We start from the raw sequence: 53,672 nt of genomic DNA on the forward strand, positions 1-53,672 counted from the left end.
ACGAAGTAAGAAGCAAAATGAAGGGCCGGCCGCGCCGAAAGCCCGGCAGCCCGATGCGCCTCTAACGGAAACCGACCGCAAAGGATTGTCTAGGGTGCAGCTGCAAGCTTTGAGCGGCAAGCCGCAAGCCACAAGCTGCAAGCTGACGTTCAACATCAGCTTGCAGCTTGCCGCTCAAAGCTTGCAGCTCAGTATAGCTTACTTAAACTTGCCCTGCGGGTCGGGCAGGTGGGTGAGCAGGTCGGCAATCAGGCTGAAATCGACCGAGGAAATGCTGGTAATCTGGCCTTTGTGCACGGCGTCCCAGGCCTGGGCATACTGCTCCTGGTAGTAGTAGGCGCGGGCCAGCTGCTGCCAGGCGCCGGCGTTGGTGGCATCCTGGGTGGTGGCTTTCTGCAGCAGCTCGGTGCCGGTTTTCAGGTCCTTTTTCTTCTTGCCCTGCTCGTAGCGGATGAGGTAGCTCGTGCCCAGATCGGCCAGCAGCGACGAGTTGGTGGGGGCCAGCGCCAGACCTTTTTCCAGCAGCTCAATGGATTGCTCGGGCGTGGGATTGGCGCTGGCTACTACGCCCAGGCCGTGGTAGGCCTCGGCATTGTTGGGGTCGAGCACCCAGGCCAGGTTGAAGCGGTAAGCGGCCGTATCGCGCTGGCTTTCGGCCAGATACTCGTAGCCTTTGCGGCTGAAAAACTGGCTGGCCTCGGCCCGCGAAGGAAAGCTGCCCGCCAGGCCGTCCACCGTGGCCGCGCCCAGCGCCTGCTCGGCCTGCACCGCCGAAAGGCCCCCGAACAGCGGCTGACTGCGGCTGGTTAGCACGGCCTCGCGGGTGGCACCGGCGGCATTTTTGGCGGCCTTGCTGCCCCGCTGGGCCAGCGCCGGCTGCAGCCCGGCCCCCAGTAAAAGAGCCGTCAGCAGAAGCGAAGAAATCGAAAGTTTCATCAGAAAAAAGTAGCGGTAAACGGGTCCGGATGGCCATAACGGCCGGCGGCCCACTGCCAAAGATACGCCCGCCGCCTCAACCTTGCCCGCCGTTCTGCTGCCCGGCTCCGCCCCGCAGCTGAACGTGGCCGGGGCCGGCCGTATTGCATCTGGCTGCGACAAACCAGCCCGGTGGCGGCCTCGTATCTGTCCCGCTGCGTTGCCTGGCGCGGTGGCTTCTGTTTCCCTGTTTTTATCCTGCCGAATGCGTTTTGTTTTCCTGCGGCTGCTGCCCACTTTGCTGATTACCGGGCTGCTGCTGGCCGCCGCTACCGAGTTCAGCGTGGCCCGCCCCAGCCGCCGCACCGCCGATGTGCCCTACGTGCCGGCCACCGACTCTGCCTTTGCGGCCGGCCGGCAGCTGCTCGATGTGTACGCGCCCAAAGCCCGGGCCGCGCGGCCCTATCCGGTGGTGGTGTTCATGCATGGCGGCAACTGGAACAGCGGCAGCAAGAACCTGTATTCGTTTGTGGGCCGGCGGCTGGCCAAGCAGGGCGTGGTGGCCGTGGTGATAAGCTACCGCTTGGCGCCGGCCGTGCGCGTGCCCCAGATGGCCGACGACTGCGCCCGCGCCGTCGTCTGGACCCGCCGCCACATTGCCGAGTACGGCGGCGACCCGGCCCGGCTGTTTCTGATGGGCCACTCGGCCGGGGGCGGCCTGGCGGCCCTGCTGGCCACCGACGGCGCCCGCTTCCGGCGTTGGGGCGAACCCACCAACCCGGTGCGCGGCGTCATCCTCGACGATGCCGCCGGCCTCGATATGTACGATTACCTGCAAAAGCTGGCCTACCCCGGCGACAGAGAGTTTCTGGTGCCCTTCGGGCCCGACCCGGCCAGCTGGCGGCAGATGTCGGCCGTGTACCACCTCACACCCCAAACGCCGCCCTTCCTCATCTTCGTGGGCGGCAAAACCTACCCGTCCATCAGCAGCAGCAGCGCCGAGTTTCGCACCCGGCTGGTCAGCCTGGGGCATCAGCCTTACTACCAGGTGCTGCCCGGCAAAAAGCACATTCCGATGGTGTTGCAGCTCTATTGGCAGCACAACATCATCTACCAAAAGCTGCTGCCGTTTGTGAATCGGTGAACTGTTTTGTCATTGCGAGCGAAGCGAAGCAATCCGGGAGGGCTGTGATACTCTCCGTGAGGCGCCAAGCCCCTGACGCTGGTACGGCTTTCAGGGGCTATCTGCTTCTTAAAGCTTAGCGTTCTGCACCTACGGATTGCTTCGCTCCGCTCGCAATGACAGTCTGGCAGTTCGCTCACCCACCAAACAGCCCCAACTGCTGCGGCGGGTTTTCCAGGGCCAGCAGCCACTTTTTGCGCTCCAGGCCGCCGGCGTAACCCGTGAGCTGGCCGCTGGCACCGATGATGCGGTGGCAGGGCCAGATGATGGCCAGCGGGTTCTGGCCGTTGGCCGCGCCCACGGCCCGCACCGCGCCGGGGTTGCCCAGTTGCCGGGCCAGGTCGAGGTAGGAGGCGGTGCGGCCGTAGGCCACGGCCGGCAGTGCCGCCCACACCCGCCGCTGAAACGCGGTGCCGGTTTCCACGTCCGTCGTCAGCGAAAACGTGCGCAGCTCGCCGCCGAAATAGGCCCGCAGTTGCTCGCGGGCCGCCCGCAGGCAGGCCGGCACCGCACCGGCCGCAGTGGCTGCGCCGGGGCTGCCGGGCGGCAGGAAGTTCACCTCGCGCAGCCCCGCCTCTGTGCCCCGCAGCTCCAGCAGGCCCACGGCGGTAGTCAGCAGTGCACGGGCCGTGGGCGGGTTGATGGGCGAGGCAGCGGGCAACAAAGGCATAGTTGGCAGGAATTAGATAAAAGCGCGGTTTTGGGGCAATTAGGAGCTGGTTTCTTGCAGTATGCCGGGGCCGGCAAGGGCTGCGCGCCCGCAACTGCCTGAGAAAAACCTGTATATTAGTCTAAGCGAAGCAGGAAAATATAAATCTACGCGTAGATTTTTGACTGTTGCTCATTTGTGCTCCTTCCAGACCATATCACCTTCCAAAGCCACCTGTATCGTGCGACATTTATTTCTTTGCTCTGCGCTCGGTTTGGGCCTGCTCGGCCAGCTGCCGGCCGCTGCGGCGCTGCCCAGACCGACGGCCGTTTCGGGACCAACCGAAAAGCAGCCCGCCCAGGGATGGGGCACGGGCCTCACGGCCGCCTACTTCAGCAACGGTTCGCTGGCGGGCCAGCCGGTACTCAAGCGGCAGGATGCGGTGGTTGATTTCCGCTGGGGCATGGGCGCGCCCGCGCCCGGCCTGCCCGCCGATAACTTCTCGGTGCGTTGGGAAGGACTGATTGCGGCGTCCAGCACCGGCCGCTACCGCTTCGTGGCCGTTACTACCGACGAGGTGCGCCTGTGGGTGAACGGCCGCATGCTGCTCGATACCTGGGACGGCAAAAAGGCCGGTAGCAAGGACGAGGGCAGTATTTCGCTGGCGGCCGGCGAGAAAGCCACCATCAAATTCGAATACAACAACGCCTCCGGTACGGCCGGCATCGAGCTGCACTGGGTGGCGCCCGGCCAGGGCCAGCAGCTGATTCCGACCGGCAACCTCTACCCGCTGGGCTCGCCCACCACGCCCGACCCGGCCGGCGCGCCGCCGGTGGCTAAGGCTGCCGTAGCGCCCGCCCCGCGCCCCGAACCGGCGCCGGTAGTAGCCGCTGCCCCGAAACCGGCCCCCAAAGCCGCTAAGCCCGCTGCCCCGGCGCCGGCCCCCAAGGCCGCCCCGGCTCCCAAGCCCGCCCCGGCGGTAGCGGCGGCCCCAGCCAAAAAGCCGGCGGCCGACGACGAAGTGCCCACCGGCGACCTGTCGGGCACGTACGTAATTACGGTTCGTTCGACGGGCAAGCCGCTGGAAGTAACCCAGGGCCGCCCGGCCACCCTGTCGGAGCAGCTGGCCACGGCCGGCGCGGCGCCCGCCGCCGACCCGCAGTGGCGGCTCGAACCGGCCGGCAGCGGCTTCTACCGCCTGGTAGTGCCCGGCAGCAACAAGGTGCTGGAGGTGCTGGGCAGCTCCACTTCCAACGGCGCCGCCATCAGCCTCTGGACCTATTACAGCGGCTACAACCAGCAGTGGAAAGTGGAGCCCGCCGATGATGGCTACTTCAAGCTGATTTCGAAAAACGGCCGCAACAAGGCCCTCACCGACAAAGACTCCACCGACGGCGGCATTCAGCAGTGGCGCTACACGGGCAAGCTCACGCAGCAATGGAAACTGACGCCGGCCAAAGCCGCCGAGGAGCCCGTACTGGCCGGTGCCGGCAACGCCCGCAAAATCGGCGACAACGGCATGAGCGTGTACCCCAACCCTTCGAGTGGCGTGATGCAGATGGCCTACAACCTCAGCGAAGCCAAACCGCTGGGCTGGGTGCTCTACAACCAGAACGGCGTGGCCGTGCGCGTTTCCGACTACCGCAAGCAGCCCGCCGGCTCGCACCACCAGACGCTCAATTTCAGCGGTTTGCCATCTGGTGACTACTACCTGAGCCTGACCGTGGGCGCCAACAACACCCGTCAGGTCGTGTCCATCCGCCGCCCCAGCACCGATGCGCCCGAAGTAGGCGGCGACACCTCGGAGCGCCCCTAAGCCAGCTTCCGGCTGCCGCTGAGCCAGCAAGCAAAAGCCCCGTTCCGGTTGCCGGAGCGGGGCTTTTGCTTGCTGATTTTAGCCGGGGTGGCTTATTCGCCGGTGAAGGCCGGCAGTGCGGCCCAGAGGCGGGCAAACTCGGTGGCGTAGGCGGTAATCAGGGCCGGATCGGGGCTGATAAGCAGGTTTTCCTGGTTGAGCTCGGCCGCCGAGCGGGTCCAGTTGTAGGAGCCGGTGAGTACGTGGCGGTTGTCGGCCAGCGCGAACTTGTGGTGCATGTGGTTGCGGCTCTCATCAATGTGCACCGAAATGCCGCCCTGTTGCAGCATGCGCACGTCGGAGCCCCGGTCGAAGAGCTTTTCGTTGTCGGTGAGCAGGCGCACGCGCACGCCCCGGCGGTGGGCGGCCAGCAGCTCGTCGCTCAACCGGTTATCGGCCACCGTAAACACGCACACGTCCAGCGTCTGTCGGGCCTGCTGAATGAAGCCATGAATAGCGGCCACGCAGTCGTCGTGGGGGCTGAAGTACACCCGCGCCGGCCCCGAATCGGCCTGGCCGGGTGCGGGCATAGCTGCCGGGGCCGGGGCGGCCGCCGGGCTTTCAGGGGCCGGCAGCAGGGCGCTGGCCGTTTCCAGCCACTCCACCACGGCCTTGTCCTTGAAGGTGCTGAAGTGGTTGCGGGCCAGCCCGAACAGCTGGCGGCGCAACGACTCGATACTGCCGTGGCGCTGCTGAAACTGGGCCAGCTGCTCGCGCAGCGAAGCCGCCTCGGCCGCCGAAAGCTGAACATCGGCAAACGCCTGACGGAACTGACTGAGCAGCTCGGAAACGGGTGGGGTAGTGGGTTGGGCCATGCCGGAAGGTACGGTAAACTGCCGGGCTCGTTGGCGCCGGCTCAGGCAAGCAGGCTTTCGAGGGGTGCCAGCTGGCGGGCCACCAGGGCCTGGGCCTCGGCCAGCGCTACGGCCGAGGGCTCGTGCAGGTGGCGCGTGAGGCCGGGTTCGGGCGCGGCGGGGTCGGCATCCCAGAGGCCGGCGTGGTGCCAGGGCGAGAGGTGGTCCCAGTCGGGCCGGTCGATGATGGGGTAGAGGCAGACGCCGAGCAGCGGTACGCCGGCGCGCAGGGTTTTCACGGCTTCGCGGGCCACCATGCGCAACCAGGCGGGGCGGTCTTCGCCCGGGTGGCTGGTTTCGGTGAGCACCACGGGGCGGCGGTAGCGGCGGTAGGCCTCGGTCAGCAGCGCGCTCAGGGGCCGGAAACGCGGGTCGCGGGTTTCGTTGGCCCAGGGCAGCGTGTGGTAGGGCGCCAGCTGCCACTGGTTGTCGTAGTAAAAGTTGAAACCCAGCAGATCGAGGTACTCGGGCCGCCCGCCCAGCTCGGGGCAGAGCCGGCCGGCCAGCATATCCACGCTCTGGTACTGGTTGCGGTGGGCGTCGCGGGCCCGGCGCACCTCGGCCGGACCGGCACCCGGCCGCGGCACAATGTTTAGCAGCGGCTCGGTGGTGAGGATGCGCACCGTGGGGTCGGCCTCGCGCAGGGCGGCCACGCCTTCAATGTAGGCCCGCATCAACCCCAGCTTCACTTCCCAGCCCTGCCCCACGCAGTAGGGCGCGGTGCCGCGCACGTCGCCGCCCAGCCAGCTCATAAAGCTCACCTCATTAATAGGCGTGATGATGAGCACGTCGTCGGGCCGTTGCTGGCGGTAGAAATCCACGAACGCCCGGCACAGCGCGGCAAAGCGGCGGGCAAACATGGGGTGCAGCGGCGTCAGGTCGTCGGGGTAGCCGAAGTGGCACAGGTCCCAGATTTGCTGGATGCCGTGGGCGCGGCCCGCATCGAGCAGCACCTGCACGGTGCTCCAGTCGTACTGGTAGGGCCGGTGCTCCACCTGGCTCCAGCGGATGCCCTCGCGCACGGTGCTTAGCTGGTGCTGTTGGATGAGCTCGTAGTCGGCGTCGAGCAGCTGCAGATGGCCGGTCAGGTTCAGGAAATCAACCCGGTTGCCGAAGGCATTGAGCTGGTCGGTGCATTCGAAACCGGCCATCCAGAACGAGGCAAACGGCGAATCGGCGGTAGCAGGAAGGGGCATTAAGGCGGGGTTGGTGAACGAAAAGCGGGCGCCGCCGGCCGGGCTGGCGGGGCGTCATCCTCTGCTATACCCGCAACGGCCGCCGCAGGTTCGGCCCCGGCCAAACGGCGCCGGGCTTAGAAGGGCGGCTTGAAGGCGGCCGGCCCAACCGTGGGGCTTTGCTTTTTGGTGATGGATTTGGCCTCGATGAAAATGCGCTGGAACTCCGGATACTTAACCCGGATGGCGTCCTGGAGCTGGCCAATCACCATCTCAATATCAGTGGCCGAAAGCTGGTCTTCAAAGTCCACATCGAGGGCCAGCACCACATCGGTAGGGCCCAGGTACATGGTGAGGGGCGGGCGCAGGTTGTGCACGCCCGGCTGTCGGCGCCCGATGGCCTGCAGGTCGGCCAGCACGGCGTCGCTCACGCCCTCGCCCACCAGCAGCGCCCGCGTGCGGCTCACCAGAAACACGGCTACCAGCATCAGCAGCAGGCCAATGGCGATGGAGGCGGCCCCGTCGAGGTAGGGGTTGTTGAGCACGTGGCCGAAAAACACGCCCGCCAGCGCCAGCACCAGGCCCGCCAGCGCGGCCAGGTTTTCGAGCACCGAGGCGTACACGGCCGGGTCGCGGCTGGTGCTCAGAATGCGCCAGAAGCTGGCCTTTTCGTCGGATTTGGCCGCGTACAGGGCCCGGATGGCCAGCCAGCTGGCCCAGCTTTCGAAGCCCGCCGCCACGCCCAGCACCACGTAGTTCCAGAGCGGGTCGGTGAGCGGCTCGGGGTGCTCGATGTGTTTGATGCCCTCGTAGAACGACATGCCCCCGCCGATGGCGAAAATCAGCACGGCCACAATCAACCCCCAGAAATACAGCTCTTTGGAGCGCCCGAACGGATGGCGCGCATTGGCCGGCAGCTGGCTCTGCTTCATGCCGTAGAGCAGCAGAATGGAGTTGCCGCTATCCACGAGCGAGTGAATGCCTTCGGAAAGCATGGCCGACGAGCCGGTGAAAAAGGCCGCCACAAACTTGCTGACGGCAATGCCCACATTGGCTGCCAGGCCGCCGTACAAAGCTGATTTGGAAGAGCCTGCGGACATAGGTGATTTGGTGAGGTGGTGATTTGGTGAGTTTGCCGTTCACCTGTCATCCTGAGCGGAGCGAAGGACCTATACAGAAGCTAATCAATGGATATACTTTCTGTATAGGTCCTTCGCTCCGCTCAGGATGACAGGCGGGCGAGCGGTGCGCGGCAGTGCGGCGCCCGCCTGCCGGTTGGTACGGGGTGGGTTGGGCGGAAGTTAGCCGGGAGGCCAAACAATCCGTGCAAATCCGGCTTTACCTCGCCTATCTTGCCGCTATGCCCGCACCCGCTACTCCTGTCCCCGCTTCCACCCCGCTTAGCCGCCGCCTCGGGCTGGTGCAGGCCACGGCCCTCAACATGATTGACATGGTGGGCATCGGGCCCTTCGTGACGCTGCCGCTGGTGATGGGTTTTATGGGCCCCAACTTCCTGCTGGCCTGGGTGGTGGGCGCGGCCCTGAGCCTGGCCGACGGCTTTATCTGGAGCGAGCTGGGGGCGGCCCACCCCGAGGCCGGCGGCTCGTACCGCTTCCTCAAGCTGGCTTACGGCGAGCAGAAATGGGGCCGGCTGATGTCGTTTCTGTACGTGTGGCAGACACTGGTGCAGGCCCCGCTGGTGGTGGCTTCGGGCGCTATCGGCTTCGCGCAGTATTTCGCCTACCTCGTGCCGCTGCCCGCGTGGTGGCAGCCCAAACTGGTGGCCGGCGCGGTGGTGCTGCTGCTCATCGGGCTGCTCTACCGCCGCATTGAGGACGTGGGCCGGCTGGGCGTGGCGCTGTGGCTGGGCGTGCTGGCGCTGCTGGGCTGGCTGATTTTCGGCGGCCTCACCAACGCCTCCATTCCCGTCGGCTGGCTGCCCGAGGGCGGCATCGGGGCGCTGCCGGGCGTGCTGCTGTCGGTGGCGATGGGGCAGGCCACGGTCAAAACCATCTACTCCTACCTGGGCTACTACAACGTGTGCCATCTGGGCGGCGAGGTGAAGGAGCCCCAAAAGCTGATTCCGCGCAGCATCTTCCTCAGCATCCTGGGCATTATGGCTTTGTATCTGCTCATGAACTGGAGCGTGGCCTCGGTGATTCCGTGGCAGGAGGCGCGGCACTCCGAGTTTATCGTGAGCTTGTTCGTCGAGAAGCTCTACGGGGCCACGGCCGCCAAAATGGCCACGGCGCTGGTGCTGTGGGTGGCGTTTGCCTCGCTGTTTGCGGTGCTGCTGGGCTACTCGCGCATTCCCTACGCCGCCGCTGCCGACGGCGAGTTTCTGCCCATCTTCGCCCGTACGCACCCCACCAAGCACTTCCCGCACGTGTCGTTGCTGCTGCTGGGGGGCGTGGGCTTCGTGTTCAGTTTGCTATTCCGGCTCGGCGAGGTCATCAGCGCCATCCTGGCCATGCGGATTCTGGTGCAGTTCGTGGGGCAGGCGGTGGGACTGGTGCTGCTGCGGCGCCGCAACGGTACGGCTAATCTGCCCTTCAAAATGCCGCTTTACCCGCTGCCGGTGGTGGTGGCCGTGGTGGTGTGGCTGTGGGTGCTGGTGAGTACGGGCTGGCTTTTCGTGGTGTCGGGCCTGGCCGTTACGGCCGCCGGCGTGGGCGCTTTTTGCTCTGGAGCCGCAAGCTCCGGCGCTGGCCGTTTGCCGAGGTGCCGGCGCGAGCTGCCGACTGACTTTGCTTCCAGTCAGGTTGCGTGCCACCGCTCAACCCAGCCACTTCTCGTAGCAGAAAAACCGCAGGCCCGGCCGGAACGCCAGCCCGATTTCGCCCGCGAACCGGTAGCTCAGCTTCGGGAACAGGCTTTGGGTGGCGGCGTTTTCGGAATTGGTGTCCACCCGCAGCACCCGCAGGCCCTGCTGCCGGGCCAGGGTTTCGGCCTGGGCCAGCAGGGCGGCCGCCACGCCGCGGCCCTGGGCGGTTGGGGCCACGGCCAGCCGGTGCGTTACCAGGGCCGGCTCGGCGAAGTCCCAGTCGGCCTGGACATACTCGGCGTCCTGATGGTTGTGGGTGAGGGCCGCGAAGCCCGCCAGCTGCCCGTCCAGCTCGGCCACCCACAAATGGCCCGCTTCCAGGTCGGCCCGAAACACCGCCTCGTTGGGGTAGTCGGCCGACCATTGCAGGTTGCCGGCGGCGCGCATCAGCGGTACCACCTGGGCCAGCAAGGTCAGAATAGCCGGCAGGTCGGCGGGATTGGCGAGGCGGAGCGTCATACGTAATGGTCGTTTTGGCGTGGCGCCTCACCCCCTAGCCCCCTCTCCGAAAAAGGAGAGGGGGACTAGAAGCTAGTTTTTAGTTTAGTTGTGGCTGCTCTAATTCTAGAAAGCTAAAAACTAGTTCCCCCTCTCCTTTTTTCGGAGAGGGGGCTAGGGGGTGAGGCGCCACGCCAAAACGATTTCCTTTCCCCTTACCCGCGGCGCAGCACTTCGGCGGCTTCCTTGGCGAAGTAGGTCAGGATGGCGTCGGCGCCGGCGCGCCGGATGCTGAGCAGCACTTCGAGCATGGTCTTCTCGCCGTCGAGCCAGCCCTGCTGGGCGGCGGCTTTCACCATGGCGTACTCGCCCGATACGTTGTAGGCCGTCACGGGCAGGTTGGTGTGCTGCTTGACGTCCATAATCACGTCGAGGTAGCTCAGGGCGGGCTTCACCATCACCATGTCGGCGCCTTCGGTTTCGTCGAGGGCCAGCTCGCGCAGGGCCTCACGGCGGTTAGCGGGGTTCATTTGGTAGCTTTTCTTGTCGCCTTTTTTGGGGGCCGAATCGAGGGCGTCGCGGAAGGGGCCGTAGAAGGCCGAGGCGTACTTGGCCGTGTAGCTCATGATGCTCACGTGCTGGAAGGCGTTCTGGTCGAGCACCTCCCGAATCCAGGCCACGCGGCCGTCCATCATGTCGCTCGGGCCGATGATGTCGGCGCCGGCGCGGGCCTGGGCCAGGGCCATCTGGCCGAGCACTTCCAAGGAGGCATCGTTGAGAATCTCGCCCGATTCGGCGTCTACCACGCCGTCGTGGCCATCGGAGGAGTAGGGGTCCATGGCCACGTCGGTCATCAGCACCACGTCGGGGAACTGCCGCCGGATGTCGGCCACCGTCTTCAGGTACAGCCCCTCAGGGTTGGCCGACTCGCGGGCCAGCCGGTCCTTCAGGTTGTCGTTGATGCTCGGAAACGGCGCGAACGAGTGGATGCCCAGCTCCACGCAGCGCCCGACTTCGTCGATAATGCGGTCGGCGGAATAGCGGAAAATGCCGGGCATCGACTTCACCTCGGCCTGCTGGTTCTGGCCTTCGATGAGAAAGAGCGGGAAGATAAGGTTGTGGGCCGTGAGGCGGGTTTCCTGCACCATATCGCGGATTACCTGCGACTTGCGGTTGCGGCGCGGACGGTTAGTGGGCACTTGGGGCATGGGTAGTTTCAATTGATAAGACCAGATAGAACAACGGCCGCAAAGGTAAGGTTGCGGGCGGCAGGGAGAAGCCATTTACTTGCCTCGCCAGCTGCCGGCCCATGCGCGTACCAAAAGAAAATAGCCCGGAACGAAGAGCAACAAGCCCACGGTCAGACCAGTTGAGCCCCGATAGCCAAGCCGATTACAAGTCCGGCTACTACCAGAATATCTCCTGCAATGAGATAAGCGGTGCCGGATATGCCTTTCTCTTGAGGTGTCGATAGCACAGCTTTCGATGGCGAAGGTGGCGTATTGGGTGCTGCGGCCGCTTGGCGGTTCTTCTGCCACGCCAGTTCGTGGAAAGGCCAATGTGCCGGCTTATTCTGGCTGGGTGGAGTGGTGCTGACGGGTGGCGGGGCCGCTGGGGAAGGTGTTGGCAGCAGCAGATAGGGTTTAGTAGCCGAAGCTGTTCCAGAATCGGTGGCCAGGGACGCGAGGCGACGGGGCGGGGCCGCCACGACTGGTTCTGGCGGTAGTGGCACGGGTACCCGTGCTCCGCGACACCCGCCAACAAGTAGTCCGGCTAGCAGCCACCACTCTGGAACCCGCTTCATCCCCTCACATATTGAAGAACTCCTGAAACACCTCCAGCCAGGCTTGCCGGCCGCCAATGCCCATCACCACAAAATAGTAGCCCAGCAGCACCCCGGCCGCCCCCACACCCAGCCCCAGCCAGCCGCCGAGCAGAATGCCACCTACCACGGCCGCCACTACCAGGGCCCCGCCCAGCAGCAGGTGCAGCGTATCGGCGCGGTCGGTGCGGGCGGCCGTTGCGGGGCGGGGCGCCCGCATCGTCAGTGGCTGCCGTAGCCCGGCAACGGCCCGCATCAGCCGCCGCGAGCTGGGCCGGGCTTCGGCCAGCGCTACGGGAGAAGTGGGGGCCGCGGGCGTTTGGGCGACGGATGAGCTGGAAACCAGCAGTGGAACGGGAGCCAAGGTGGCTGCTGATGGCGCCGAATCCGCTGGTGAAACGGCCGGAATAACTACCACCGACGAAGCGGCCCGCGGCGCCGGCCGAAACGAAAAGGCGGCCTGTTCGCTGCGGCAGCCCAGTACCAGCAACAGTCCGGCTGCCCACGAGCCGCCGCGAAGGAGTTTTTGCATGGCCGCAAGATAAAAACAAACCGCGGCGGCCCCCGTTTCCGGAAGCCGCCGCGGCGGTTACTACCTGCCGGGGCCGTAATGCGAACTTTGTAGTTCGCGTGGCTGAATGGCGGAATAGTTGTCGTCCAGCCACGCGAACTACAAAGCTCGCGCTACGACTCGAAAAGCTTTATGCGTAAAAGTAGGAACGAGGCCGGCTTAGAAAGCCAGAATCACTTCCTCGATGATGTCGCAGGCTTCGTGCAGCTGCTCCTCGTTGATAACCAGCGGCGGGGCGAAGCGGATGATGTCGCCGTGGGTGGGCTTGGCCAGCACGCCGCGCTCCATCAAACTCACGCACACGTCCCAAGCCGTGCGACCGTCGGCGGCGGGCGTAATCACCACGGCGTTCAGCAGGCCCTTTCCGCGCACCAGCTGCACCACTTCGGGGCGCTTGGCCTGCACCTGGCGCATCCGCTCGCGGAATACCTCGCCCAGGGCGCGGGCGTTTTCGGTCAGCTTTTCGTCGAGCAGCACATCGAGGGCGGCGCGCAGTACCACGCTGGCCAGCGGGTTGCCGCCGAACGTGGAGCCGTGCTGGCCGGGCTGGATGGTGAGCATAATTTCGTTGCGGGCCAGCACCGCCGACACCGGCAGCACGCCCCCGCTCAAAGCTTTGCCCAAAATCAGAATATCGGGCTGCACGTCGTCGTAGTACACGGCCAGCAGCTCGCCGGTGCGGCCCAGGCCGGTCTGGATTTCGTCGGCAATGAACAGCACGTTGTGCTCACGGCACAGCGCGGCGGCCTTGCTCAGGTAGCCTTCCGAAGGCACCATCACGCCCGCCTCGCCCTGAATGGGCTCGACCATAAAGGCGCACACGTGCGGGTCCTGCAACGCCTCGGCCAGCGAATCGAGGTCGTCGTAGGGCACTACCTCATAGCCGGGCACGTAGGGGCCGAAGCCGGTGGTCGAGTCGGGGTCGGTGCTGAAGGAGATGATGCCGGTGGTGCGGCCGTGGAAGTTGTGCTCGGCCACCAGAATGCGGGCCTGGTTGGGGGCAATGCCCTTCTCCTGGTAGCCCCACTTGCGGGCCAGCTTGAGGGCCGTTTCCACGGCCTCGGCGCCCGAGTTCATCAGCAGAGCCTTATCATACTTGAACAGCTCGCAGAGCTGCTTTTCGGCCGGGCCGAGCTGGTCGTTGAAGAAGGCGCGGCTCGTGAGCGTGAGGCGCTGGGCCTGCTCGGTGAGAGCCCCAATGATGCGCGGGTGGCAGTGGCCCTGGTTCACGGCCGAGTAAGCCGACAGGAAGTCGAAGTAGTGCTTGCCCTCCACGTCCCACAGATGTACGCCTTCGCCCCGGCTCAGCACCACGGGCAGCGGGTGGTAGTTGTGGGCCCCGTACTGGTCTTCCAGCGCCATAATTTCCTGGCTGCGGGACTGGTCGGTGGCAGAGTGCGTGGGGGCGGGAGCGTGGGAGGTGGTGGACATAAGCGGGGCGGGGGTTAAAGGGTGATATGCCCAAAGTTACGCAAAACCCGCCGGGCCCGCCCCGCCGGCGAGAGTCCGGAAGCCGGCCCAGGCCCTATCTTTACGCTATGCAAGTTCTTCATCATCCGGATGCCCCCGCCGCGGTGGGCCCCTACGCCCAGGCCATCGAGGCCAACGGGTTCGTGTTCTGCTCGGGCCAGACGCCCATCGTGCCCACTTCGGGCAAAGTGGAGGCGCTGACCATCGAAGACCAGACCCGGCAGGTGCTGGCCAACCTGGCCACCGTGCTGTCGGCCCGCGGCCTGGGCCTGGCCGACATCGTGAAAACGACCGTTTTCCTGAAGAACTTCGCCGATTTTCCGCGCATGAACGCCGTGTACGCCGAGTGTTTCGGCGCGCACCGCCCGGCCCGCAGCACCGTCGAGGTGTCGCGGCTGCCGCTCGATGCGCTGGTGGAGATTGAGTGCGTGGCCCTGCTGCCACCGGCCGGCCGATGAGCAGCGCCCGCCTGGCCGCGTTCCTGACCAAACCCCTGCTGCCCGGCGACTTTTACCTCACGCCCGAGGGCTACATGGTGTTCACCGAGCAGTACCACCGCCGCCGGGGCTTTTGCTGCGGCAACGGCTGCCGGCACTGCCCGTGGCAGGGGGCAAAAGGCGAAAAGCCGGGCGCTAACGAGAAATCCGACGGCTAATTGGCTATTTTTCAGGGCGCGGGTTTTGTTCCTGCCGGAATATTCCGATCTTTGCGGCCCTGTTTTTCCGAATTGAAACCACTAAGTTCCTGATATCATGGCCCGAGTTTGTGATCTGACCGGCAAGCGTACCCGCGTAGGCAACAACGTTTCGCACGCCAACAACAAAACCAAGCGCAAGTTCTACCCGAACCTGCAGAAGAAGCGTTTCTACATCCCCGAGCAGGACGCCTGGGTTACGTTGAAAGTAGCTACCAGCACCATCCGCACCATCAACAAGAACGGCATCATGGCCGTCCTCAAGAAGGCTAAGGAGCAGGGCTTCATCACTTACTAGCCTGCCCGTTTCTCTGTAGAGAGAAAGAAGCCGACTGGTTAGCACAAAGCTTCCGCGGCAGAACCCGATTGTACGTCAATCCGGTTCTGCCGCGGAAGCTTTGTGTGGTTGCGGGTAGGCGGCTGGGGCCAGCTGCTGGCCCGGGTGGGGGCGGCTTTGGGCTGAACAGGCCCGGCCTGGTAGAATGGTCAGGCTTGCCTGACCGGGCCGAATCCGTAACTTCCGGCCCCGCTGCCGCACTCCGCGCCGGTGGCTTGTCTGCACGGCCATATGCCCGCTATCTGCTTTTCTTCGCGTTTGAAGCCGCTGTGCCTGGCGGCCGGTTTGCTGCTGGCCACGGGCCCGGCTTTCGCCCAGCCAACCCCGGCGGCCAGTTCCGCGCCAGCCGCCGAGAGCCTCAGCCCGGCTTTCCATAAGCAGCGGCGCGAGCTGCTGCGGCAGGCGCTGCCGCCGGGGGCCGTGGCTGTGCTGTTTGCCGCGCCCGTGCGCAACCGCGCCAACGATGTAAACTACATCTACCACCAGAACCCCGATTTCTACTACCTCACCGGCTACCAAGAGCCCGATGCGGTGCTGGTGCTGTTCAAGGAACCGCAAACGGTGAGCGGCCAGCCGGGCATTACCGAGGCCCTGTTTGTGCAGCCCCGCGACCCCCGCCGCGAGCAGTGGACCGGCCGCCGGCTGGGTGCCGAGGGCGCTAAAAAGCAGCTGCAACTCCAGTTCGCGGCCGACAACACGGAGTTTGCCAAGGCCGGTATCAAGTGGGCCGGGTTCAGCAGCGTGCAGTTTCTGGACCTGCCCGCCGATGTGCGCGACAGCCCCGCCGACCCGGCCGACCTCTTCGACCTGCTGGCCACGTTTCGCCGCCAGGCCGCCGTGCCAACCGATTTCAACCCCGAGCAGGAGGCTCTCTACCAAACCATGCAGCAACGGGGCATCGCCAATGCCGACCGCCTGCGGCCGATGCTCGAAAACCTGAGCCGGCAGCAGCCGGCCGTGGCCCAGGACGACTACGTGCAGCGCTACCTGAAAGCCACCACCGAAACCGAGCGGCGGCAGGCGCTGGCCGCCCGGCCCGTTTTGCGCTTCACGGCCCAGGCCCTCAATAGCGCCCTAAATGAACTGCGGGCCGTGAAAACGGCCGAGGAAATGGCCCTGCTCCGGCGCGCCGTACGCATCAGCGCCGCCGGCCAGCGCGAGGTGATGAAGGCCGCCCACGCTGGCTTGGGCGAGCGGGAGCTACAGGGCATCCACGAATTTGTGTACCGCAAGTACGACGCCGAGTTTGAGGGTTACCCTAGCATTGTGGGCGCCGGGGCCAACGGCTGCATTCTGCACTACGAAACCAACAATAAGCCCCTCGTGGGCAACGATTTGGTGCTCATGGACTGCGGCGCCGAGTACCGCGGCTACTCGGCCGATGTGACGCGCACCATCCCGCCCAGCGGCAAGTTCAGCCCCGCCCAGCGCCAGATTTACGAGCTGGTGCTGGCGGCCCAGGAGGCCGGTTTTGCTGCCAGCCAGCCCGGCGCCGCCTTCCAGGCCCCCGACCAGGCGGCCCGCCAGGTGGTAACCGCCGGGTTGCTGAAGCTCGGCATCATCAAGCAACCCGAGGAAGCGCGGCGCTACTTCCCGCACGGCACCAGCCACTACCTGGGCCTCGATGTGCACGACCGGGGCAGCTACGGCCCGCTGGCGGCCGGCAACGTAATAACAGTCGAGCCCGGCATCTACATCCCCGAAGGCAGCCCCTGCGACCCGAAGTGGTGGAACATCGGCGTGCGCATCGAAGACGACCTGCTCATCACGCCCACCGGCTACGAAAACCTCTCGCGTGAAGCCCCCCGCACCGTGGCCGATATCGAGGCCCTGATGGCCCAGCCCAGCGCCCTCGACGGGTTTACGCTGCCACAACTATAAGCTGCCGGAGCAACCTGAACCGGCAGCGGCCCGCGCCTCACCCGCTACTCGCCGCGCAGGCGGGCGGCGTAGTCGTCGGGCAGCAGGCGCAGCTTGCGGGTGTTGTAGTCGAAGCAGAGCATGCCAGTTTTGGCCCGCGCAATTTCGCGGCCGCTGGTGGTGGCCACGGCGTACACGAGGTCGAAGCCGTACTTGTTGAGGTCGTCGGCGGCCATCTGGATGCGCAGCACGTCGCCGTGGAAACCTTCGCCCTTGTACTCGATGGCTACGTCGGCCATGATGTGGCCCAGGCCGGTGGCGGGGTCGAACTCGGGCTGGCCGAGGTGGGCCAGAAATTGCACCCGGGCTTCATGGAGCAGGCTCAGCAGGGCGTCGTTGCCCAGGTGGGCGCCGTAGTTGAGGTCGGTGATGCGAATGGGCAGCTCGACGGTGAACAGGAATTTATCGGGCAGATTGACTTTGACGCGGGGCATGGGTTTTGGTGCTTGGTGCCTTGTGGGTAGAACTTCACTGCTGACAAAGAACGTCATTCAGAGCGCAGCGAAGAATCTCGCGGACTGACACTGCAACAGTAATCTGACATTAGCACGCGAGATTCTTCGCTGCGCTCTGAATGACGTTCTTTACATCCAACTAAGCACGAAGCACTACCCACTAAGCACTAAAAACCATGCACCCCAACGTGCAACTCCGCCCCACCGCCGACGGCTCGGGCACGCTCTATGTTCCGGCCCTCGATGAGCATTACCACAGCACCCACGGGGCCGTGCAGGAAGCCCGCCACGTGTACCTGGGGGCCGGTCTGGAGCCGGCCCTGGGCGCCGCTACCGGCCCGGTGCGGGTGCTGGAAGTGGGCTTCGGCACCGGCCTGAACGCGCTGCTGACGCTGGAGCGCAGCCGCACGGCCCCGGCACCCATCCGCTACGACACCGTGGAGAAGCACCCGCTGCCCTGGGAGCTGGTGCGCGGGCTGGCCACGGCCCCCGAGTTGCAGCAGCCACCGCTGCCCGCGTTTCGGCAGCAACTGCACGAGTCGGTTTGGGAGCAGCCGGTGGCCCTCACGGCGGCCTTCACGCTGCGCAAGCTGGCCGGCGAGCTGCAGAACCTGGCGCTGGAACCGGAAGCATATCAGGTTATCTACTTCGATGCCTTCGCCCCCGACAAGCAGCCTAATATGTGGACTGAGGATGTATTCGGGCAGCTGTACGCGGCCGCCGCGCCGGGCGGCTGCCTGGTGAGCTACTGCGCCAAGGGCAGCTTCAAGCGCAGCCTGCGGGCCACGGGCTGGCAGGTGGAGGGCATCCCCGGCCCGCCCGGCAAGCGCGAGATGACGCGAGCGTGGCGGTAAAAGCCTACAGTAGGTCGGAGCAAGCCCCCCCCGACCTGTTCAAAAAGCACCTCGCAAGTAGTGTGAACGGCCTAAATAGTAGCGTGAATGACTAAAGAGAAGGCATGAACAGTTTTCCGGAAGGCGTGAACAGTTTTCCGGAAGGCGTGAACAGTTTGCCGGATGATGTGAATGAGCTTCCGGAAGGCGTGAATGAGCTTCCGGAAGGCGTGAAAGACGTTGCGGAAAGTGGGAACGGTCTTCCGGAAGATGTGAAGGACGTTGCGGAGGATGTGAACGAGCTTCCGGAAGGCGTGAGTGGGCTTCCGGATGGCAAAGAGGACTAATCTGAAACGAGAAAGCGGCCTGGGAGGGCCCTTGACGGGGTTTTCACGGCATCCTGCGTAAGTTGCCGCCCTTATGAGTCGAAATCTACTGGAAACGGATGGGCCGGAGTGGGTGCGGCGGGGCGTGATAAGCGAGGCGCAGCGCGAGCAGCTGCTGGCCCTGTACCCCGCCGAGGCCAACGCCATCGGGCTGCTGCCGCTGCTGGGCTCCCTGCTGGTGCTGCTGAGCGCGCTGAGCGTGGTGGCGGCCAACTGGCAGAGCCTGCCCGAGCTGCTGCGGCTGGGGCTGCTGCTGGCCACGCTGGTGGCCGCCTACGCGGGCGGCGAGTACTTCCGGCGGCGCGGCAATACCAGTCTGGGCATGGGCCTGGTGGCGCTGGGGCTCGTAGTGTTCGGGGCCAGTATCGTGCTCACCAGCCAGCTCTACCAGCTCATTGGCTACGACCTGACCGGGCTGCTGGCCTGGGCTGTGGCCGGCATGGGCCTCACTTGGCTCTACCGCAGCCGGCTGCTGTTTCTGCTCACCGTCGTCATCAGCGGCATCGTGCAGGGCTACAACACCGGCCAGCTCGGCGCCTTTAGCTACCTCACGGCCGCCGGCACGGCCCTGGGGCTGGGCCTGTACTGGTGGCGCCGGCCCGACGCGCTGCTCGGCGGCGTGCTGGCCGGCGGCCTGCTCTGGCAGGCGGCGCTGCTGATAAACCACCTGCACGTCAAAATCACCTGGTTCTTCATTCCGGCCATGCTCGTGTACGCCCTCGGCGACTGGCAGGCCGACCGCCCCGCTGGCCGCGCCCTGCAGGGTCCGCCGCTGGCCGCCGCCTTCCTGTTTACGCTGGGGCTGGCCCTGTTTGGCGAATCGGACTTCTACGCCGGGCAGCTGCGGGCGCCGCTGGTGCCCTACCTGGCCGCGTTGGGGGCCGTGCTGGCTCTCTCGTTGGTAGGCAAGCAGCGCCGCGGCCGCCTCAGTGGGGCTACCGACTGGTTGCTGTTGCTGCCGGGCTTCTATTTCACGGGCGGATTGCCGCTGGCCATTGCCACGCTGGTGGTGCTGTACGCCTACTCGGGCAGCGTGCTGTTGCGCGCCCACCAAGAGCAAAACCCCGACCGTGTGACGCTGGGCACCGTGCTGTTCGTGCTGACTACCGCCGTGGCCTACTTCAAGCTGACGTGGGGCTTCTTCGATAAGTCGTTGTTTTTCCTGCTGGGCGGACTGCTGCTGCTGGGCCTGGGCTGGTGGCTGCAACGGCGCGCCGCCCGCACCCTGGCCGCCGCTAATGCCACCGCCGCTTCTGCCGCCCCCAAGCCATGACCGAGCCGCTGCTTTCTCCCCTTGGTCCGACGCCGGCCGCCGCGCCGGCCCTGCCGACCCACCACCGCCGCTGGCTGCTGTGGCTGGTGGCGGCGCAGGTGCTGTTCGTGCTGGGCGTGGCCGCAGCCGGCTACGCCACCGCCGCGCTGGGCCGCAACATCACGCTGCAAACCGAGCCCGTCGACCCGCGCGATTTCCTCTACGGCGACCATCTTCGCCTGCGCTACCAGATCAGTGAGCTGCCCGGCAGCCTGTGGCGCGGTGCCAAACAGCCCCGCCGCAAAGACGCCGCCTACGTGCTGCTCGAACCCCAGCCCACCGGCGCCGACAACTACGTGGCCGTGGGCATCTATCCCGAAGCGCCCGCCACCACTGGCCCGCAAGTAGTATTGCGCGGCTCGGTGCAGGACGTGTGGCGGCGCGGCCTGCGCCTGCGCTACGGCCTGGAGCGCTACTACGTGCCCGAAACCATGACCCGCCAGCTGCGCCACCGCCGTCGCCTGCGCGTGCAAGTCAGCATTGCCCCCTGGGGCCAGGCCCGCATCACGCAGGTTGATACGCTGGGCGTGGTACGGTGAAGTGCTGAACGCCTGTCATCCTGAGCGCAGCGAAGGACCTTATCACGTGAAAACGGGTTGTTGTTACGGCCGTTTAAGCGTGATAAGGTCCTTCGCAAGCTTAGGATGACAGGCGGGTGCTGTTACCGCGCCGCCAACAGTTCCTTATCGGCTTTGGTCAAATCAACCAACGCGTATTTGCGCTGGCCGGTGATGTTCATTTCGTCCAGCACATCGACCAGGCTTTGGTAGCTGGCCTGGTTGCTGGGCTTGATGAGCACCACGCCGCCGGGCTGCTGCTGAAACCGGAGCAGCACCTGGCGTAGGCCGTCGGCGGCCAGGGTGGTGCGGTGCAGCTGGTCGGTGGCCGGGCTGGGGGTGAGGCCGAAGAAGTAGCGCACCTCGCTGTCCTTGTCCAGCAGCAGCGTCAGGGCTTTTTTCGGGTCGATGGGGGTTTCAGGCCCCGGCGTGGGCATGGCCAGCTCCATCACGCTGGGCTTGTTGAAGGTGGTGGTGAGCATGAAGAACGTCAGCAGCAGAAAAGCCAGGTCTACCATCGGCGTCATGTCGGGGTGGAAGGCGCGTTTGGTGGCGCGGGGCTTGCCGGATTTGGGGGCGGCGGTAGGTTGGATGCTGGCCATGCTGTTGGAAGTTTAGTGGAACATAGCCCTTCAACGATGCAGCGAGGCGCCGTATTGCGCGGGGCCAGTTTCCCGCAGAGGTTCGCAGAGCCATTCTACTGCTCAAACCGCCACATCCGCCCGGGCGTGAGGCAGGCGTGCAGGCGCACGTCGCCGGCCCAGGCATCGGCAATGCGGGGCACCGGCGGCTCCAGGCTCACGCCAATGCGCAGCGCATCGGGGCGGCACTGGGCCAAAAAGTGGTCGTAGAAACCCTTACCGTAGCCCACGCGGTGGCCAGTTTTATCAAAAGCCAGCAGCGGCACCAGCACCGCGTCCAACATTTCGGGGGCTACTTCGGGCGCATCTGCGGCGGGCTCCGGGATTCCCCAACGGTTGGGCGTCAGTGGGGTTTCGGGAGTTAGAGCATAGTGGCGCAGGGTGCGGCCGTCGGGCTGCACTACCGGCACGGCCAGCCGCAAAGCGGGGTACTCGGCCCACAACCGACGGATGAGCGGCCAGGTATCGGGCTCGTGCTGGCGGGCAATCGGCAGAAACAGGTGCAGCCCGCGCCACTGCGCCACCGGAAACCCGGCCAGCAGCTGCGGCCACAGTGCAGTGCTGCGGTGGGCTACTTCCGTTTCGGGTAAGGCTAGGCGGCGGGCCAGGGCGGTGCGGCGGAGGTCTTGCTTTAGCACTGATTGCGGCTGATTGGCTTGTGACGCTGTATTTCTTCGATATTGCCTCGCAGCGAAGGTCAGTCCAAAGCAGTTACGTTGAAGCCTACTTTAAACTGCATGCCCGCCAGCCGGGCCCCGAGCGACATCTTCTCCCAGGTCCCCTGGCTGGTTTTGCGGATGTACGGAGGCTTGCCGAAATAGCCCAGCGCCGCGGAAAAATAGACATTCTTGCGTAGGTCGTGCATTTGCTGCGACGTCTGCGCCATGCCGCCGGCCACCCATTCCAGCGTCAGCAGAAAGTCTTCGTCCAGCACCAGATTGTCCGCCGTCAGGTCCACTACCAGCGGGCCGGTGTTGTTGGGGCGGCTGGAGCTGTGCACGAGAATGTCGCGGCGGTTGAGCTTTTCGTTGGATGGCTGGCCGTCGGGCAACAGCCGGTACAGGTTTACGCGAAACGTGAGGTCGACGCTATCCTGATACAGCAGGTTGAAGCGGGCCTGCTGCACTTTGGTGGGTTGATGCCGCCGGTTGATAACGACGCCTACCTCGGTCCCGTGGCCCTCCGCCGCCATACTGGCAACTATCACCTCCGAGGTGCTGTTGTTGCCCAGCGTCAGGCGGCGCTTGAAAAGGCCCGGCGCCTGCACCCGCACATCGGCCAGTGCCACGGCCGCTGGCGCCAATTGCGCTTGGGGCTTCACCAGCAACTCCCGAAGCACTACCTGCCGCGGCTCAAAGCCAATACTCGACAGGCGCACCGTGTCGGTGAGGTTGGCGGCGGTGTAGGAGAGCTGGTAGCGGCCCTGCTCGTCGGCCACCGTGCCCACGTCCTTGCCCGGAATCCCGATGTTGGCGTAGGGCACCGGCTGGCCCGAACCAGTTTCCGTAACGGTGCCCGTCAGGGTTTGAGCGTGCGCCGCCGATCCGAGGGCCAGCAGCAAAAAGAATGCAACAAGTTTGAAGTCAGTGGGTAAGTACATCAGCAGGGAGTAGGAAACGAGGTTCTTCTCCCGGATACCAAAACCAGCTTGGCGGTTGCTTTAAGCCGCTTTCAAACCTGCCAACTGCGCGGTAAGCGCATCTAACTGTTCTTTCCAGTAAGCAGCTGCTTCGAGATTGTTGACGAATTTTTGATTCTGTTGCTCCTTAGGCAAACCCCGGTAGTGGTGCCAGTTGGCTCGCCTATCCGCATCGGCTTCCCGCTTAGTTTGAGGTTCAGCGCGGGCTAACCAGAAGCGTTGTTGCTCAACGTAGTCCGCCTGCCGCTCCTCCAGATAAGCTACCAACGATGGCTTATCAGCGGGCACATAACCGGGGCCACTACAACCGCAGGAGTGGTAAGTAATACCCACCGAATACAAATCGCGCAGGTGCTGCCAAGCCTTTACCTCCGCTTTGGGAGGGGATTTGAAGTCTTTGCCCATATCGGCCATCAAACCCCGGCACTCCGGACAGGTAGCAGGGACAGAGTCAGCTGTAAGCTTGTCGCGGTCTATATCACGCAACAGCCGCCGCTTGAACGTTTTGCGGCAAGCGAAACAGGCGTAGTGACTTTTATAGGCTATTTGACCGTAGCGACACATCAGCAGATGGGATTTACGCCTCTTCCAGCAGCGTGAACTCCAGCGCCAACGGGTTGAAGGCGTCGAGCAGCTGCTGGATGAAGTCGGGGTTGTTGATGAGGATGTTGAGCACGTTGTCGGAGCGCTCCTGGAGGCCGCCGCCGGGCAGCAGCTTGCCCAGCAGGCCATCGAGCTGCTGGTAAGCCGTTTCGTGCTTGGCTTCGGCAGCTTTGCTGAGACGCTTTTCGAGGTTGCTCAAAATGCCGCTGGCTTTCTGCTGCTCGGCGGCCACGGCTTTTACCAGCGAAGGGTCGAGGCGCTGGGCGAGCTCGGCCACCTGCTCGAAGGCTGCTGCCAGCTGTTGCTGCTGCGCGTGCAAATCCACTTCTTCCTGGCCCAGATGCGCGGCCAGTTGCTTTTTTAGCTCCGGCAGCTTCTCAAAAATGGCGGTATTATTCAACCCCAGTTTACGCAGCTTGCCGGCGTTGGCTTTGCTGATGAACTGAGCGGAGTTGCGCAGTAGCACGATGGGGAACGGCACGCCGTTTTCCTCGAACACGCCCTTCAACTGGAACCAGTAAGCCACTTCGGCCCCGCCGCCGATGTAGCACAGATTAGGCAGCAGCAGCTCCTGGTACAGTGGCCGCAGTACCACGTTGGGGCTGAACTGCTCGGGGTGCGCGGCGGCCAGGGCCAGCAGCTCCGGGCGGCCCAGCTCCTTGGCCGCGCCATCCACAGTCAGTGTTACCGAGTCGGTGGCCGCGTCGTATTCCAGCCGCTCGCGCTGGCCTTCTTCGGTGATGAAGAACAGGTTGAAGGGCCGGGCGTACACCTGGGGCTTGTAGCCGGTGGCTTCCAGGTGGGTGTCGGCGGCCTGCACGGCCTGGTACGAGGCCTGGTCGCGCAGCTCGCGCGCCAGCACCGGGGCCAGCGCCTGCTTCAGCGCCGGTACATCGGCATCAAGGCTCACCAGCCCGTATTCGCCAAACAGGCCCAGCGCCAGCCGGTGGGTGGCCTCGGCCAGCGTTTTCGACTCGGCATAAGCCTCGCGGAACAGCGCCGGCACATCGGCGGGCAACTGGTCGAGCACCTGCTCCGGCAAACCCTCCAGCGCCATGCGGCCCACAGGCTGGCCGGTGGCGGCCGCGTTCCACTCGTACTTCTTGCCAAACAGGCTGAAATGGTTGATTTCGGCGAAGTCGTGGTCCTCGGTAGCCAGCCAGTACACCGGCACGAAATCGTACTGCGGATACGCCTCCTTGAGCTGCCGGGCCAGCTTGATGGCCGACACAATCTTGTAGATAAAGTACAGCGGCCCGGTAAATAGGTTGAGCTGGTGGCCGGTGGTCACGGTAAACGTGGTGTCCTGGGCCAGCAGCTTCAGGTTGGCCTGCACGGCAGCCGGGGCTTCGGGCAGGTGGGCGTACTGCTGCTGCAGCGCCGCTACCAGCCGCTGCCGGGCTTCCGGCGAATAGGCGGCCTGCTTTTCTTTTATCTGCTCGGCAAACGCATCGAGCGTCGGAAAACGGTGATAGAAAGGCTGCAGGGCTTCTTTCTGCGCCAGATAATCAACGAGTAAAGAAGAAAATGCGCCGGTTTCGGCGTAGGGGAGCGTAGTGACGGTCATGGGCGGATGGGGTAATCCGGCTACAACCGGCCAGACGCCACAAAGTAACGGGGAGTTTACCAGTTGTTGGTTGCCAGTTGTCAGTTGCCAGTAAAAGAACGTCATGCTGAGCTTGCCGAAGCATCTCTACCGCAGTGCTAACCTCTTTTGATTAGCGCTGCGGTAGAGATGCTTCGGCAAGCTCAGCATGACGTTCTTTTTATGAAAATGGCTCAATGCTATACCAGCCGGCCGTACAAATCGAAGTCGGAAGCTTCCGTGATTTCCACCTGGGCGAAGTCGCCGAGGCGCACGAACGTGTCGTTGGTGGCGGGCACCAGCACTTCGTTGTCCACTTCGGGCGAGTCGTACTGGGTGCGGCCCACGAAGTAGCCGCTTTCCTTGCGGTCGAAGAGCACCTTGTAGGTCTGGCCGATTTTCTGCTCGTTGAGCTCCATCGAAATGCCCTGCTGCAGCTCCATAATCTGGTCGGCGCGGTCCTGCTTTACTTCGGCCGGTACGTCGTCTTCGAGCGTGTAGGAGTGCGTGTTGTCCTCGTGCGAGTAGGTGAAGATGCCCAGCCGGTCGAAGCGCGTGTCTTCCACGAAACGGTAGAGGTCCTCGAAATCCTGCTGGGTTTCGCCGGGGTGGCCGGCAATGAGGGTCGTGCGCAGGGCAATGTCGGGCACGCGCTGGCGGATGGTGTCGACCAGCTCGCGGGTGCGGCGCTGGCTGATGCCGCGGCGCATGGTTTTGAGCATGTTATCCGAAATATGCTGCAGCGGCATATCGAGGTATTTGCACACGTTTTCGCGCTCGTTCATCACGTCGAGCACGTCGAGCGGGAACTGCGAGGGGTAGGCGTACTGCATCCGAATCCAGTCGATGCCCTCCACGTCGGAGAGGTGGCGCACGAGGTCGGCCAGCTTGCGGGTGCCGTAGTGCTCCAAGCCGTAGTAGGTCAGGTCCTGGGCAATGAGAATCAGCTCCTTGGTGCCCATAGAGGCCAGACGCTTGGCCTCGCGTACCAGGTCCTCGATGGGCCGGTCGGTGTGCTTGCCGCGCATGAGCGGGATGGCGCAGAACGAGCAAGGGCGGTTGCAGCCCTCGGCAATCTTGAAGTAGGCGTAGTGGGCGGGCGTAGTCAGCAGCCGCTCGCCCACCAGCTCGTGCTGGTAGTTGGCCTCCAGCTTCTTCATCAGCTGGGGCAGCTCCAGGGTCCCGAAATAGGCATCTACCTGCGGAATCTCGCGCTCCAGATCGTCCTTGTAGCGCTGCGAGAGGCAGCCCGTCACGTAGAGCTTTTCCAGCCGGCCAGCCTCCTTCTCGTCGGCGTAGCGCAGAATCGTATCGATGCTTTCCTGCTTGGCGTTATCAATAAAGCCGCAGGTGTTGATGATGACGATGTTGGCATCGCTCTGCTCGGCTTCGTGCGTTACCTCGAACTGGTTGGCCCGGAGCTGGCCCATGAGCACCTCCGAATCGACCACGTTTTTGGAGCAGCCGAGGGTGATGACGTTGACTTTATTGGCCTGCTGGCTTCTTACTTTCATGCTGAGATGGGTAGGCGGGCGGCCGGGCAATTATTTCTGAATGAGAAACTTGCCCGCTACGGCCCGCAGCGAAATTTCGGACCGCAAAGGTACGCACCCGGCAACGCCTTTTCCTACCCGGAAGGTTTCTTTGTGGAAGAGTTGCTGAACGGGCAGCCGTAAAACCACCTGTAATCCTGAGCTTGCGAAGGAACCTATACAGAAGCTAACATCTGAGATTAGTATTGCTGTATAGGTCCTTCGTCCTTGCTCTAAGCGCAACATGCTCAGGATGACAGGCGGGCTGTTCAGTTCTTACTTCTTGAACAGCGAATTGACGAACGTGGTCCGGTCAAATAGCTGTAAGTCGGTCATCTTCTCGCCCACGCCGATGTAGCGTACCGGCACCTGGAGCTGGGCCGAAATGCCGATAACTACGCCGCCCTTAGCCGTGCCGTCGAGCTTGGTGATGGCCAGCGCCGACACGTCGGTGGCCTTGGTGAACTCCTGGGCCTGCAAATAGGCATTCTGACCAGTGCTGCCGTCGAGCACCAGCAGCACCTCGTGGGGCGCATCGGGAATCACCTTCTGCATCACGCGCTTGATTTTGCTCAGCTCGTTCATCAGGTTCACCTTGTTATGCAGGCGGCCCGCCGTGTCGATAATCACCACGTCGGCGCCCATTTCCACGCCTTTCTGCACCGCATCGAAGGCTACGGCAGCCGGGTCGGTGTTCATGCCGTGCGAAATAACCGGCACGCCCACCCGCTCACCCCAGATGATGAGCTGATCCACAGCGGCAGCCCGGAACGTGTCGGCGGCGCCCAGCACCACCTTTTTGCCTGCCGAGTGGAAGCGGTGGGCCAGCTTGCCGATGGTGGTGGTTTTGCCCACCCCGTTCACGCCCACCACCATAATCACGAAGGGCGAACCCGTGTTGTCGGGCCTATCCAGGATAGCGCGCGAGCCGGTGGCACTGCTGTTAGCATCGAGCAGACTCACGATTTCCTCGCGCAGGATGCGGTCCAGGTCGCCGGTGCTAACGTACTTGTCGCGGGCCACGCGCTTCTCGATGCGCTCAATCACCTTTACGGTCGTGTCGATACCCACATCGGCGTGCACCAGCATGGTTTCCAGGTCGTCGAGCACGACCTCGTCCACGGTGCTGCGGCCGGCCACAGCCTTGCTGAGCTGGTCGAAGAAGCTGGTTTTGGTTTTCTGCAACCCCTCATCGAGGGCCTGCTGCTGCTCCTTGTTTTCCTTGTCCTTCTTGAAAAAGTCGAAGAGGCCCATGGGGGTCGGGGTATGGATTGGTGGGGTCGGGGAACTGAGGCAACAAAGAACGTCATTCTGCGCAGAGCGCGGAATCCTGCGCGCCAAAGCAGCCCCCACGTTAGAGGGCACGTTGGTACGCGAGATTCTGCGCTCTGCTCAGAATGACGTGCTGGATTCTTGAAAAATCTGCATGCAAAAAAGTCCCACGCTGGCGGGACTTCTTCACTTCGTATCAGGTAGCCCAAAGGGCAACCGGCTACTTAACGCCGGTCGTGATGTAATCCTGTACTTTATCAACGGGCACCATTTCCTCGCGGAAGGTGTAGGCACCGGTTTTCTCCGACTTGACAGCGCGAATTACCTTCGCCCAGTCTTTGCCGGTAGCGGTCTTCAGGGTTGCTACTACTTTCTTTGCCATGACGCAGCTTACTTAATTTCCTTGTGAACAGTCATTTTGCGCAGCACATTGTTGAATTTCTTCAACTCGATGCGCTCGGGCGTGTTCTTGCGGTTCTTGGTGGTGATGTAGCGCGAGGTGCCCGGCTGCCCCGAGTTCTTATGCTCAGTGCATTCAAGGATTACCTGCACCCGGTTGCCTTTCTTAGCCATCTCGACGGGGTTTTTGGATTAAGGACTGCAAAGGTACAAGGGAAATCGGCATTGACAAATACTTTGTTGATAATTGGGTGATTAGAAAGCCGCTGTGCCCGCGCCACTACCCGCCTATGGTCTGGAGCCGAAGAACAGTAACTTCAAAAGCTGCCCGGAGTGCGCTGCCTCGCCATCTCTAGTGCGGCGTAACCGGCGTCGGCGGCACTATCCGGAACCCCTCTGCCAGCGACTCGCCGCGCAACTCCAGCCCCGGCACGATAGCGTGCGTGCAGGGCAGCGGAGTCTCGCCGCAGGCCCCTAGTTTCTCATTGGCAACGTGCACCACATGCCCCTTGGGTAAGCGTACGGGATGGGTGGGCGGCAGCGGTGGCAGATTGGGCCAAAAGAGAGCCGCTACGGCCTCGGGGCGGGGGTGGCGCAGGGCATAGATGGGGTCGCGCAACAGGTTTAATAGGCCGGCCCCAGCCCCAGCCAGCAACAGCACGCCAAGCCAGCGGGGGAGTGGTGGCAGTGTCAGCCAGGGCCAAAAAGCCAGCACCACCAGAAAGCCGGCGCCAAACCGGTAGTCGGGGGCCAGGGTGAACCAGAATACGCCCCCCACGGCGGCTACCAGCCAGGCGCTAAGCCACCCCAGCTGATCGAGGCGGACTGTCGTCCGCCGTGCCCGCCACCAAACAATCAGCGGGGCTATAGCAATTAGTTTTACCGCCAGTAAGAGGGGCGAGCCGGGAGCTTCGTAGTGCCACCAGCGCGGAACCCACTGCTGGAAGCGCGTCTCTACCGGGTCGTGCCAATTCGCGTGGGGCAGGCTGCGCGCTACATTGGTTACGATTCTCTGCTCATCCAGCACTAGCTCAGGCGGCATCCGCCAATCAACCGGCAAGCCCGGCAAGCCTGGTAGCGGGTAGATGGGGTAGCCCGACAGCACCAGATTACGGATCAGCCAAGGCAGAAAAACCACCGTGGCTAACCCCAGCAGAGGCAGTGCCGCCGGCCAAATCTTGTGATTTAGGCCGGCCGCCGCACCCCCGGCAGCGGCCGGGCGCTGCGCCACCCACAGGGCGTGCAACGGCAGCAGCAATACTGGTAGAGCTGATAGCTTAATAGTAACGGCCACCCCGCTCAGCAGCGCTAATAATATCAGTCGGGGCCGGCCGGCACTGCCTTGCACATTATAGGGGCCGAAAAATCCACTGTACAGCAAAAAGATGAAGTTCAGGAAGATAATCACGGCGCAATCGGGCGCCGGGCTGGCCAGCCAACCCCGGAATACGTAAAAATGCACGCAAAACAGCAGCAACCCCGCCCAGGCCCAAGCGGCTCCGAAACCGCGCATTCCGCGCACCACGCCACGGACCGCCGCTACGGCCAGCAGCACGCCCAGGTAGGGCGGCAGCGGGTAGTAGGTGCCAGTAGGCGTTGGGATGCTGAAGACGGCTGTAGCCAGAAACAGGTGCGAATTGAAAGCCAGCCGCCCATGAAGGTTACCCAGGCCCGGGATTACGCTGTAGTCCTGTAGCCAGTGCAGCGTCTGCAGGTAGTAAAGCTGCGCGTCGGGGTTGCCACTACCGAGCTGCTGATACAGCAACAACGCCAGTAGTAGTAAAGCCAGCAGAGCCGCGCCCGTCCACCACGCGGCCGGGCGCGGGGCAGTTCGCCAGCGGTGCCACTCCATTGCCACGGCCTGGCGCTGGCCCAGCAGCAAGGCCACCACCAATACGGCCAAACCGCCGCGCACGACCCAACTGCCCAGCGGCAGCACCAGCGACACGGGCGCCAAGCCCGCCGTGAGCAGGGCCACGCCGGCCAGACTTAGCACTTCAACGGGCAGCGGTGCGGGCCGACGGGCTGTTACGGCCCGCCAGGCCGACCAGCCCAGCGTAGTGGTAACGAGGGCCAGCAGTAGCCAGCTTCCCAGAATAAGCAGCATAACAGAGGAATTTCAACCGCCAAAGTAAAGGCTTTGCCGGTGGGGCCGTTTTTTCGAGTGCAATAGCGGCGTAAAACTGCGGCGCTCACGGAACCCAACTGCCTCGGGGGTTGTATCTTTGCGCTATGATGATGCTAGACCTGCCCGTACTTTCCAAGCGCGATATCCGCAAACTCAGCCCCGACGAGCTGAAGGCCTTTATGGTGGAGCACGGCGAGAAGCCATTCCGGGCCAAGCAGGTAAGCGAGTGGCTGTGGAAGAACACGGCCGGCTCGTTCGAGGAGATGAACAACATCAGCCTCGCCACCCGCGAGCTGCTGGCGCGCCACTTCGTTATCAACGGCGTGCAGGTGCAGAACCAGCAAATCAGCAACGACGGTACCATCAAATCGGCCTTCCGGCTGCACGACGGCAACATTGTGGAAGGCGTGCTCATCCCGCACGATACGCGCATGACGGCCTGCATCTCGTCGCAGGTGGGTTGCTCGCTGACGTGCAAGTTCTGCGCCACCGGCTACATGGAGCGCAAGCGCAACCTCGATGCGGCCGAGATTTACGACCAGGTGGTGCGCATCCGTGAGCAGAGCGAGGCCCAGTACGGCACGCCGCTCACCAACATCGTGTACATGGGCATGGGCGAGCCGCTGCTCAACTACGCCAACGTGGTCAAAAGCATCGAGCGCATCACGGCACCCGACGGCCTGAACATGGCCCCGCGCCGCATCACCATCAGCACGGCGGGCATTGCCAAAATGATTAAAAAGCTGGCCGATGATGGCGTGAAGGCCAATCTGGCCCTGAGCCTGCACGCGCCCAACGACACGAAGCGCAACGAAATCATGCCCATCAACGAGGCCAACTCGCTGGCGGCGCTGGAAGAGGCCCTCAAGTACTACCACCAGGCCACGGGCCGCAAGGTGACGTACGAGTACATCGTGTTCGAGAGCTTCAACGACACGCCCCAGGACGCCGAGGAGCTATTCCAGATCAGCAAGTGGCTGCCCTGCAAGGTGAACCTGATCGAGTACAACCCCATCGAAAACGCCGACTACCGCAACACCGGCGAGGCCAAGCTGCTGGCCTTCCACAAGTACCTAGCCGATCGGGGCGTGCAAACCAACCTGCGCCGCAGCCGTGGTAAGGACATCGACGCCGCCTGCGGACAGCTGGCCGTGAAGCAGCCATCGGCGGCCTAAAACCAACCAGTTCAGATAAAAGCCAAGTGGCCGCTACGTACCTGCGCAGCGGCCACTTGGCTTTTTAGAGTATTCAACCAGCCTGCCTATTTGCCGGCTTTGTCGAGGTCGGCAAACAGCAGCACTACTTCGGGGCACTGCGGCGCCATCAGGGTGGAGATTTTGATGCCCAACTGCTCCATGCTGGCACTGTTGAGGAAAATATCGGAACCGTAAAGCTGGTTGAGCTGCTTGGCGTAAGGCGTGAGAACTTTCTCGAACGTCTGGGTGAGCGTGGGCATGCGCTGGGCCAGTGGCAGCTTGTTAAGCTCGGCTACCCGGGGCTGCAGGTCGCGACACATGGCCGCCGCAATGGGCCGCAGCACCTTGGTTTCCTCGGGCCGCAGGGCTTGCTGCTGACTCAGCTGTTCACTGCCCAGGCGCATCAGCAGCCGCTGGCCTACCTGGCACTCGCGCATCAGCACCACGCCTACCTGCCGGCCCAGTTGCTGGCCTTTCTCCCTGGCGCCCTCGTTGCCCATGCTAACCAGCAGCGCGGCCAGTTGGTCGTTGCTGCTGGCAGATTGCAGGAAAATGCGGGCGAACAGCTGCTCGGCTTCCGTTTTCGACAGCTTATCAAGCGGCTGTTTCTGATTCTCCACCTCCAGCCGGCGGCACATATCGGCGCTGATTTGCTGAACGAGTTGCTGCTCGGCCTCGTCGGCGGCCGGGGTAGTGGCAGTTTGGGCGCGGCCCTGGAAGGCGGCAGCTACGAAAATAAACAGGAGGATAACCTGGCGGATAGTGTTTTTCATAGCGCCGAAAGTACGCGAAAATTCCGCGCCCATTACCCCCGCCACTTGCCCTCGGCGGGGGGGCGGCCGGTGGCTTTTTCGGCGTCGCTTTCGCCGGGCGGAATTACGCGGGTTTCGATGCGCACGGCGTGGGCCTTGGGCTGCACTTTCTGGCCAAACGCGTCGGCAAATTCCTGGGTGAACTCGGCCCCGAAAAATACGATGAGCGAGGAGTAGTTGATCCAGAGCAGCAGCACGATGGCCGAGCCGGCCGCCCCGAACGCCGAGCCGGGGTTGGATTTGGCGATGTAGAAGGCAATCAGGAACTTGCCCAGCACGAACAGCAGCGCCGTGATAAAGGCACCGATGCCCACATCCTGCCAGCGAATGATGGCGTCGGGCAGGAAGCGGAAGATGAGGGCGAACAGCAGCGTCGTCACGCCGATGGACAGCAGCAAATCAACCATCTTGATGGCAAACACACCGATGGCCGGAAACCACTCCTGCAACTGGGCCGTGAACACGCTAAGCACGGCGCTGATAACGAACGACACGAGCAGCAGAAGGGCCACGCTCAGAATCAGGCCGAACGAAAGCAGGCGCTGCTTGAGAAACTGCCCGATGCCCATGCCCTGGGTTTCAACGCGCAGGTTCCAGATGTCGTTGATGCTGTTCTGAAGGGTCACGAAAAACGTGGTGGCGGCAAAAACCAGCGTCCCAAGGCCGATGATGGTCGAAACGGTGCCCTGCTGCTTGATGGTAAACTCGGCTATGCTGTTTTGCAGAAATTCGGCCGAGCCGGGGCCAATCAGCCCGCGCAGCTGCCCGTAAATCTGGCCCGTTACGGCGTCGTTGCCATACACGGCGCTGGCCACCGTGATGACGATGAGCAGCAGCGGCGGCAGCGAGAAAATGGTGTAATACGACAGGGCCGCCGCGTGGCGAAACGAGTTGTTGTCGATGAACGCGTTGGCCGACGACTTGAAAATTTTAACGATGTCGGAAAAGCGGTAATGATGAGCCATGAGCGCGAAAAACAGAGAAGGGCGTGCTGCTAGTACGGTAGCTGTTGGCCGGGCGTTCAACCAGAGCGGCCAAAACGTTGTTGCTTTGCCCCGCCGGCCCGCGCTTTTGGCGTTTGCCTAAGGCCGGCCCGTTCCCTGAACTCCCATGCTAACCCCTCAACCCCATGCGTAACTCTGCTTTGCTTTTGCTGCTGGCCCTGGGCGCGGCCGCCGCGGGCTGCCAGCCCCAGTCGGCCAGCGCGCCGGCCGCCAACGCCGGCTCGCCGCTGCCGGCCGTGGCCGCCAACGGCGCCTATCCGGCCGCCGAGGGATTCGATGCTGCCGGCTCGGATGCCCGCGCTTTGGCTTTGGCCGATGAGGTAATGGAAAAAATGGGCGGCTACCCGGCCTGGCAGCAAACCCGCCTGCTGGGCTGGGACTTCCTCGACGGCTCGTACCAGCTCTGGGACAAGCAAACGGGCGACTTCCGCTGGCAGAAAGATGATCTGGTGGGCATCTATAACCTCGGCACCAGGCAAGGGAAAGTGTACCGCGCCGGCCAGGATATTTCGGCCACGCCCGACGGGCAGAAGCTGCTCAGCCGTATGTACCCGATTTGGGTGAACAACTCGTGGTGGCTGCTGATGCCCTTCAAGCTCAAGGATTCGGGCGTTACGCTCACTTACAAGGGCCCCGGCCAGCTGATGAGCGGCCAGCCCGCCGAGGTGCTCAACATGACCTTCAAGAACGTGGGCGTCACGCCCGACAACAAGTACGAAGTGCTCATCAACCCCCAAACCAAACTGGTGGAGGAGTGGGCCTACTTCCCCAAAGCCACCGACGCGCAGCCCGCCTTCCGCCGCCACTGGACGGGCTACCAGCAGTACGGCCCCATCCGGCTGGCCACCGACCGCTCCGACGGCAAAGACGGCCGCGCCCTGGGCCACATTTCCGCCTCCACCACCGTGCCCGCCGGCCTCATGCAGAACCCGCAGCCGGTAGAGAAGCTGTAATTAAGGGGGAGGCAGGGCTTGCATAACCCGCCTGTCATCCTGAGCTTGCGAAGGACCTATACAGAAGCTATTATCTGATGTTAGCTTCTATATAGGTCCTTCGTCCTTGCTCTAAGCGCAACATGCTCAGGATGACACGATTCCGGACTTGTTCTCTTTGACTTCCCAACGTTCTAGCCTTGTCGAAATTCCCAGCGCAATGTGGCAATCGGGGCGGTGTGGAGGGCCGCCGACAGCTCAGCGTCATCTTTGAAGCTGAGTTGCTCAAGTAAAGTGGCTTCCACACTCACCTCGAACTGCGGCTCGCGGAAGGGCCAGGGGCTGACGTGCAGCGGGCTATCAGGCGCGGGTTGGCAGATGGTGTGGGTGTGGCCGTCGGGGCCCTGGTAGATTTCGAGGGCCCGGCCCATTTCCGGTACTTCGTGGCGGCACAGAATCAGGCTGAGCCGGTCGCACCAGTGCAGCAGGGCGTAGGCGTGGTTGGCGTCGGCCTTTTTCAGCTTCAGCTCGCGGCGCCAGCGCTGCTGGCTGGCTTGCTGCTCGTCGAGGAAAGCGTCGATTTCTTTGGTCTGGCCCCGCAGCTCCTCATACAACGTGCTCAGGTGCATGCTCGTGAGCAGGCTGCGCCAGCGGCCCTGGAAGCGGGCGGCCCGCAGCACGCCGGTGGCCTGCTCCAGCGAAAACGGCTGCATCGTGAAGTTGGCCGGGGCGCCGGCGGGCGTCAGGCCGTAGTGGCCGGTCCAGGCGGGCTGCTCGTCGTCGTGCTGGGCAGCGGCGGCCAGCAGGCCCACCCACTGGTCGGAAGGCAGCAAATCGGCGGGCCACTGGTGCAGCAGCTGGGCCGCCAGCAGCGCGTGGGCCTGCTGGTAGATAATCTGCCAGCCCTCGGGCACGTAGTTGACAATCATGGGTTCAGCAGGGTAGGGGAGTGGCCGGTTACGTCTGCCTTCAGAACGCACCTTGTTGCAGTAGGTTAGGCCGGACCGAGCAAAAAAGCGCCCCACCAGATAGGCGGGGCGCTTTCAGATTGAGGAGTAGAGCTGCGTTGGGCTACACGCCCGCCGGCTGCATCTGCTTGAGGTGCAGCAGCATGTCGTCGGTCATCTTGTCGAGGTCGAAATCGGGCTGCCAGTTCCAGTCGCGGCGGGCCTGGGTGTCGTCGATGCTGGCGGGCCAGGAGTCGGCAATTTGCTGGCGCTGGTCGGGGCGGTAGGTTACCTGGAAATCGGGGTAGTGGCGGCGGATGCTGGCCACGATTTCGGCGGGGCTGAAGCTCATGGCCCCCAGGTTGTAGGAGCTGCGCACCGTCAGCTGGTCAGCGGGGGCGTGCATGAGGTCGAGCGTGGCTTTCAGCGCGTCGGGCATGTACATCATCGGCAGGTAAGTGTCCTCTTTCAGGAAGCACTCGAAGGCCTCGCCGGCCACGGCCTTGTGGTAAATATCCACGGCGTAATCGGTGGTGCCGCCGCCGGGCAGGCTTTTGTAGCCAATCAGGCCGGGGTAGCGCAGGCTCCGAATGTCGAGGCCGTGCTTGCGGAAGTACCACTCGCCCCACTGTTCGCCGGCCATTTTGCTGATGCCGTACACCGTGTTGGGGTTCATGACGGTGAGCTGGGGCGTGTTGTGGCGGGGCGTATCGGGCCCGAACACGGCAATCGAGCTGGGCCAGTACACCTGGCGCACGCCCAGCTCCACGGAGGCGTCGAGCACGTTGAACAGGCCGTCCATGTTCAGGCGCCAGCCAAACTTAGGCTGTTGCTCGGCCGTGGCCGACAGCAGCGCCGCCAGATGGTACACCTGGGCGGGCTTGTAGCGGCGCATCACCTCCGTCAGGCGCGGCTGGTCGAGCACGTCGAGCAGCTCGAAGGGGCCGGCCTGGGTCAGCTCGGCATCCTGGGGCTGGCGCACGTCGGCGGCCACTACGTTCGAGGCGCCGTAGAGGCGGCGCAGCTCGTGGGTGAGCTCTAGGCCCAGCTGACCGCCGGCGCCGATAACGAGAATGGTGTCGCCGCTGGGGGTGGCAGATGTGGTCATAAAAAAGCGGGTGGGAAAGCGGAAAAATCGGGGGTGGGAAGTGCGGCAAAGATAAGGGCTTTAGCGGCCGTTGCGGCTCCGGCGGAGGCCAGTTGGCCCGAGGAGCTTGGAACTATCAACTGAAAAAAGGAATTTTACCATCCATGCCTTCCCCCAACTCCCTGTTCCGGCTCGTTTACCAAAGCCAGGCCATCAGTCCTTTTCCGGCGGCCGAGCTGGAAACGCTGCTGCGCAAAGCCCGCACGCACAACCAGGCCCACCACCTTACCGGGCTGCTGCTCTACGGCGAAGAACAGTTTCTGCAGGTGCTCGAAGGCGCCAACCCCGCCCTGGAAGAGCTCTACGGCCGCATTCAGCGCGACCCGCGCCACACGCAGGTGCGCACGCTCAGCTACCTGCCCATCAGCACGCGCGCCTTCCCCGACTGGCGCATGGGCTACGCCGTAGTGGGCCCGGCCGAACTGAAGCAAACCACCGGGTTTCTGCCGCTGGCCCAATCGCCCGGCTTTGCGGCCCACCCGCCCGCGGAGCTGTGGGAGCTACTGCGCGGCTTCGCCCGGGGCGTGGCCGCCGACGGGTAGAACAGGTAGGGCACGCAGGGCCGTCGGCGCTGAATTGCGGCCGCCGCCTTATTTTGGCCGGATGATGCGACTGAATTTGTGGGTGCTGCTGCTGTTGCTGAGCGTCGGCAGCCTGGCTGCCCGGGCCCAGACGCTGCCGGACCGGTCGCCCGTGTACCGCAACCTGGTGATGGAGGGCGGCGGCATCCGGGGCATTGCCTACGGTGGGGCGCTGGCCGAGCTGGAACGCCGGGGCCAGCTGCGCGAATTGCGCCGGGTGGGCGGCACCTCGGCCGGGGCCATTCAGGCGGCGCTGCTGGCCGTGGGCTACGCGCCGGCCGACATTATCGGCATCGTGAATGAGCTGCCCATTCAGCGGCTCAACGACGGGCAGTACATCTTTTTCGGGGGTGGCACGCGACTACTGAAGCAGTACGGCTGGTACCGCGGCGACGCCTTTACCAACCTGCTGGCCGAGCTAGTGGGCCGCCAGACCCAGCGCCCCAACCTCACGCTGGGCGAGCTGCATGCGCTGGCGCAGGCCGAGCCCGCCCGCTACCGCGACCTGTACACCACCGGCACCAACCTCACCCGCCAGTGCCGCCAGGTGTTCAGCTACGAAACCCACCCGAACATGCGCGTGGCCGACGCCGTGCGCATCAGCATGAGCATCCCGCTCTACTTCCGGGCCGTGCTGCTCGATGCCGCCACCGGCCAGGTAGTAGCCCAGCCCGCCAAAGGCCAGGCCGTGGAAGTGCTGGTGGATGGCGGCCTGCTGGCCAATTACCCGCTCGATTTGTTCGACCACCCGCGCTACCTGAGTGATTCGTCGGTGGCCGTAGGTGGTAGCAACTCCGCCGCCTTCCACAACCCCGAAACGCTGGGCCTGCGCCTCGACCGGCCCGAGCAGGTGGCCGTTGATACGCAACCCGGCGGCCGCGCCCGGCTGGCACCCTACGCCATCCACGATATCGGCTCTTACGTTGGGGCGCTTTACACGGTGGCGCTGGAAAACCTCAACCCCACCCACGCCTCCGACTGGCCCCGCACTGTCAGCATCAGCACGGCGGGCTTCAACCCGAAAATCAAGCGCCTTTCGGCCCAGCAGAAGCAGCAGCTCATGGACAGCGGCGCGGCCGGCGTGCGAGAGTTTTTGGGGCGGGAAAGGTGAGTGGATTAAATGAACTGTCATTCTGAGCGAAGGCGCAGCCGTAGTCGAAGAATCTCGCGTGCAATGCTAACCCTATCGTCAGGAATTACCGTGGCACGCGAGATTCTTCGCGCTGCTCAGAATGACGTTCTTAAAGCTGCGCCCCGCACCTTCCGTACCTTTGTACGGTTCCCACTCAGTCATTCCACCAACTCACCGATATGTATACCACCCTTCAGCCCGACTTGCAGCAGCAGCTCCAGGAAATCAAAGACGCCGGTCTTTACAAGAACGAGCGCGTGATTACCTCGCCCCAGGGCGCCGAAATCGACACCCAGCAGGCCGACGATGTGCTCAACTTCTGCGCCAACAACTACCTGGGCCTCTCGTCGCACCCGGCCGTGATTGAGGCCGCCAAGCAAACCATAGACTCGCACGGCTACGGCATGTCGTCGGTGCGCTTTATTTGCGGCACCCAGGATATTCATAAGCAGTTGGAGCAGAAGCTGGCCGAGTTTCTGGGCACCGAGGACACGATTTTGTACGCGGCGGCTTTCGATGCCAACGGTGGTGTGTTCGAGCCCCTGTTCAACGAGCAGGACGCCATCATTTCCGACGCCCTCAACCACGCTTCCATCATCGATGGTGTGCGCCTGTGCAAGGCCCAGCGCTACCGCTACCAGCACAACGACATGGCCGACCTGGAAAAACAGCTCCAGGACGCCGTGACCAAGGGCAGCCGCCACCGCATCATCGTCACCGACGGCTCGTTCTCGATGGACGGCACCATCGCCCAACTCGACAAAATCTGCGACCTGGCTGATAAGTACGAGGCCCTGGTGATGGTAGACGAGTGCCACAGCACCGGCTTTCTGGGCAAAACCGGCCGCGGCACCCACGAGTACCGCAACGTGATGGGCCGCGTCGACATCATCACCGGCACGCTGGGCAAGGCGCTGGGCGGGGCTATGGGCGGCTTCACCACCGGCCGCAAGGAAATCATCGAGATGCTGCGCCAGCGCAGCCGGCCCTACCTGTTCAGCAACACGCTGGCCCCGGCCATTGTGGGCGCCAGCCTGCGCGTGCTGGAGCTGCTGACCGAAAGCACGCAGCTGCGCGACCAGCTGGAGGAGAACACCCAATATTTCCGCGAGCAGATGACCCAGGCCGGCTTCGACATCAAGCCCGGCGAGCACCCCATCGTGCCCGTGATGCTCTACGATGCCAAGCTAAGCCAGGAATTCGCGGCCAAAATGCTGGAAAAGGGCATCTACGTAGTGGGCTTCTACTTCCCGGTGGTGCCCAAGGGCCAGGCCCGCATCCGGGTGCAGCTGAGCGCCGCCCACACCCGCGCGCAACTCGACCAGGCCATTGCCGCCTTCATTGAGGTAGGCAAGGAATTGGAAGTCATTAAATAAGCCTCATCATAGCTGCGTGAAGCGGGCTCACTGGCAACCAGCCGGTGAGCCCGCTTTATTTAGGTGGGTCCGTCACTGTTGAGCCGGAGTAAGTGCTACATTTAGGCAACTGTCTGTTCTGCTTGTGCTCTTCTATGGAAACCTTGTTTGAAACGCCTCGCTTTGTCATCAGCTACGACCCCGACAACGGCTGGCTGCACCTGTTGTGGCAAGGTTACCATAGCGAAGCCGAATCGATGGAGTATTGCCTGAAGGTGCTGGAAAAGGTGCGCCTGACGGGAGCCACCCGCATCCTCAACGACGGTACCCTTGACCAGGACGGCTGGGGCGAGCTGGCGCGCTGGATTGCTCACGATTTTATGCGCCTGCAGGCTGAAGCCGGCATAGCCGCCGTGGCCTGGGTGCTGCCCAAAAACCTCAAAGCCCGCGCCGATGTGCACAAGGTGCTGGCCGAAGTGAAATGCCCGCTCGTCGATACGTTCGTGGATGTGGAGGCGGCCTACAACTGGCTGCAGAACGGCGCCGTTATAGCCAACCCCGACTGCTAGGCCCTGGCCGGTTACGCCGCCACGTCGGCGGCCGGGGCGGTGGAGGTAGCGGCCGGGCGGGCCTCGGCATCAAACAGGAACTCGTTGAGGCGGGCGCGCAGGTCGGCGCCCGAGAGGTTGCGGAACACTTCGCCGCCGCGCACCACCGAAATCTGGCCGGTTTCCTCGCTCACCACCAGCACCACGGCGTCGGTTACTTCGGTCAGGCCGATGGCGGCGCGGTGGCGCAGGCCCATGGAAGCCGGCACGTCGGGGTTTTCGCTGACGGGCAGAATGCAGCGGGCGGCCTTAATGCGGCCGTTGGCGATGATGACGGCGCCGTCGTGCAGAGGACTGGTTTTGTTGAAGATGCTCAGCAACAGGCGCTTACTTACGGCCGCATCGAGCGAGTCGCCCGAGTCGGCGAAAAACTTGAGGTCGGAGGCCATGCTGAAGGCAATCAGGGCGCCGGTTTCCTTGCCGGCCATGCTTTTAGCGGCCTCGATGAAGGGCGTCAGGTTCATGCGGTCGGCGTTGGCCTCGCGCCGCCACGGAAACACCCGCAGCCGGCTGCCGAAAGAGGTGGCCTTGCCCACATTAAGCAGAAACCGCCGGATTTCCTGCTGAAACAGGATGATGCCGGCCAGCACGCCCACGCTCATAAACTGCCCCAGAATGCTGGTCAGCAGCTCCATGCCGGCCGCTTTCACCACCAGATAAAACAGGTAGAGCGACATAAAGCCCAGAAAAACCTTGAGCGCGACGCTGCCCGTCAGCAGCTTGTATAGCTGGTAAAACAGCGTCGTGACCAGCAGCACGTCCACGACGTCGATCCAGCCAATGCGCAGGAAACCGATGGTGAAGGAGCCAATCACGGAGAAAGCGGGGGGGAAGAGGTGGGCGGAAAGGTATTGGTCACGAGTTGGATAGTTTGTACGGCTTCGGCTACATCATGAACGCGCAGCAGCCGCGCGCCGCCACGCAGCGCCAGCGCGTTGAGGGCAATAGTGCCGGCCAGCGCCGCCTCGGGCTGCAGCCCCAGCGGCTTGTACACCATGCTTTTGCGCGAGAGGCCGGCCAGCACGGGCAGGTTCAGCACGCCTAGCTCGGGCAGGCGCCGCAGCAACTCGTGGCTTTGGGCCGGCGTTTTGGCAAACCCGAAGCCGGGGTCGAGCACTACATCGGTTACGCCGTGGGTGCGCAATTCGCTGAGTTTATCGCGAAAATAATGGGTCAGCTCCAGCACCAGGTCCTGTTGGTAATCGGTGTGGCGGGTCATGGTCTGGGGCGTGCCGCGCAGGTGCATCAGGATGTAGGGCACGCCCAGCCGGCCCACGGCGGGCAGCATCCCGGCGTCGAGCGTGCCGCCGCTGATGTCGTTGAGGATATCGGTGCCGGCCGCCACGGCCTCCACGGCCACGTCGGCCCGAAACGTATCGACCGACAGAAAAGCCTCGGGAAATTCGCGCCGCACGGCCTCCAAAGCGGGTAGCAGGCGGCGCTTCTCTTCGGCTGCCGAAATATCCTCGGCGCCGGGGCGCGAGGAATAGCCGCCCAGATCGAGCACGGCGGCGCCGGCCGTCAGCATGGTTTCGGCCCGGCGCAGCAGGTCGGTTGCGGAGGCCACGCGGCTGCCTTCGTAGAACGAGTCGGGCGTGAGGTTGAGGATGCCCATCACCCGCGGAAGGCGCAAATCGAGCACCCGCCCACCGGGGCAGCGCAGGGTCTGGGCCGGTGAAAAGCACGTATCTTGCATGGGTATTGGGTTTTTAGGAATTTAGAAACCTGGCGAACCCGCCTGTCATCCTGAGCGCAGCGAAGGACCTATACAGAAGGTAACATCTGACAATAGATTCTGGATAGGTCCTTCGCTGCGCTCAGGATGACAGAGAAATCACCAAGTCACAAACCCGGACCCCCACAAAATAGCCGCAAAAACTTGGAGAATCAAACGCAGCAGCAATACGACCGGGTGATTGCGCAGTGCCGGACGCTGTTTCTGGCCAAGACTCACGACTACGGCACGGCTTGGCGCATCCTGCGCCTACCCAGCATCACCGACCAGCTCTACATCAAGGCCCAGCGCATCCGCAGCATTCAGGAAAAAGGCACCCAGCTGGTGGCCGACGGGGTGGAAGACGAGTTCGTGGCCATCGTCAACTACTGCCTGATTGCCCTGATGCAGCAGCGCCTGCCCGCCGACGCGCCCCTCGACCTGGAGGCCGCCGCCGTGGCCCGCGCCTACGACGAGCAGGTGGCCGAAAACCGCCAGCTGCTGTTCGCCAAAAACCACGATTACGGTGAGGCCTGGCGGCAGATGCGCATCGAAAGCATCACCGATATCATCCTCATGAAGCTGCACCGCACCAAGCAAATCGAGGATTTGGGCGGCCAAACCAAGGTATCGGAAGGCGTGGAGGCCAACTACCGCGACATGCTCAACTACGCCGTGTTCGTGCTGATAAAGATGGGAATGGGGGAGCTGTAGAGACGCATATTTGCGTCTCTACGTTGAACGGTACCACTGAACCGTACCGTGGCCACGTCATCATGCAACGGTACCGTTCAACGCCAAGACGCAAATATGCGTCTCTACATTGTTCTCCATCTAAGCCGCATCTTTGCGTAGAAGCCTCCCTGACCCTACCATGAAACAATTCACCCGAATCTGCTGGCTGCTGCTGGGCGCGGTCTTTATCTTCTCGGGCCTCATCAAGCTCAACGACCCGGTGGGCACGGCCCTCAAGCTGGAGGAGTACTTTGAGGTTTTCTCGCGCGACTTCGGCTCGTTTTTCAAAATTTTTCTGCCCCACACGCGCCTGCTGAGCATCTTCCTCAGCTCGCTGGAAGTGGTGCTGGGCGTGGCCGTGCTGCTGCGCTGGATGCTGCGCCAGACGCTGTGGGTGCTGCTGGCGCTGCTGGTATTCTTCGGCTTCCTCACCTTCTACTCGGCCGCTTTCAATAAAGTAACCGACTGCGGCTGCTTCGGCGACTTCATCAAGCTCACGCCCTGGCAGTCGTTTGCCAAGGATATGGTGCTGCTGGGTTTGTGGGCCGTGGTGTTCTTCAACGAGCGGTACCTGCGCCGGGTGTTTGCCCGCGGCACGATGGGCGTGATGTACATCACCATTGCCTCGGCCCTGGCCATTGGCATTGGGGTGCGGGCGCTGGGCCATTTGCCCTACTTTGATTTTCTGCCCTACAAAGTCGGCAATGACATTGGCCAGCTGATGAAGCCCCGCGAGCAGGCCCGCTACCAGTACGTGATGGAGCGCAACGGCGAAAGCAAAACCTTCGCCGACTACCCCACCGACTCGACCTGGAAATACAAGAGCATGGAAGTGCTCAACCCCGAAGCCAGCCGCCCCGTCATCACCGATTTCGCCGTCTTCGATTCGGAAGGAACCGACCACACCCAGGAGGTGCTCACCGGCAACAAGCTGCTGCTGATTGTGCAGAACGTGAACGAGGCCGACCGTGACCGGTTCAAGCAGATCAACGCCCTGCTGGAAGGCGCCGCCAAGTCGCGCCGCCAGATTCAGCCCCTGATTATCACCAGCAGCAGCCCCCAGCAGTTCGACGCCTTCCGCCACGACGTGAACCTGCCCGGCACCTACTACTTCGCCGACGCCACCGTGCTCAAGTCCATGATTCGCTCGAACCCCGGCCTGCTGCTGCTCCAGAACGGCGTGGTGCTCAACAAGTACCACTACCACGATATTCCGCTGGTCAGCAAGCTGGAAGAAGCCTTATAGCGCGTAGTGCTTAGTTGGTAGTGCTTGGTGCCTTGTTGACACTATTCAGCAAGGTAGAATGGCCTAAGCACTAAGCGCTATCAACTAAGCACCAACAAAATGATTCGCTTTATTATCAGTCGATTGGGGCAGGGCGTGCTGGTGCTGGCGGGCGTGGCCTGCACGGTGTTTTTCCTGTTTCAGGTGCTGCCCGGCGACCCGGTAGCCCTGCTGGCCGGCCAGCGCTCCGACGAGGCCACCCGCGCCGCCATTGCCGCCGACCTGGGCCTCGACCAGCCCCTGCCCGGCCAGCTGCTGGGTTACCTGAATGACGTGTCGCCGCTGGGCCTGCACCCGCGCGACTCGGCCGGCGTGGCCCGCTACGGCGGCCTTACGCTGCTGCCAGTAGGCTCCGGGCGGGCCCTGGTGCTGAAAGCGCCCTACCTGCGCCGCTCGTTCCAGAGCAACAAAGAGGTGCTGCCCATTCTGCTCGACCACTTCACGGGCACGCTCTGGCTGGCGCTGGCCGCCATGCTGCTGGCCACCGTGGTGGGCATTGCGCTGGGCATTGTGGCGGCGCTGCGGGCCCACACCTGGCTCGACCGCACGCTGGTTTCGACCTCCATTCTGGGTATTTCGGTGCCCTCGTTCGTGGCTGGTATTCTGGTGGCCATTACGTTCGGCTACTACTGGAGCAGTTACACCGGCCTCAACCTCACGGGCCAGCTCTACGAAACCGACCCCTTCACGGGCCGCCACCTGGTGCTCAAGAATCTGCTGCTGCCGGCCCTGGCGCTGGGCGTGCGGCCGCTGGCCATCATTGTGCAGCTCACCCGCTCCTCCATGCTCGATGTGCTCAGCCAGGACTATATCCGCACGGCTCGCGCTAAGGGCCTGTCGGAGTACCGGGTAGTGGTGGGCCACGCGCTCAAAAACGCGCTGAACCCGGTGGTAACGGCCGTGTCGGGCTGGCTGGCCTCGCTCATGGCGGGCGCCTTCTTCATCGAGTACATCTTCAACTGGAAGGGCCTGGGCACCGTCACGCTCCGGGCCGTCGAGAACCTCGATTTTCCGGTTGTGATGGGGGCCACTGTATTCATTGCCGCGCTGTTCGTGGTAGTCAATATCGTGGTTGATATTTTCTACGCCCTGCTCGACCCGCGGGTGAAGCTGGGGTAGAGGAGAATGTAGCGCGAAGCTCCAGCTTCGCGTATCGTTGAACGATTACGACGTGCGGCCATCAGCAACGATGCGCGAAGCTCCAGCTTCGCGCTACATTCTCTCACAGTCACCTATGCGTTTATACCTGATTGGCATGCCGGGCGCGGGTAAGAGTACGCTGGGCCGGGCCCTGGCCCAGAGCTACGGGGTGCCGTTCGTTGATCTGGACGCGGAAATTGTGGCGCGGGAGCAACGCAGCATTCCGGAGCTGTTTGCCCAGGAAGGGGAGGAGTACTTCCGGCAGCGCGAGGCCGATGCGCTGCAGGCCGTGGTGGCCCGCTACCCGGCGCTGGTGCTGGCCACCGGCGGCGGCACGCCCTGCTTCCACCACAACCTGGAGCTGCTGCTCGAAACCGGCCTCACGCTGTACTTGGCCGTGCCGGTGCCCGAACTGGTGCGCCGGCTGCTGCATTCGGCGGCCGCCCGTCCGCTGCTGGCCGCTGCCCCCGATGCTGCGGCCCTCGAAGCGCGCCTGCATGAAACCTTAGCCGCCCGCCAGCGGTTCTACGACCGCGCGCCGTTGCGCTGCACCGCGCCTACCTGCTCGCCCGAAACCGTCCGGCGGCTGATAGCCCGTTACTCCACCACTGCCTGAGTGCCCGAAAGCCCGGCTTTGCGTGGGGTTTTGTGTATTTTTGCGTTTCACTATTGCTTACTGGTATGAATACTGCCCCCGAAACCGCGGAAGTGAAGGCCCCGCTGGTAACGCCGGTCAAAACGCCCGACGCCATCAAGCCCAAGCATAAGGGCTCCGCCCGTCTGTTCCAGAACCCGGTACTGGAGCGCATGACGCACACGCACATTGCCGCGCCGCTCTCCATTTTCTTCGCCGTGGCGGCCGTCAGCCTGTACTACGGGCTGAGCCGCGGGCTGCTGACGGGCCTGTCGGCCTTCGGCCTGTTTCTGGCCGGCTGGCTGCTGTTCACGCTGGCCGAGTACCTGATGCACCGCTTTGTGTATCATATCGACACCAGCACGCCCGCCCGCGCCAAGTTCCAGTACACCATGCACGGCGTGCACCACGAGTACCCCAAGGACAAAACCCGCCTGGCCATGCCCCCCATCCTGACGGTGTTCGTGGCCTCGTTGCTGTTCTTCATCTTCCGCTTTACCTTCGGCAATGCCGGTTTCGGGTTGCTGGCCGGCTTCGTGTTCGGCTACGCGCTCTACCTGTTCGTGCACTACGCCCTGCACATGTATGCGCCCCCGAAAAACTTCCTCAAGTTCTGGTGGCATCACCACGCCATGCACCACTACAAGCAGGAGGAAATTGCCTTCGGCGTAAGCACCACCCTCTGGGACCACATCGTAGGCACCATGCCCGCCAAGAAGGGTAAGTAGGAGCTATAACAACATTTTAGAAAAGCAGAAGGGCCACTCCGCACGGAGTGGCCCTTCTGCTTTTTAATCTGAAGTAGACAAGCCTATCCGCGCATTTTGCGGACAATGAACCAGAGCAGCAGCACGAGCAGGAACACGCCAATCAGGCCCGTCCAGGCACCGGCTTTGAAGATGGTGCCGATAGCGTCGCAGCTGCTGAGCGAGAAGGTCAGGAAAACCAGCAGTGCGGCCGTGAGGGGGAAACGGTAGGTAGTCATAAGCGAGGGAGCGAGTAAACAGTTGCTTCCCGAGTATTCGGGGCTTGCCTGATTTACTGTGGTAGCCAGCAAAAGGTTGGTGGATTGGCCCTGTCGGCTTAAATACGGTGGAGCTACCGTTAGGTATCCTTGAAATCTTACGCCAGTTCCCGGACAGCCATGGGCTTTCTGCGTAAGGGGCAATGGCTCCGCCCTACGGTAGCGCCGTCGCCATTATCCTTTCTGTCTGTCCCATGAGCAAGTCGAAACCAACCAAGCCCCAAGCCACGCCAACGCCCCGTGAAGCGGTAACCAACGCCAAGCTGGAAGAACTAAACCAGAACCGCGAAGACGGTCACGGCCAGTTTCTCACCTCCAACCAGGGCCTGCGCGTCAACGACGACCAGAACTCGCTCAAAGTCGGCGAGCGAGGCCCCACGCTGCTCGAAGACTTTCTCTTCCGCGAGAAGATGACCCATTTCGACCACGAGCGGATTCCGGAGCGCGTGGTGCACGCCCGCGGCGTAGCGGCCCACGGCTACTTCGAGGCCTACGATGGCAACGCGGCGCTAACCCGGGCCGCTTTCCTGCAGCCCGGCGTGAAAACGCCGCTGTTCACCCGCTTTTCCACCGTAGCCGGCTCGCGTGGGTCCACCGACCTGCCCCGCGACGTCCGCGGCTTCGCCGTGAAATTCTACACCGAGGAAGGCGTGTTTGACCTGGTGGGCAACAACATGCCGGTGTTCTTTATTCAGGATGCCATCAAGTTTCCCGACTTCGTGCACGCCGTAAAGCCCGAGCCGCACAACGAAATCCCGCAGGCGGCTTCGGCCCACGACACGTTCTGGGACTTCATTTCCATCACGCCCGAAGCTATGCACATGATTATGTGGGTGATGTCGGATCGGGCCATACCCCGCAGCCTGCGCATGATGGAAGGCTTCGGCGTGCATACGTTCCGGCTGATTGATGCCGCGGGCAAGAGTCGGTTCGTGAAGTTCCACTGGAAGCCGCTGCTGGGCGTGCACAGCGTGGCCTGGGAAGAAGCGCAGCAGATTTCGGGCAAAGACCCTGATTTCCACCGCCGCGACCTATGGACCTGCATTGAGATGGGCGCCTACCCCGAGTGGGAACTGGGCGTGCAGGTGGTGGAAGAGGAAGACGAGTTCAAGTTTGACTTCGACCTGCTCGACCCCACCAAGCTGATTCCAGAGGACCTGGTACCCGTGCAGCCGCTGGGCAAAATGGTGCTCAACCGCAACGTGGACAACTACTTCGCCGAAACCGAGCAGGTAGCCTTCCACCTGGGCCACGTGGTGCCGGGCATCGATTTCAGCAACGACCCGCTGCTGCAGGGCCGCCTGTTCTCCTACACCGATACCCAGCTCAAGCGCCTGGGCGGACCCAACTTTCACGAAATTCCCATCAACCGCTCGCTGGCGCCCATCCATAACGGGCAGCGCGACGGCCACATGCGCCAGGCCATCAACAAGGGCCAGACCAGCTACAGCCCCAACCTGCTCAACGACAACTTCCCCAAGCAAGCCAAGCAGTCGGAAGGTGGCTTCGCCTCGCACCCCGAGCGGGTGGAGGGCCATAAGGTGCGGGCTCGCAGCAAGAGCTTTGGCGACCATTACAGCCAGGCCCGCCTGTTCTGGAACAGCCAGACGGAGGCCGAGCAAATGCACATCGTCAAGGCGCTACGCTTTGAACTGGGCCACGTGATGATGGAATCGGTGCGCAGCCGCATGCTGATTTTGTTGTCGCAGGTGTCGGAAGACTTGGCCGGCCGCGTGGCCGAAGGCCTGGGCATGGATGTGCCATCTGCCGAGGGTGTGCAAATCAACCTGAACGTGGGCGCCGACACCGACCCGGCTCCACTACAATCGGGTCCTGCCAAAGCCGATGTGGGCAGCGACTCGGCGCTGAGCATGGCTGCCACGGCCAAAATCAACGCCGATAAAAAAGGCATCAAAACCCGACACGTAGCCATTCTGGCCACTGATGGCGCCGACGTGGCTGCCATCGGCGACCTGATGAAGGCCTTAATGGACCAGGGTGCGCAAACCGCCGTTGTGGCCACCCACTTGGGCGCAATTAAAGGCGAAAATGGGGCGGAGATGCTCGTAAATGGTACGTTCCATTCTACCGCCTCGGTGCTTTTTGACGCCGTGTACGTGGCCGGTGGTGAGGCGAGCGTAACCAAGCTGAAGCAGGATGCCGATGCCGTGCGCTTCGTGAATGAGGCCTACCGCCATTGCAAGCCAATTGCAGCCTCTGCCGCTGGTATTGAGCTGCTCGAAGCCGCCGCTTACCCGGGAGCCACCGATATCATGGGCGCGGAAGGCGTAATAACCAGCAAGGATGCGCAAGTATCAAAGTTGGCTACTGATTTCATTGCGGCCATTGCCCAACACCGCTTCTGGAACCGGGAGTTGAAAGCTATGCCGGCCTAAATTAGAGTGAAACTAGAACAACAGAAGTCCCTGCACTGACTCCGGTTGGTGCAGGGGCTTTTGTTTAGCTGCTATCTGACTTACAGGTTTGCGTCTAAGCTGCCCCTGACGGCAACCAAACAGCTATAAACGCAAAAACACCCGCCGGTTATCGGCGGGTGTTTTTATATGTGGCGCTCCCTCCTGGGTGCTAAAATAATGCCAATAAGCGCGTTAGAGCGTGTTTTAAGCTGTTTCGCCCTGGTTTTCGCCCTGCTTAATTTGGGTGCTTTGGGTCCCCCTGCAGGGAGCGAAGCGTGTTCCACCGGGCCCGCGAATATTCCTGCCAACGTCACTGGCACAGCCCCAACTGCGCGAATTTAAGCTGTAGCAGTTCCCGGTAGCCGGCCTGCAGCTCCGGCGGCAGGAAGCTTTCGGCCAGCAACTGCTCCCAGGCCGGCCGGGCCCGGACGAATTTCGCAAACAGCCCGGCAATAACCTTGTCCTCCAGGCCGGCCCGCCGCGCTGCGGCCCGAAAATCATCCTGCTTCAGCTTCTTCTTTTTACCGTTCAGCGTCAGGGCCAGCTCTTCCGTGTCAGCCGGGTTTACCAGGGCCGTGGCCACCAGGTCGTAGGCCGGGGCCAGCCCGTAGCCCAAACCCGGCGTGTGCAGCAGGGAGAAGTTTTTCAGGTGCATATCGGCGTTGCCGGTCAGAAAGCTGAACAACACCAGCTCGTAGAAATTCACCACGTCCAGGCCGGGATTAGCCGAGTACGTGCGCAGGGCTTTAGCTACCTGCTCGTGCGAGCCGTCGTACTTGTTTTCCGTCAGCCGTCCGGTCAGCTGGCACATGTCTTCCATGTGCAGCTTCTGCCCTTTGCGCCGGTCAATGCGCCGCGTTACGTAGGCCAGCGCCCCGTCCTGCAGCCGCAGCAGGCCGTGTGGCACCGTGGCCAGGCGGGCCAGCGTAGCCAGGTGCATGGTCACATCTTCTACTTCCGGCAGGTGCGGGTAGCGCGGGGTAGGGGGTTTGAGAATGTACTCGCCGCCCAGCGCCCCCACAATGGTCAGGCGGGCAGGGCCATCGGTGGCGCTGCCCGGCACCAGCGACAGGGAAAGCTTGGGCTGCACACCCGTTACGGTGGTGTGCTGCCGCACAATCTGCTCGGCCAGGTCCAGCATCCGGGCCTCGGCATAAGGAAAGGCCGGGGGTACCGTTCGCCCGAACAGCTTCCGGCTGCAGGCCGGGTGGTAGTCCTCCTGGCCTTCCGCCAGCGGCTGGTAGCAATACAGGCAGCGGTTCATGCGTCGTCGTCAGAGGCGGGGAGGGGGTAAATGCTCACGGCCCCGATGCAGTCCTGGCAGCAGGCCAGCAGCAGCCCCATCCGGTCGCGGGTGTTCAGCTTCCAGTTGCGCTCCGCCACGTCCAGCAGCCAGCCCTCGGGAATCAGCCCGTCGAAAAACGGGAACAGTACCAGCGCCACGTAGGGCTGCTCCCGCAGCGGCAGCGTCAGGCTGATTGGCCCGGCCCCGTCCTGTAAGTAGGCCGGGGCGTAGGCGAAGGTATACCCCTGCTCATCCTGGGTCAGGTAGCCCGCTACCTGGTTGTACATCCGTACTTCGGCCTGGCGCATCAGGTTAGGGCTGTTCAGTTAGGCGGGTCATGGGCACCGGCCCGGCCTCGTGCCCGAACAGCTGCAATACGGCATTCACCTTGTCCAGGCGCAGGGTTTGCTTGCCCTGTTCCAGCTCGCGCACGAAGCGCAGGCCAACCCCCGCTTTGGCCGCCAGATCAGGCTGCGAAAGCCGGAGCAGACGGCGGCGCTGCTTCACGAAAGTGGCTAAGGTCTCAGGCATACGCTATACCCGTTCGGGTGTATTCAGTAACTGATAGAGGTGTTATATACCTTATCGGGTATAAATATAGCAAATATAGTGAATGCTATACCTCTTCGGGTATAAATTGTCTACAGTCAGCATCAGGTTACACGTCTGGTTCCGGCACCTCGCAATAGATAATCCGGCCGCTCCCGGCCTATTCCACCCGGCCCCGAATAATATCCACCACCTTCCACAACCCGCGAATATCCTCCCCCGCCACGGTCAGCATGCCGGCCCGGGGGTTGTCGGAATGCAGCACCAGCTGCTGTTTGGTCAGCAGGTCATTATCCTTGATGCGCTTTATCGTGAGCTGGTTGCCGAACGTGGCCACGTACACCCCGCTCACCGTGTACTTGATATCCGCCAGCGGAACCGGCGTCACGGCCACCAGCATGCCGGCGCGTAGCTGCGGCTCCATCGAGTCGCCGTTAATCTCGAATACCAGCGTACCCGGCTTGCGCAGCTCGGGGCTGGGGTTGTAAATCCGCATCGTTTCGTACTGCCCGTAGTCGCCCTCGGTGGCAACCAGCTCCACGAAGCCGGCCCGCACCGGTACCGTGACGAAGGGACAATCGATGTACTCCTCATCCGCAAACTTACCGAACACCACTACCTCACCGCCCTTGGTGTTGGTGCTCTCCATGGGCCCGCCGCCGAACCACAGCCAGTTGCGGCTAATCTCCAGGTCCGAGACGATAGCCTCCAGCACTTCCGTGCTGGGCTGGTGCCGCCCGCCCTCCAGCTGCGCGATGGTGGGCCGCGAAACGTTCAGCAGGTCCGCCATCTGCTGCTGGGTCAGGCCGCGGGCCTGCCGCACCACTTTCAGCCGCTCCGCCATGCTCAGTTCCGGCAACGGGGTCACGGAGCTAATTATTTTGCGTTCCACCGTAGTCATTTTATAACATTTGGTAACTTTTACCTACATTAGAGCGATTCATCTTTCTCAAAGGTAACATAACTAAACTAAAATGCAACCATTTGAAACCACCACTACGCCGGCCGACCTGCGAACGTTGCTGCCGCACGGCGCAATTGCCGGCATCGCCCGCTCCCTCAACATGTCCCACGCGGCCGTTTCCAAAGCCCTGCTGAAGGCCCGGCCCGCCCACCCCGCCGTGGCCGAGGCCGTGCGCCTCATCAAAGAGACCGGCAGCCAGCAGGTCCGGGAAGACCTCAATCAACTCAAAAAATAACCCCGCCACCATGCTCTTCTTCCCTGCCAACCAGCCCTATCCCCGCCGGCCGCTGCCGCCCGCGCCTTACCTGACCGAGGAGCCCCGCGAGGCCACCGCCGCTCTGGAAACCGCCGTGCGCGCCTGTCCTGAAACCCGATTCATCGGCGACCATGCCCGGCCCACGCCTGCCCACCGTAACGAGTTGGCCGAAGCCCTCGAAAGCGGCTACCTGACCCACCGCGAGGCCTTATGGCTGGAAATATGGCAGTACGAGTTCGACGCCAATACCATGGCCGCCGTGCTGCCGCCGGTCCAGCGCATGCTGCGCTACCGCCAGCTGTCCGGCGGTGCGCCCCGCCCCCAGTCGGGCAGTTGGTTCTGGCCCGAGACCCCGGCACCCACCCCGGCAGCTACCTCAGCTCCCGTCCCCGTTCCTGTCAAACGTCGGGGCCGGCCCCGTAAGCAGCGCCCCAGCCATGACTGAGCTAACCACTACCACCGCCGACGGCCTGCACATCACCGTGCGGATGCCCGACAATCACGAATGGGTGCGCGAGTCGCTGGAGAAGGCCTGCGCCGCCGAGGCCCGCCGCCAGCTCGAAGCCACGCCCGCCCCCGACCCGGCCTACTCGGTGCCCCGCACGGCCGAGCTGCTCGGCCTGCACCCCGAAACCCTGCGTGACTACATGCGCCTGCCCGCCTACCACCCGCGCCGCCTGCACTACGTCACCGGCGAATCCAGCCGCGGCGACCGGGTGCTGCTCTCCCAAATCAACGACTGGCAGCAGCGCAACCGCACCGACGCCGGGCCGGTAACTGCCCCCGCGCCCCGCGTCAGGGGCCGCCGGGCCGGCCGGCCATCCTGATTCGCTGCCCGGCAACGGTAGACTCACCCGCCGCCGGTAAAGGCGGCTCAATCCCCCATTCCCCCATGTCCCAGCTACTGCCAACTGTCGGGCCGGATAGTCCGGAGGCCGCTACGTCCATCATCACTATCCAGAAGGTCAAAGTCAAAGACCAGCACCTGACCTGCGAATTCACCGAGCAGCGCACCCCGGAGGCCCCACCCCGCACCTTCGCCCTTACCTGTGCCGAGCAGGTCCACGCCGACCTGACCCACGCCCTCAGCCGCCTGGTACCGCACCTGTGCCTGCTCACCGAGCAGCTGACCGAGACGCCCGACTTCTGGCCCGACGATTCCGAGGAGTTGCCCGCCCTGTTCGAAGCCTTCACCGTCACCGGCTTCTCCCTGGGCCGCGGGCAGGGCGGCGTCACGCTCATCGGCCAGCGCGAGCTTACCGGCGGCCGGGTGCTCAACCTGACCACGCCCTACCAGCCCTTCGACGACGAGCAAGCCACCTATTCCTACACCGGCCTGCTCGAAACTATCCTGGCCACGGCCCTCACGGAGGTGGAAGCCGCCCTACGCGGCAAATGCACCGACTACCGCCAACTGGCTTTAGCCTTTAGCTGACAGCTGTTAGCCGATAGCTTTTCCGCCTCTACCGCTCGCAAATAGAGCAGGTATTCCTCCTGAACATAGGCTAACAGCTAGTAGCTGTCAGCTAACAGCTCCCTACAAATGAAGCTCCCGGCCATCCAGTTCTACCCCGGCGACTGGCACAAGGACCAGGGCGTCCAAGCCCTCGACCTTGCCCAGCGTGGGGCCTGGTTCGAGTTGCTGTTGATGATGCACGACAGCGACGAGCGTGGCGTGCTGCTCGTCAACGGCCAGCCCATGCCCGATGCCGTCATTGCCCGCCGCCTCGGTTTGGATAACCAAACGGCCAACCAAATTCTAACCACCCTGCTCGACTACGGCGTGGCCAGTCGGCGCGAGTCCGACGGCGCGCTCTTCTGCCGCCGCATGGTCAAGGATGAGCGGCTGCGCCGGATACGCACGGAAGCGGGTAAAAAGGGCGGTAACCCCCATTTGCTTAACCAA

59 protein-coding genes and 1 pseudogene (2 of these 60 cut by a window edge) are annotated in these 53,672 nt (G+C 63.3%); 28 read left to right on the forward strand and 32 right to left on the reverse strand.

What is annotated here, in order from left to right:
- Window positions 1–2, reverse strand: partial view of an outer membrane beta-barrel protein gene (locus H145_RS0104055; RefSeq protein WP_157541137.1) — a 2-nt sliver only. It extends 778 nt beyond the left edge of the window; just 2 of its 780 coding nucleotides fall inside the window; the start codon is cut by the window's left edge — 2 of its three bases fall inside, at window positions 1–2; its stop codon lies off the left edge, out of view.
- A gap of 196 nt (window positions 3–198) precedes the next feature.
- Complete coding sequence (locus tag H145_RS19900; RefSeq protein ID WP_019946859.1) at window positions 199–936, reverse strand: tetratricopeptide repeat protein; 738 nt, start codon at window positions 934–936, stop codon at window positions 199–201.
- A 244-nt stretch (window positions 937–1,180) separates the two neighbouring features.
- On the opposite strand from H145_RS19900, the gene H145_RS0104065 reads away from it, so the two are divergent.
- On the forward strand, window positions 1,181–2,059 hold the full coding sequence (locus H145_RS0104065; protein WP_019946860.1) for an alpha/beta hydrolase: 879 nt from the start codon (window positions 1,181–1,183) through the stop codon (window positions 2,057–2,059).
- Between the two features lie 175 nt (window positions 2,060–2,234).
- On the opposite strand, the gene H145_RS0104070 is transcribed toward H145_RS0104065, so the two are convergent.
- Window positions 2,235–2,768, reverse strand: coding sequence for a methylated-DNA--[protein]-cysteine S-methyltransferase (locus tag H145_RS0104070; RefSeq protein ID WP_019946861.1), 534 nt, complete (start codon window positions 2,766–2,768; stop codon window positions 2,235–2,237).
- Between the two features lie 253 nt (window positions 2,769–3,021).
- Between H145_RS0104070 and H145_RS0104075 the strand changes: the two genes are divergently transcribed.
- Window positions 3,022–4,563, forward strand: a complete 1,542-nt coding sequence (locus tag H145_RS0104075; protein ID WP_019946862.1) for a PA14 domain-containing protein — start codon at window positions 3,022–3,024, stop codon at window positions 4,561–4,563.
- Window positions 4,564–4,655: 92 nt separating this feature from the next.
- Here H145_RS0104075 and H145_RS0104080 read toward each other — a convergent pair whose 3' ends face one another.
- The 3 genes from H145_RS0104080 to H145_RS0104090 form a co-directional block, all read right to left on the reverse strand.
- Window positions 4,656–5,417 (reverse strand): phospholipase D-like domain-containing protein, encoded by a 762-nt coding sequence (locus H145_RS0104080; protein ID WP_019946863.1) that lies wholly within the window; start codon window positions 5,415–5,417, stop codon window positions 4,656–4,658.
- A 41-nt stretch (window positions 5,418–5,458) separates the two neighbouring features.
- The gene (locus H145_RS0104085; RefSeq protein WP_019946864.1) at window positions 5,459–6,652 is read right to left on the reverse strand and encodes a hypothetical protein; all 1,194 of its coding nucleotides are present in this window, start codon (window positions 6,650–6,652) and stop codon (window positions 5,459–5,461) included.
- 116 nt (window positions 6,653–6,768) lie between these two features.
- Window positions 6,769–7,731 (reverse strand): cation diffusion facilitator family transporter, encoded by a 963-nt coding sequence (locus tag H145_RS0104090; protein WP_033425868.1) that lies wholly within the window; start codon window positions 7,729–7,731, stop codon window positions 6,769–6,771.
- Between the two features lie 350 nt (window positions 7,732–8,081).
- Here H145_RS0104090 and H145_RS22230 point away from each other — a divergent pair.
- Window positions 8,082–9,218 (forward strand): annotated as a pseudogene (locus H145_RS22230) (APC family permease); the annotation flags it as partial.
- A 189-nt stretch (window positions 9,219–9,407) separates the two neighbouring features.
- Here the strand turns inward: H145_RS22230 and H145_RS0104100 are convergent.
- From H145_RS0104100 to rocD, 4 genes are all read right to left on the reverse strand, one after another.
- The gene (locus H145_RS0104100; RefSeq protein WP_026351240.1) at window positions 9,408–9,914 is read right to left on the reverse strand and encodes a GNAT family N-acetyltransferase; all 507 of its coding nucleotides are present in this window, start codon (window positions 9,912–9,914) and stop codon (window positions 9,408–9,410) included.
- 194 nt (window positions 9,915–10,108) lie between these two features.
- Window positions 10,109–11,101: a porphobilinogen synthase gene (gene hemB / locus H145_RS0104105; RefSeq protein WP_019946867.1), complete on the reverse strand. Its 993-nt coding sequence runs from the start codon at window positions 11,099–11,101 to the stop codon at window positions 10,109–10,111.
- Between the two features lie 600 nt (window positions 11,102–11,701).
- Window positions 11,702–12,247, reverse strand: coding sequence for a hypothetical protein (locus H145_RS0104110; RefSeq protein ID WP_019946868.1), 546 nt, complete (start codon window positions 12,245–12,247; stop codon window positions 11,702–11,704).
- A gap of 198 nt (window positions 12,248–12,445) precedes the next feature.
- Window positions 12,446–13,717, reverse strand: a complete 1,272-nt coding sequence (rocD, locus tag H145_RS0104115; RefSeq protein ID WP_019946869.1) for an ornithine--oxo-acid transaminase — start codon at window positions 13,715–13,717, stop codon at window positions 12,446–12,448.
- Window positions 13,718–13,824: 107 nt separating this feature from the next.
- Between rocD and H145_RS0104120 the strand changes: the two genes are divergently transcribed.
- The 4 genes from H145_RS0104120 to H145_RS0104135 all read left to right on the forward strand — a co-directional run bounded on the left by H145_RS0104120 (window position 13,825) and on the right by H145_RS0104135 (window position 16,668).
- The gene (locus tag H145_RS0104120; protein ID WP_026351242.1) at window positions 13,825–14,214 is read left to right on the forward strand and encodes a Rid family detoxifying hydrolase; all 390 of its coding nucleotides are present in this window, start codon (window positions 13,825–13,827) and stop codon (window positions 14,212–14,214) included.
- Complete coding sequence (locus tag H145_RS19910) at window positions 14,211–14,411, forward strand: DUF5522 domain-containing protein (protein ID WP_019946871.1); 201 nt, start codon at window positions 14,211–14,213, stop codon at window positions 14,409–14,411. Before H145_RS0104120 ends, H145_RS19910 begins: the two co-directional genes overlap by 4 nt.
- Window positions 14,412–14,508: 97 nt before the next feature.
- Window positions 14,509–14,748, forward strand: coding sequence for a 50S ribosomal protein L28 (gene rpmB / locus H145_RS0104130; RefSeq protein WP_019946872.1), 240 nt, complete (start codon window positions 14,509–14,511; stop codon window positions 14,746–14,748).
- 297 nt (window positions 14,749–15,045) lie between these two features.
- Complete coding sequence (locus H145_RS0104135) at window positions 15,046–16,668, forward strand: aminopeptidase P N-terminal domain-containing protein (RefSeq protein ID WP_019946873.1); 1,623 nt, start codon at window positions 15,046–15,048, stop codon at window positions 16,666–16,668.
- Between the two features lie 44 nt (window positions 16,669–16,712).
- On the opposite strand, the gene H145_RS0104140 is transcribed toward H145_RS0104135, so the two are convergent.
- Window positions 16,713–17,141, reverse strand: a complete 429-nt coding sequence (locus tag H145_RS0104140) for a thioesterase family protein (RefSeq protein WP_019946874.1) — start codon at window positions 17,139–17,141, stop codon at window positions 16,713–16,715.
- A 197-nt stretch (window positions 17,142–17,338) separates the two neighbouring features.
- Between H145_RS0104140 and mnmD the strand changes: the two genes are divergently transcribed.
- The 4 genes from mnmD to H145_RS19920 all read left to right on the forward strand — a co-directional run bounded on the left by mnmD (window position 17,339) and on the right by H145_RS19920 (window position 20,232).
- Window positions 17,339–18,016 carry a tRNA (5-methylaminomethyl-2-thiouridine)(34)-methyltransferase MnmD gene (mnmD, locus tag H145_RS0104145; protein ID WP_019946875.1) on the forward strand — a complete coding sequence of 226 codons (678 nt, stop codon included), beginning with the start codon at window positions 17,339–17,341 and terminating at the stop codon, window positions 18,014–18,016.
- A gap of 104 nt (window positions 18,017–18,120) precedes the next feature.
- Complete coding sequence (locus H145_RS0104150) at window positions 18,121–18,342, forward strand: hypothetical protein (RefSeq protein WP_157541140.1); 222 nt, start codon at window positions 18,121–18,123, stop codon at window positions 18,340–18,342.
- A gap of 73 nt (window positions 18,343–18,415) precedes the next feature.
- Complete coding sequence (locus tag H145_RS19915) at window positions 18,416–19,654, forward strand: DUF2157 domain-containing protein (RefSeq protein ID WP_071595117.1); 1,239 nt, start codon at window positions 18,416–18,418, stop codon at window positions 19,652–19,654.
- Window positions 19,651–20,232, forward strand: a complete 582-nt coding sequence (locus H145_RS19920; protein WP_019946878.1) for a GDYXXLXY domain-containing protein — start codon at window positions 19,651–19,653, stop codon at window positions 20,230–20,232. The genes H145_RS19915 and H145_RS19920 overlap by 4 nt, the downstream gene beginning before the upstream one ends.
- A 122-nt stretch (window positions 20,233–20,354) precedes the next feature.
- Here H145_RS19920 and H145_RS0104165 read toward each other — a convergent pair whose 3' ends face one another.
- The 10 genes from H145_RS0104165 to H145_RS0104220 form a co-directional block, all read right to left on the reverse strand.
- Window positions 20,355–20,852, reverse strand: a complete 498-nt coding sequence (locus H145_RS0104165) for an ExbD/TolR family protein (RefSeq protein WP_019946879.1) — start codon at window positions 20,850–20,852, stop codon at window positions 20,355–20,357.
- A 95-nt stretch (window positions 20,853–20,947) separates the two neighbouring features.
- Window positions 20,948–21,529, reverse strand: coding sequence for a 5-formyltetrahydrofolate cyclo-ligase (locus H145_RS0104170; protein WP_019946880.1), 582 nt, complete (start codon window positions 21,527–21,529; stop codon window positions 20,948–20,950).
- A gap of 59 nt (window positions 21,530–21,588) precedes the next feature.
- Window positions 21,589–22,491, reverse strand: a complete 903-nt coding sequence (locus tag H145_RS0104175; RefSeq protein ID WP_019946881.1) for a carboxypeptidase-like regulatory domain-containing protein — start codon at window positions 22,489–22,491, stop codon at window positions 21,589–21,591.
- A gap of 60 nt (window positions 22,492–22,551) precedes the next feature.
- Window positions 22,552–22,935: a hypothetical protein gene (locus tag H145_RS0104180; protein WP_157541143.1), complete on the reverse strand. Its 384-nt coding sequence runs from the start codon at window positions 22,933–22,935 to the stop codon at window positions 22,552–22,554.
- A gap of 172 nt (window positions 22,936–23,107) precedes the next feature.
- Window positions 23,108–24,700 (reverse strand): bacillithiol biosynthesis cysteine-adding enzyme BshC, encoded by a 1,593-nt coding sequence (gene bshC / locus H145_RS0104185; RefSeq protein WP_019946883.1) that lies wholly within the window; start codon window positions 24,698–24,700, stop codon window positions 23,108–23,110.
- A gap of 218 nt (window positions 24,701–24,918) precedes the next feature.
- Window positions 24,919–26,232, reverse strand: a complete 1,314-nt coding sequence (rimO, locus tag H145_RS0104190; protein WP_019946884.1) for a 30S ribosomal protein S12 methylthiotransferase RimO — start codon at window positions 26,230–26,232, stop codon at window positions 24,919–24,921.
- Window positions 26,233–26,526: 294 nt separating this feature from the next.
- Entirely contained in the window at window positions 26,527–27,504 is a 978-nt protein-coding gene (gene ftsY, locus H145_RS0104200) for a signal recognition particle-docking protein FtsY (RefSeq protein WP_019946886.1), read from the reverse strand.
- A gap of 238 nt (window positions 27,505–27,742) precedes the next feature.
- Window positions 27,743–27,904 (reverse strand): DUF4295 domain-containing protein, encoded by a 162-nt coding sequence (locus H145_RS23175; protein WP_019946887.1) that lies wholly within the window; start codon window positions 27,902–27,904, stop codon window positions 27,743–27,745.
- Between the two features lie 8 nt (window positions 27,905–27,912).
- Entirely contained in the window at window positions 27,913–28,095 is a 183-nt protein-coding gene (gene rpmG / locus H145_RS0104215; protein WP_019946888.1) for a 50S ribosomal protein L33, read from the reverse strand.
- 178 nt (window positions 28,096–28,273) lie between these two features.
- Window positions 28,274–30,028, reverse strand: coding sequence for an LIC_10190 family membrane protein (locus tag H145_RS0104220; protein ID WP_019946889.1), 1,755 nt, complete (start codon window positions 30,026–30,028; stop codon window positions 28,274–28,276).
- A gap of 125 nt (window positions 30,029–30,153) precedes the next feature.
- Here H145_RS0104220 and rlmN point away from each other — a divergent pair, with 125 nt between their 5' ends.
- Window positions 30,154–31,224, forward strand: a complete 1,071-nt coding sequence (gene rlmN, locus H145_RS0104225) for a 23S rRNA (adenine(2503)-C(2))-methyltransferase RlmN (protein ID WP_019946890.1) — start codon at window positions 30,154–30,156, stop codon at window positions 31,222–31,224.
- 86 nt (window positions 31,225–31,310) lie between these two features.
- On the opposite strand, the gene H145_RS0104230 is transcribed toward rlmN, so the two are convergent.
- Window positions 31,311–32,018, reverse strand: coding sequence for a hypothetical protein (locus tag H145_RS0104230; RefSeq protein WP_019946891.1), 708 nt, complete (start codon window positions 32,016–32,018; stop codon window positions 31,311–31,313).
- 32 nt (window positions 32,019–32,050) lie between these two features.
- Entirely contained in the window at window positions 32,051–33,022 is a 972-nt protein-coding gene (locus H145_RS0104235; protein WP_019946892.1) for a YihY/virulence factor BrkB family protein, read from the reverse strand.
- A 164-nt stretch (window positions 33,023–33,186) separates the two neighbouring features.
- Here H145_RS0104235 and H145_RS19925 point away from each other — a divergent pair, with 164 nt between their 5' ends.
- The gene (locus H145_RS19925; protein WP_157541146.1) at window positions 33,187–34,014 is read left to right on the forward strand and encodes a hypothetical protein; all 828 of its coding nucleotides are present in this window, start codon (window positions 33,187–33,189) and stop codon (window positions 34,012–34,014) included.
- Between the two features lie 173 nt (window positions 34,015–34,187).
- On the opposite strand, the gene H145_RS0104245 is transcribed toward H145_RS19925, so the two are convergent.
- Both H145_RS0104245 and H145_RS0104250 read right to left on the reverse strand, forming a co-directional pair.
- Window positions 34,188–34,922, reverse strand: a complete 735-nt coding sequence (locus H145_RS0104245) for a DUF3891 family protein (RefSeq protein WP_019946894.1) — start codon at window positions 34,920–34,922, stop codon at window positions 34,188–34,190.
- Window positions 34,923–35,064: 142 nt separating this feature from the next.
- Complete coding sequence (locus H145_RS0104250; protein ID WP_019946895.1) at window positions 35,065–36,048, reverse strand: NAD-dependent epimerase/dehydratase family protein; 984 nt, start codon at window positions 36,046–36,048, stop codon at window positions 35,065–35,067.
- 143 nt (window positions 36,049–36,191) lie between these two features.
- Here H145_RS0104250 and H145_RS19930 point away from each other — a divergent pair, with 143 nt between their 5' ends.
- From H145_RS19930 to H145_RS0104270, 4 genes are all read left to right on the forward strand, one after another.
- Entirely contained in the window at window positions 36,192–36,629 is a 438-nt protein-coding gene (locus H145_RS19930) for a BLUF domain-containing protein (protein WP_019946896.1), read from the forward strand.
- A gap of 61 nt (window positions 36,630–36,690) precedes the next feature.
- Window positions 36,691–37,779, forward strand: coding sequence for a patatin-like phospholipase family protein (locus tag H145_RS19935; RefSeq protein WP_019946897.1), 1,089 nt, complete (start codon window positions 36,691–36,693; stop codon window positions 37,777–37,779).
- A gap of 200 nt (window positions 37,780–37,979) precedes the next feature.
- The gene (kbl, locus tag H145_RS0104265) at window positions 37,980–39,176 is read left to right on the forward strand and encodes a glycine C-acetyltransferase (RefSeq protein WP_019946898.1); all 1,197 of its coding nucleotides are present in this window, start codon (window positions 37,980–37,982) and stop codon (window positions 39,174–39,176) included.
- 134 nt (window positions 39,177–39,310) lie between these two features.
- Window positions 39,311–39,724 (forward strand): hypothetical protein, encoded by a 414-nt coding sequence (locus H145_RS0104270; RefSeq protein WP_019946899.1) that lies wholly within the window; start codon window positions 39,311–39,313, stop codon window positions 39,722–39,724.
- Window positions 39,725–39,735: 11 nt separating this feature from the next.
- Here H145_RS0104270 and cdaA read toward each other — a convergent pair whose 3' ends face one another.
- Window positions 39,736–40,578 carry a diadenylate cyclase CdaA gene (gene cdaA, locus H145_RS0104275; RefSeq protein WP_019946900.1) on the reverse strand — a complete coding sequence of 281 codons (843 nt, stop codon included), beginning with the start codon at window positions 40,576–40,578 and terminating at the stop codon, window positions 39,736–39,738.
- Window positions 40,575–41,459: a dihydropteroate synthase gene (gene folP, locus H145_RS0104280; protein ID WP_019946901.1), complete on the reverse strand. Its 885-nt coding sequence runs from the start codon at window positions 41,457–41,459 to the stop codon at window positions 40,575–40,577. Before folP ends, cdaA begins: the two co-directional genes overlap by 4 nt.
- 183 nt (window positions 41,460–41,642) lie before the next feature.
- Between folP and H145_RS0104285 the strand changes: the two genes are divergently transcribed.
- The 5 genes from H145_RS0104285 (at window position 41,643) to H145_RS0104305 (ending at window position 45,999) form a co-directional block, all read left to right on the forward strand.
- Window positions 41,643–42,191: a DUF1599 domain-containing protein gene (locus H145_RS0104285; protein ID WP_019946902.1), complete on the forward strand. Its 549-nt coding sequence runs from the start codon at window positions 41,643–41,645 to the stop codon at window positions 42,189–42,191.
- 160 nt (window positions 42,192–42,351) lie between these two features.
- Window positions 42,352–43,458: a BT_3928 family protein gene (locus tag H145_RS0104290; protein WP_019946903.1), complete on the forward strand. Its 1,107-nt coding sequence runs from the start codon at window positions 42,352–42,354 to the stop codon at window positions 43,456–43,458.
- A 99-nt stretch (window positions 43,459–43,557) separates the two neighbouring features.
- On the forward strand, window positions 43,558–44,616 hold the full coding sequence (locus tag H145_RS0104295; RefSeq protein WP_026351245.1) for an ABC transporter permease: 1,059 nt from the start codon (window positions 43,558–43,560) through the stop codon (window positions 44,614–44,616).
- A 115-nt stretch (window positions 44,617–44,731) separates the two neighbouring features.
- On the forward strand, window positions 44,732–45,253 hold the full coding sequence (locus tag H145_RS19940; RefSeq protein WP_019946905.1) for a shikimate kinase: 522 nt from the start codon (window positions 44,732–44,734) through the stop codon (window positions 45,251–45,253).
- A 65-nt stretch (window positions 45,254–45,318) separates the two neighbouring features.
- Entirely contained in the window at window positions 45,319–45,999 is a 681-nt protein-coding gene (locus H145_RS0104305; RefSeq protein WP_019946906.1) for a sterol desaturase family protein, read from the forward strand.
- A gap of 83 nt (window positions 46,000–46,082) precedes the next feature.
- On the opposite strand, the gene H145_RS24440 is transcribed toward H145_RS0104305, so the two are convergent.
- Complete coding sequence (locus H145_RS24440; protein ID WP_019946907.1) at window positions 46,083–46,256, reverse strand: hypothetical protein; 174 nt, start codon at window positions 46,254–46,256, stop codon at window positions 46,083–46,085.
- Between the two features lie 233 nt (window positions 46,257–46,489).
- On the opposite strand from H145_RS24440, the gene H145_RS0104315 reads away from it, so the two are divergent.
- Window positions 46,490–48,691, forward strand: coding sequence for a catalase (locus tag H145_RS0104315; protein ID WP_019946908.1), 2,202 nt, complete (start codon window positions 46,490–46,492; stop codon window positions 48,689–48,691).
- 331 nt (window positions 48,692–49,022) lie between these two features.
- Here H145_RS0104315 and H145_RS0104320 read toward each other — a convergent pair whose 3' ends face one another.
- The 4 genes from H145_RS0104320 to H145_RS0104335 form a co-directional block, all read right to left on the reverse strand.
- The gene (locus tag H145_RS0104320) at window positions 49,023–49,976 is read right to left on the reverse strand and encodes a HipA domain-containing protein (RefSeq protein WP_019946909.1); all 954 of its coding nucleotides are present in this window, start codon (window positions 49,974–49,976) and stop codon (window positions 49,023–49,025) included.
- Window positions 49,973–50,305 (reverse strand): HipA N-terminal domain-containing protein, encoded by a 333-nt coding sequence (locus tag H145_RS0104325; protein WP_019946910.1) that lies wholly within the window; start codon window positions 50,303–50,305, stop codon window positions 49,973–49,975. Before H145_RS0104325 ends, H145_RS0104320 begins: the two co-directional genes overlap by 4 nt.
- Before the next feature lie 4 nt (window positions 50,306–50,309).
- A complete protein-coding gene (locus tag H145_RS0104330; RefSeq protein ID WP_019946911.1) occupies window positions 50,310–50,528 on the reverse strand; it encodes a helix-turn-helix transcriptional regulator in 219 nt (72 codons plus the stop codon).
- Window positions 50,529–50,706: 178 nt separating this feature from the next.
- Window positions 50,707–51,447, reverse strand: coding sequence for a LexA family transcriptional regulator (locus H145_RS0104335; RefSeq protein ID WP_019946912.1), 741 nt, complete (start codon window positions 51,445–51,447; stop codon window positions 50,707–50,709).
- A 73-nt stretch (window positions 51,448–51,520) separates the two neighbouring features.
- On the opposite strand from H145_RS0104335, the gene H145_RS0104340 reads away from it, so the two are divergent.
- The 5 genes from H145_RS0104340 to H145_RS22530 form a co-directional block, all read left to right on the forward strand.
- Window positions 51,521–51,745 carry a hypothetical protein gene (locus tag H145_RS0104340; RefSeq protein WP_019946913.1) on the forward strand — a complete coding sequence of 75 codons (225 nt, stop codon included), beginning with the start codon at window positions 51,521–51,523 and terminating at the stop codon, window positions 51,743–51,745.
- A 10-nt stretch (window positions 51,746–51,755) separates the two neighbouring features.
- Window positions 51,756–52,211, forward strand: coding sequence for a hypothetical protein (locus H145_RS0104345; RefSeq protein ID WP_019946914.1), 456 nt, complete (start codon window positions 51,756–51,758; stop codon window positions 52,209–52,211).
- Window positions 52,204–52,593, forward strand: coding sequence for a MerR family transcriptional regulator (locus H145_RS0104350; RefSeq protein ID WP_019946915.1), 390 nt, complete (start codon window positions 52,204–52,206; stop codon window positions 52,591–52,593). Before H145_RS0104345 ends, H145_RS0104350 begins: the two co-directional genes overlap by 8 nt.
- Window positions 52,594–52,658: 65 nt before the next feature.
- The gene (locus tag H145_RS0104355; RefSeq protein WP_019946916.1) at window positions 52,659–53,201 is read left to right on the forward strand and encodes a hypothetical protein; all 543 of its coding nucleotides are present in this window, start codon (window positions 52,659–52,661) and stop codon (window positions 53,199–53,201) included.
- 108 nt (window positions 53,202–53,309) lie between these two features.
- Window positions 53,310–53,672: the beginning of a hypothetical protein gene (locus H145_RS22530; RefSeq protein ID WP_019946917.1), read on the forward strand. Its footprint extends 453 nt past the window's final position; 363 of the gene's 816 nt are visible here — the first part of the coding sequence; the start codon lies at window positions 53,310–53,312; its stop codon lies off the right edge, out of view.

The organism is Hymenobacter aerophilus DSM 13606 (assembly GCF_000382225.1).
GTDB lineage: Bacteria > Bacteroidota > Bacteroidia > Cytophagales > Hymenobacteraceae > Hymenobacter > Hymenobacter aerophilus.

What these genes read in the sequence shown, in the direction of transcription:
- H145_RS19900 (WP_019946859.1), bottom strand. Translation starts at nt 936, where the DNA reads ATGAAACTTTCGATTTCTTCGCTTCTGCTGACGGCTCTTTTACTGGGG.
- H145_RS0104065 (WP_019946860.1), top strand. Translation starts at nt 1,181, where the DNA reads ATGCGTTTTGTTTTCCTGCGGCTGCTGCCCACTTTGCTGATTACCGGG.
- H145_RS0104070 (WP_019946861.1), bottom strand. Translation starts at nt 2,768, where the DNA reads ATGCCTTTGTTGCCCGCTGCCTCGCCCATCAACCCGCCCACGGCCCGT.
- H145_RS0104080 (WP_019946863.1), bottom strand. Translation starts at nt 5,417, where the DNA reads ATGGCCCAACCCACTACCCCACCCGTTTCCGAGCTGCTCAGTCAGTTC.
- H145_RS0104085 (WP_019946864.1), bottom strand. Translation starts at nt 6,652, where the DNA reads ATGCCCCTTCCTGCTACCGCCGATTCGCCGTTTGCCTCGTTCTGGATG.
- H145_RS0104090 (WP_033425868.1), bottom strand. Translation starts at nt 7,731, where the DNA reads ATGTCCGCAGGCTCTTCCAAATCAGCTTTGTACGGCGGCCTGGCAGCC.
- H145_RS0104100 (WP_026351240.1), bottom strand. Translation starts at nt 9,914, where the DNA reads ATGACGCTCCGCCTCGCCAATCCCGCCGACCTGCCGGCTATTCTGACC.
- hemB (WP_019946867.1), bottom strand. Translation starts at nt 11,101, where the DNA reads ATGCCCCAAGTGCCCACTAACCGTCCGCGCCGCAACCGCAAGTCGCAG.
- H145_RS0104110 (WP_019946868.1), bottom strand. Translation starts at nt 12,247, where the DNA reads ATGCAAAAACTCCTTCGCGGCGGCTCGTGGGCAGCCGGACTGTTGCTG.
- rocD (WP_019946869.1), bottom strand. Translation starts at nt 13,717, where the DNA reads ATGTCCACCACCTCCCACGCTCCCGCCCCCACGCACTCTGCCACCGAC.
- H145_RS0104120 (WP_026351242.1), top strand. Translation starts at nt 13,825, where the DNA reads ATGCAAGTTCTTCATCATCCGGATGCCCCCGCCGCGGTGGGCCCCTAC.
- H145_RS19910 (WP_019946871.1), top strand. Translation starts at nt 14,211, where the DNA reads ATGAGCAGCGCCCGCCTGGCCGCGTTCCTGACCAAACCCCTGCTGCCC.
- rpmB (WP_019946872.1), top strand. Translation starts at nt 14,509, where the DNA reads ATGGCCCGAGTTTGTGATCTGACCGGCAAGCGTACCCGCGTAGGCAAC.
- H145_RS0104140 (WP_019946874.1), bottom strand. Translation starts at nt 17,141, where the DNA reads ATGCCCCGCGTCAAAGTCAATCTGCCCGATAAATTCCTGTTCACCGTC.
- mnmD (WP_019946875.1), top strand. Translation starts at nt 17,339, where the DNA reads ATGCACCCCAACGTGCAACTCCGCCCCACCGCCGACGGCTCGGGCACG.
- H145_RS0104150 (WP_157541140.1), top strand. Translation starts at nt 18,121, where the DNA reads ATGAACAGTTTTCCGGAAGGCGTGAACAGTTTTCCGGAAGGCGTGAAC.
- H145_RS19915 (WP_071595117.1), top strand. Translation starts at nt 18,416, where the DNA reads ATGAGTCGAAATCTACTGGAAACGGATGGGCCGGAGTGGGTGCGGCGG.
- H145_RS19920 (WP_019946878.1), top strand. Translation starts at nt 19,651, where the DNA reads ATGACCGAGCCGCTGCTTTCTCCCCTTGGTCCGACGCCGGCCGCCGCG.
- H145_RS0104165 (WP_019946879.1), bottom strand. Translation starts at nt 20,852, where the DNA reads ATGGCCAGCATCCAACCTACCGCCGCCCCCAAATCCGGCAAGCCCCGC.
- H145_RS0104175 (WP_019946881.1), bottom strand. Translation starts at nt 22,491, where the DNA reads ATGTACTTACCCACTGACTTCAAACTTGTTGCATTCTTTTTGCTGCTG.
- H145_RS0104180 (WP_157541143.1), bottom strand. Translation starts at nt 22,935, where the DNA reads ATGGGCAAAGACTTCAAATCCCCTCCCAAAGCGGAGGTAAAGGCTTGG.
- bshC (WP_019946883.1), bottom strand. Translation starts at nt 24,700, where the DNA reads ATGACCGTCACTACGCTCCCCTACGCCGAAACCGGCGCATTTTCTTCT.
- rimO (WP_019946884.1), bottom strand. Translation starts at nt 26,232, where the DNA reads ATGAAAGTAAGAAGCCAGCAGGCCAATAAAGTCAACGTCATCACCCTC.
- ftsY (WP_019946886.1), bottom strand. Translation starts at nt 27,504, where the DNA reads ATGGGCCTCTTCGACTTTTTCAAGAAGGACAAGGAAAACAAGGAGCAG.
- H145_RS23175 (WP_019946887.1), bottom strand. Translation starts at nt 27,904, where the DNA reads ATGGCAAAGAAAGTAGTAGCAACCCTGAAGACCGCTACCGGCAAAGAC.
- rpmG (WP_019946888.1), bottom strand. Translation starts at nt 28,095, where the DNA reads ATGGCTAAGAAAGGCAACCGGGTGCAGGTAATCCTTGAATGCACTGAG.
- H145_RS0104220 (WP_019946889.1), bottom strand. Translation starts at nt 30,028, where the DNA reads ATGCTGCTTATTCTGGGAAGCTGGCTACTGCTGGCCCTCGTTACCACT.
- rlmN (WP_019946890.1), top strand. Translation starts at nt 30,154, where the DNA reads ATGATGATGCTAGACCTGCCCGTACTTTCCAAGCGCGATATCCGCAAA.
- H145_RS0104230 (WP_019946891.1), bottom strand. Translation starts at nt 32,018, where the DNA reads ATGAAAAACACTATCCGCCAGGTTATCCTCCTGTTTATTTTCGTAGCT.
- H145_RS0104235 (WP_019946892.1), bottom strand. Translation starts at nt 33,022, where the DNA reads ATGGCTCATCATTACCGCTTTTCCGACATCGTTAAAATTTTCAAGTCG.
- H145_RS19925 (WP_157541146.1), top strand. Translation starts at nt 33,187, where the DNA reads ATGCGTAACTCTGCTTTGCTTTTGCTGCTGGCCCTGGGCGCGGCCGCC.
- H145_RS0104245 (WP_019946894.1), bottom strand. Translation starts at nt 34,922, where the DNA reads ATGATTGTCAACTACGTGCCCGAGGGCTGGCAGATTATCTACCAGCAG.
- H145_RS0104250 (WP_019946895.1), bottom strand. Translation starts at nt 36,048, where the DNA reads ATGACCACATCTGCCACCCCCAGCGGCGACACCATTCTCGTTATCGGC.
- H145_RS19930 (WP_019946896.1), top strand. Translation starts at nt 36,192, where the DNA reads ATGCCTTCCCCCAACTCCCTGTTCCGGCTCGTTTACCAAAGCCAGGCC.
- H145_RS19935 (WP_019946897.1), top strand. Translation starts at nt 36,691, where the DNA reads ATGATGCGACTGAATTTGTGGGTGCTGCTGCTGTTGCTGAGCGTCGGC.
- kbl (WP_019946898.1), top strand. Translation starts at nt 37,980, where the DNA reads ATGTATACCACCCTTCAGCCCGACTTGCAGCAGCAGCTCCAGGAAATC.
- H145_RS0104270 (WP_019946899.1), top strand. Translation starts at nt 39,311, where the DNA reads ATGGAAACCTTGTTTGAAACGCCTCGCTTTGTCATCAGCTACGACCCC.
- folP (WP_019946901.1), bottom strand. Translation starts at nt 41,459, where the DNA reads ATGCAAGATACGTGCTTTTCACCGGCCCAGACCCTGCGCTGCCCCGGT.
- H145_RS0104290 (WP_019946903.1), top strand. Translation starts at nt 42,352, where the DNA reads ATGAAACAATTCACCCGAATCTGCTGGCTGCTGCTGGGCGCGGTCTTT.
- H145_RS0104295 (WP_026351245.1), top strand. Translation starts at nt 43,558, where the DNA reads ATGATTCGCTTTATTATCAGTCGATTGGGGCAGGGCGTGCTGGTGCTG.
- H145_RS19940 (WP_019946905.1), top strand. Translation starts at nt 44,732, where the DNA reads ATGCGTTTATACCTGATTGGCATGCCGGGCGCGGGTAAGAGTACGCTG.
- H145_RS0104305 (WP_019946906.1), top strand. Translation starts at nt 45,319, where the DNA reads ATGAATACTGCCCCCGAAACCGCGGAAGTGAAGGCCCCGCTGGTAACG.
- H145_RS24440 (WP_019946907.1), bottom strand. Translation starts at nt 46,256, where the DNA reads ATGACTACCTACCGTTTCCCCCTCACGGCCGCACTGCTGGTTTTCCTG.
- H145_RS0104315 (WP_019946908.1), top strand. Translation starts at nt 46,490, where the DNA reads ATGAGCAAGTCGAAACCAACCAAGCCCCAAGCCACGCCAACGCCCCGT.
- H145_RS0104320 (WP_019946909.1), bottom strand. Translation starts at nt 49,976, where the DNA reads ATGAACCGCTGCCTGTATTGCTACCAGCCGCTGGCGGAAGGCCAGGAG.
- H145_RS0104325 (WP_019946910.1), bottom strand. Translation starts at nt 50,305, where the DNA reads ATGCGCCAGGCCGAAGTACGGATGTACAACCAGGTAGCGGGCTACCTG.
- H145_RS0104330 (WP_019946911.1), bottom strand. Translation starts at nt 50,528, where the DNA reads ATGCCTGAGACCTTAGCCACTTTCGTGAAGCAGCGCCGCCGTCTGCTC.
- H145_RS0104335 (WP_019946912.1), bottom strand. Translation starts at nt 51,447, where the DNA reads ATGACTACGGTGGAACGCAAAATAATTAGCTCCGTGACCCCGTTGCCG.
- H145_RS0104340 (WP_019946913.1), top strand. Translation starts at nt 51,521, where the DNA reads ATGCAACCATTTGAAACCACCACTACGCCGGCCGACCTGCGAACGTTG.
- H145_RS0104345 (WP_019946914.1), top strand. Translation starts at nt 51,756, where the DNA reads ATGCTCTTCTTCCCTGCCAACCAGCCCTATCCCCGCCGGCCGCTGCCG.
- H145_RS0104350 (WP_019946915.1), top strand. Translation starts at nt 52,204, where the DNA reads ATGACTGAGCTAACCACTACCACCGCCGACGGCCTGCACATCACCGTG.
- H145_RS0104355 (WP_019946916.1), top strand. Translation starts at nt 52,659, where the DNA reads ATGTCCCAGCTACTGCCAACTGTCGGGCCGGATAGTCCGGAGGCCGCT.